Raw genomic sequence first — 57,671 nt, forward strand, 5'->3', positions numbered from 1 at the left:
CAGGGACGGAAAGGAGGCGGTCAGCCATGCAGGATCACCTCCTTCGCGGCGTGCAGGAGATGGGGGTGGTGCGGGAGGGCAGGGGGCATTGCGGTTCGGCGCAAGGAGGTTCCTCGTCTGGCACGGCGGTGCGATTCCGCGGGTGTGCCGTTGGTGATGGTCGTTCAGACGCGGGCGGGATGAAGGTGGCTGCGGCTCACGGGCGTTGGCGCACCCGGGCGCGGGCCGGCAGCCGGGTCGCTACGGAGTCTCGTGGAGGAGGTCGAGCGGGCAGACGTCCAGGGCGGCGGCGATGGCGACGAGGTCGTCGACGTCGCAGCGCCGCCGGCGGCGTTCGATGCGGGACAGCATCGTGACGGTCATCGGGCGACCGAACACGGTCACGCGGGCGGCCAGCTGGCGCTGGGCGAGACCGCGGTCGGTACGGGCGCGCTCGATGGCGCGGGCGGTCCGCTCTCCGGCGGGACCCACTGGGGTGGGGCGTCTAGGCATAGGTCAATTTGTAGCTTGGAAAACGCTTTTTTGGAAATACCGTTTTCGCTGCTATGTTGCGCCGCTTTGTTGTCAGGACCCCTGCGTCACCCCAGCGTGCAGAGCGAAACATAGACGACGATCCCCGGTTAGCGAAATAACGCCCCGTCAGGTCGCATCGACCGAGGAAGATGGCCGTCAGCCCGAAGCGCCTTCCCTGCTCAGGGCGCCTGCCCCACCATCGAGAAGACGCGACACGACTGGATGGCGAAGTGCCACGAGTTGTCCGTTTCGCCCCCGCCTTTTCTCGGAACTATTTCGTCAACCGGCGATCGAGGGCTAACGTTTTAATTCCCGGCGCAGGACGCGTTCGCCGACAGCTGTTTGCTTTCTCGGCGCAATGCTGGACTTGTTCCGGGCAGGTGTGGCTTTATTGGCCATGCCTTCGGAGCCCCCGGGCCCCGAGGGCAAGAAAAAACCCCGACGCGCCAACGTCGGGGTCAACGAGTCCCCTACCGAATCACCCGCGTCTGAACGACTGAGCGATGGCGATCGCACGCCACCGTGGGAGGAACCTCTATGCCCCACAGTAGGGCCTTCACGGCACTACTCGCACCCCCGTCCACCAGCACCACCGCCACGTCCCCGGCCTTCTCCGTGAAGGCGGGGCGATAGGCATGGCGCGGATCCGCACCATCAAGCCCGAGGCGTTCACCTCCGAGTCGCTCGCCTCGGTCAGCGTGACCGCCGAGCGGACCTTCTTCGGTCTGCTCACCCAGGCCGACGACCACGGCCGCTTCCGCGACCAGGGCGCCGTCATCGCCGGCGCCCTGTGGTCCCTGCGCCCCGAACACGGCCCGCTGGAGGTCGAGGACGATCTCAACCAACTCCACACCGCCGGTCTGATCTGCCGGTACGAGGGCGAGGACGGCAAGCAGTACCTGCACATCGTCACCTGGGCCAAGCACCAGAAGATCAACCGGCCCAGCGGCAGCCGCTGCCCGGCGTGCCCGCACCACCAGAGCGGCCGATCCGCCGAGTCCTCCCCGCAGGTTCATGGAGCCCTCCGTGAACAGGCCGGGAGTCCTCACCGAGGGTTCCCTGAGGACTCCCGCAAACGGCGCCAGCCGTCCGTGAACGAAGAATCTGCAGGTCAGGGCAGATTCAGTGAGTCCTCACCGCAACGGCAGGGAGGACTCACGGAGGGCGCGGTGAGCCCTCACCGTCCGGATCTAGGACCTAGGATCCTGGATCTAGGATCACCTCCGGTGGGGCGCGCAAGCGCCCCCGCCCCCGACACCGTCTCGGGCTCCGTCTCGGTCTCGGCCAAGGACCTGGTCGGCGAGTACGTCGCCTCCTGCGAACACCGCCCGCCCAACGACGTACTCGGCCGACTCGGCAGGGAAGTCGGCAAGCTGCTCGGCGAGGGCATCGCCCCGGGCCACATCCGCGCCGGGATGGACCGCATGCGCGCCAAGGGCCTGCACGTCAGCCTGCTGCCGAGTCTGGTCAACGAGGCCATGAACACCCCACGCTCCACCGCCGGTGCCGCTGCCCACAGGCCGTGGACAAACCCCGCCGACGTCGAAGCCGCGTACGGGGGCGCCCTGTGACCACAGTCCTCCACACCCCGGAGCGCGTCGGCACGCTGGCGGACCGGTGTGCCGCCATCCTCGCCGACCGGGGCGTCGACCCGACCGACGTGACTCCCGAGCCCGTCTCGGGGGCGGTGGCTGCGCTGGAGCTGGCCGATGCCCGCATCCCGCCCCGCTACCGCCACGCCCTCGCCGACCACCCGCAGGTCACCACCTGGGCCGACGAGGTCGCCCTCGCCGGGCGGCCAGGCCCGAGCGGCACCCGGGGCATCGCGTGCGGCCCGTCGCTGCTGATCGCCGGCCCCACCGGCACCGGCAAGACCTACCAGGCATACGGCGCCGTACGGTCACTGCTCGCCGCCGGGGTCCGGCTGCGCTGGGAGGCCATCACCACCCCCGACCTGTACGCCCGCCTGCGCCCTCGCCCCGGCCACGACCCCGAACGGGACCTGGCGTCGCTCGCCCGCAGCCCGCTGCTGATCCTGGACGACCTCGGCGCGGCCAAGCAGTCGGAGTGGACCGAGGAGCTGACGTACCGGCTGATCAACCGCCGCTACAACGACATGCTCCCCACCCTCATCACCACCAACCTGCCGACCGACGCCCTGCGCGACGCAGTCGGCGACCGCGTCGCCTCCCGCCTCGCCGAGATGACCACCCGCGTCGTCCTCACTGGCCGGGACCGCAGACGGCACCCCGCCGCGTAATAACAAGCCCTGCGGCGCCCCCACCTTCACCACCCCGCCCGCACGCGCCACTGTGTGCTGCCCACACTGCGCGGCGGGTCCCATTGGAGACCTCTGCATGACGCAACTCGCCATGCCCGCACTCGGGCACTGGAACACCACATACCTCACCATCGCCTCCCTCGTCCTCGCATGCGCCGGAGCGCTGGACAGCCTGCGGCTGCGGCGGCGCACCCGCCGAAACAGCGACGACCAGCAGCCCGCAACACCCTCGGTCAAGGTCGCCGCACTGGCCGCAGTCGTCTGCACCGCCTACAGCGCCGACACCAGCTGGCGGTTCGCCACCGACTACCTGGACATGGTCGGGACGACCGAACGCGCCGCGATGTTCGCCGCCGCCGAACTCGCCCTGTTCGCCACGGCACTGCTCGCCCGGCAGAACCTCAACCTCAACGGCCCCAAGCAGGCCCCCGGCCTGCCCGGCCTCCTGACCTGGGTAATCACCGCCGTACAGGTGATCCCCGCCTACGCCGAGTCCGGCCCGGTGGGCGGCACGGTGCGGGCCTTCGTCGGCCCGGTCATGGCCGCCGTGCTCTGGCACCAGGCAATGGGCATCGAACTGCGCCTCCGCAAGCCCGAGGCCGCTTCCCACAGCATGCTCGCCACAGCCAGCCGCGAGATACGCGAACGCCTGCTCTCCCGCCTCGGCATCGCCGAACGCGACCGGGATGCCGCACAGATCACCCGCGACCGCGCCACCCGCAAAGCCGTTGCCCTGGCCGCGCACCTCGCCGAGCGCACCCCGAAGCAGCGCAGCGGCTGGCGAGGCCGACACACCGCACGACGACTGTCTCAGGCCATCGCCCAAGCCTCGGTGGGCAGCGATCACCGCCAGCGGCAAGTACTTCTGCATCAGCTCGCTGCCCGCCGCCATGCGACAGCCCTGGCGACCATCGAGTTGCCCTCACCATGGACCGACTCCATCTCCGCCTGGGACTCCGCATCCTCCATCGCACCACTGCTACCCCCTCGCCAATCGGGTGCCAGCGGCGCGCCGGATAACGAGCAAGCCAAGGAACACCCCGACCCTGACCATCAGCTAGGGGTCCTGCCTTCACCATCCGTGCAGTCCCAACTCCCCCTGCACGAAATGGCGCCCGCCCCCAAGGGCACTGTGCCGGTCTCCGAGGAAGACGGCACCACAGCGCGCTATGGCCGCCCTCCCGGCGCCGAGATGGCCGAACTGCTCGCCATCGGCCGCAAGGCCATCGAAGCGCACGGAAAGAACACCCGCGCCGTCCTGCGCAACGCCATCCGCGACGAGGCCGGACTCACCATCGCGGAGGACCGACTCACCGAACTCAAGGCACTTCTGACCGCCGAGCAAGGCGCCGAGACCAGCGCCCGCACGGACTGACCGCATATCCGGTCAGTCGCGCACCGCCGGAACCAAGACCTGTTGACCAGCAACTCCAGCTGGCCAACAGCTCTTCCACCCGCACAGATACGTCGGCTGAGCCCCACCCCGTGCGCCTCCGCTCGGCTCGCCCTCAGCCAGACCTGCCGCCAATATCGCTACAGCACAAGGAGCTTCACCCTTGCACGACTCGCACCCCAGCAACCTCGACCACTACCAGGCCACAACCCAAGCCACCCCAGCCCCAGGCGGAGCAAGTTGGAGGTTCGGACACTCCCCCGCAGGGGGAGCGCCCGAACCCGACCCCGCCCCGGGGGTGGCGGAGTCCGTCCAGCGCCAGGGGGCGCCGGACGGAGAGGCTGCGACCGAGGGCGGATCGCAGCCGGACGAGCAGGACCAGCCCCAGCAGTCCGCCGCGCCCGCATCCGGCAAGCCGCGCCGTCGCCCCCGCCAGAAGAAGCAGCGCCCCGCTGTCAGCGTGCGCCTCAGCAAGAACGAGAAAGCACTGATCAAGTCCGGTGCCAAGGCAGCGAAGCTGTCCGTGGCGGGGTTCCTCGCCCATGCCGGCCTGGCCGCCGCCCGCGACCTCACTCGCATCACCGACGTCACCGCCGCCATCGCCGACAACCGGGCGGTCCTGTCCGAACTCTTCGCTGCCCGTAGGGCCCTGACCCAGGGCGGCAACCTGCTCAACCAGACCGCCAAGGCCCTGCACTCCGGCAGACAGCCCACTCACCTCGACGACGACATCGACCGGATGCTCGCCACGCGCGCCCGGGTCGACGACGCCATCGAACTCTTCATTGCCGCCATCGAAGGCGGCAACCCTCCCACCCAGCCGCATTCGGCCCGGGACCAGTTCGGCGAGGCCGCGTGATCCCCAGCATCCACAAGCAGGGCAGCAGCACCTACGGGCTGCTCAACTACCTCTACGGCAAAGGAACCAAGGAGGAACACGTCGACCCGCACCTGGTCGCCTCCTTCGACGGCACCGCCCCCGACCCAGGGCGCGACCAAGCTGCCACCCTCGCCATGCTCCGCGACCTCCTCGACCAGCCCCTCCACCTCATCGACGCCGACCAGCGCCCCACCCAGCACGTCTGGCACTGCTCGGTCCGCGCCGCCCCCACCGACCGCATCCTCACCGACGACGACTGGGCCGACATCGCCCGCCGCATCGTCGCGGCCACCGGCATCGACCCCGGCGACGGCGCCGGCTGTCGCTGGGCCGCCGTGCGTCACGCCGACGACCACATCCACATCATCGCCACCCTCGTCCGCGAGGACGGCCGCAAGCCCGACCACCACCGCTCCGGCCAGCGCGCCCAGACAGAAGCCCGCCTCATCGAAGCCGACTACGACCTCCACCGCGTCGCCCCAGGAGACGGCACCGCCGCCAAGCGCGCCACCAGAGCCGAACGCCACAAGGCCGAACGCCTCGGCCAGCAAGCCCCCTCACGCGACCTGTTGCGCGAACACGTCCGCCAGGCCCTCGCCGGTGCCGCCGACGAGCAGGAGTTCTTCGACCGGCTCGCCACCGCAGGCGTACTGATCGACAAGCGTCTGGCCCCCTCCGGTGACACGCTCGGCTACAAGGTCGCCCTGCCCGGCGACGTAAACGGCGAGCAGGAGCCCATCTGGTACCCCGGCTCCAAACTCGCCCCCGACCTGTCCCTGCCCCGCATCCGCAAGCGCCTCAAGGCCACGACGGTCATGCCCGAGCCGCCGCTCATGCTGGACCAGGGCGACCGTTCGGCGTCCGCCCGTGCACGCCGCTTCGCGACCGAGGCCACTGACAGCGCACTGGCTGCGATCGCGGCCGGGGACGATCCGGTCGTGGCCGCCCAGCTCGTCGGCGTCGGGGAGGTCCTCGATGCCCTGGCTCAGACCTCCTCCGGCCCCACCCGCGACGAACTACGCACCGCGGCAAGTGACTTCGAGCGGGCCACCCGCTCGCACATCCGGGCCCGCGACGCCGAGATGTACGCGCTGCGCCGGGCGGCCCGCCAGATCACCCACTCCGGCACCTCCCGCGGACAGGGCCCCGATCTGACCGCGACCGCCCTCGTGCTGGACGTTCTGATCCTGGCCGTGATCGCTGCTGCCCGCTGGCACGCCGCACGCGGCCACGCCCAGCAGGCCGAAGCCGCCGCACGCGCCGCGCGCCACCTGCGCACCGCATACCAGGCGACCGCCACCGAGCCGTTGGTCATGATGCGGGCGTACGGCAAGCAGTTGCCCATCCGTACACGGCAGCGGCACAGCACGACGCTCCAGTCCGTGCTTCCCCACCTCGCCGACCGCATCCAGGCCGAGCCCGGCTGGCCGGCTTTGGCGGCCGTCCTCGACCAAGCCGAGCACGCCGGCCACGACACATCCGCCCTGCTGCAGAAGGCTGCGGCCTCCCGTGAGCTGGACAGCGCCGACGCGATCAGCGACGTCCTCGTCTGGCGCCTGTACCACCTCGGCGAGACCACCATCCCGGCCGCGAAGCGACGCCACCCCGCCCAGGCTGCGGGCATCCCGGTTCCCGTACAGGAGGCGCCCCGGCCACGACGCCGATGATGAGCCCCGTCCGGACACCCTGGGTGAGCAGCCCCAGCGCCTGCCGCGCAGCCAACGGTCAAGGCAGTGACGACCCCTCTCGTCGGCGATGCCCACGGAAGCGGACGGAACATAGCCGACGAACGCCGGTTGGGGAACCGGCGTTCCTCCAGACCATTGACACATTCCCACCTCCCCCCTCTTGAGGAGCATCTCCATGCCCGCAGCCACCCCTCGCCCCCACGTCATGGCCCTGCTGTTCGACACAGATTTCAAGCGCCCGACGGATTCCTTGGTCTTCCGCCACCTCGACGGACGCCTCTTCACCGAGGAGGAACAGGCCATCGTCCGTAACGCCACCATCGAAGAACTCCAAGCCGCCGGCGTCCACGTTCACAACCCCGAAGCCGAAGCCGACGCAGCGGCAGCCGCGACCACACTGGTCGAGCTCCTGCTCAAGTACGCCGTCCGCCACCATGAAACCCTCGCCCCTCTCATGACCGACGAGGACCTCATCGAGTACGACCGGTTGGCTACGGTCGTCGCTGCGGGCGCGCAGGCAGTTCCGGAGTGAGCAGTTCCAGCGCTTCCTCCCAGCGGTAGCGGTCGGCGCCGCCGCCGGCCTTCGGCTTGTGCGGCTCGTACGAGCCGATCAGGACGCCCATCTCGCGCAGCCGCTCCAGACTCTGGCTGTAGGCGGGGTGGGCGGCCTGTGCCGAATTCAGGTACGGCAGCACAGCCGTCGGGATACCGAAGCCGTACGCCTCGCACAGGATGCCCAGGGCGAGGGTGTCGGAGATCCCCGCCGCCCACTTGTTGATCGTGTTGAAGGTGGCCGGGGCTACCGCGATGGCATCCGCGGGCGGCAGAGGCCGCGGATCGCCGGGCGAGCGCCAGGCCGAACGGATCGGGTAACCAGTCTGCGCCTCGACCGCCTCGGCATCGATGAAGCCCAGGCTCTGCGGGGTGGCAACTACACCCACGTCCCAGTTCGCCTCCTGGGCCGCGGTGATCAGCTTTCCGACGTCACCGGCGATTCCGGCCGCGCACACGACGACGTACAAGAAAGGCTTCTGGGTCTGCTGGTGGGGCTGATCGCTCACGCGGGGACTCCCAGTTGACGGCTGAAGTGGTGCAGCTCCGGCAGAGTACGGCGGCGATCACGGGCGGCCATGTCGGCGACCAGTTCCCGGACGGCGGGGCGACGGACGTCCTGGGCCGCACAGCTCTCGGCGATGCGGAGGGCCTGGTAACCGTCGGCGAGCCGTCCTTGCTGGTTGTAAGCGCGGGCAGCCTCCACCCAGAGGGCTGCCCGCCGCTCGGGAGCGGGGATGTGGCGGCGCATGAGGGGGCCGGCGGTCTCCAGGGCGACGCCTGCGTCGCCGAAGGCGTTGGCCGCGCTGACGGCGTGCAGGGCGACGTTGGTCGGACTGAAGTTGGCCCAGGCGTCGGGGCGGTCGAGGGCCACGTAACGGGCAACGTCCGTCGCCTCGGTCAGGAAGTCCTTGGCGGCAGAGCGGTCACCACCGCTGCTGGCCGCCGTGACGCCGCGCAAGAGCAGCAGACCCAGGGCAGCGAGGTAGCGCGGGGAGCGCTGGTCATAGGCTCCGGTGAGCTGGTCGACGGTGTGCCGGACCAGGGTGACGGCCTGGACGGTGTGCTTCTCGCGGGCCAGCAGGTGAGCGTGGACACGGACGCTGGAGGCGAGGATGACCGGGTCGCCGCAGCGTTCGGCCTCAGCCATGGCACGACCGACGGCAAGCCAGGCGTTGCCGTGATCGCTCAGCTTGAGGAGCAGGCTGGCGGAGGTCTGGTAAGCGGTGGCCAGCAGCCCCGTCGCCTCGGCCGAGCCCGCCGCCGAGTGGCGAAGGTCAGTGATCAGCGGCGGCAGAGTCCGCTCCAGCTCGGCGTAATCGCACGTACAGAACAGGCGGCGGACCGTGGAAACCCGACTGCCCAGCTCCGCAATGTCCTGAACTCCATCGCCCGCAGGCGGAATGGGACCGGGCAGAAGGGAGTGGATGAGGTCGCGATGGCCGGCGGTCGGCGGGGCAGGCGTCGCGATCGCGGCGAGGCTGGCAGCGAGGAAGGTACGGCGGTGCATGTCCTCTGTCTCGGGGTCGCAGGTGATGGCGTCCGGGACGGCGGCGAGGCCGACGGCGGGCAGCGGGATGCCCAGTTCCCATGCGATCGCGCGTAACACCTGGGAGTCTTCGGTGCCCTTGCCCTGTTCGAGGCGGCTCACCTTGGACTGGTGGTAGCCCAGGGCTGCGGCGACGTTCGCCTGGGAGCGTTTCGCGAGCACGCGGGCCCGGCGGATCACTTCGCCGATCCGTCTCGCTTCGTCGTGTGCATCGGCCATCTGCGCCACGGCCCCTTCCGCCGTCGCCGATCCTGCCTGCTCAACCGAGCGTAGATGAACCGCACTTGGAGTTCATGCCCCTCCTGCATAAGCGATGCAGCACCGGCACCTGAGCTGGCCGGGCCCCTGCCCCAGCCGGTTCCTTGGTGGGGCCGCACTCGCTTGGGAGGCAGCCCGTGGAACCGCAGCACCTCAGCATTTCCGTACCCGGCACAGCCCGCGCCGTCACAGACGTACGGCACCAAGTCGTCGCCGAGATACGCGGCTGGGGACTCCCGGCCGACAGCAGCGCCGTGGAGACCGTGGCGCTGGTGACCAGCGAACTGCTGACCAACGCCGTGCAGCACGCCGGACAGGGCCCCATCTCGGTGGCTGCCCTGCTGAAGGACGACACCGTACGAGTCGAAGTCAGCGACGCCAGCCCCACCCTCCCCACACCGGGCTTACCGGACGAAGACGACGAGCACGGCCGGGGGCTGCTCATCGTGGCCGCCCTCGCCGTCCGGCACGACGTCGAGACGACCGAGTCGGGCAAGCGGTGCTGGGCCGAAATCCCTGTACAGCACGAGCCAACTCCCCATTCGCCGCTGCACGTTCCGCTCCCAAGGAGATGACTGTGACAACGACCCAGGTCCCGGCTGTGACGTCAGAGGTGATCGCGATCCGTCCCGGACCGCCGCTCGCCGGGACAGTGACCGTCGACGGCTCCAAGAACGCCGCGCTCCCCCTGCTCGCGGCGGCTGCCGCCCTGCGCCGGCCCGTCCAACTGGCCAACGTCCCCGCCAACGCGGACGTGCAGGCCATGCTCACGCTGCTCCAGTACGCCGGACACCGCATCGCCCGCCCGGTCGGCGAGCCGAACACAGTCCTGGTCCTCTCCAGCGACGGCACTCGCATCGCCCCGGAGCTTTTCGAAGCCGCCGCCCGCATCCGCGCCTCGTACTACCTGGTGCCCGCTCTCCTGGCCGCGCACGACCGGGCCTCACTGCCCTGGCCGGGTGGCTGCCCGATCGGGGAACGCGGCATGGAACAGCACTTCCGGGTGTACGAGACCTTCGGCGACCGCTACGCCGTCGACGACCATGGCTACACGGTCGAGGCCCGGAACACCCACAACGGCTCGGTGTCGGTGATGCTGCCCTTCCGCTCCCGCGGCGCCAGCATCGCAGCCATCCTCCGGGCCGTTATCGCCCGACGCCCTCTCCGGCTGGGCCACCCAAACCTCTCCCCCGAAGTCACCAGCGTCCTAGTGGCACTCCAGGCGGCGGGCTGGTCGGCCCAGGCCAACGAGCGCCTCATCGCCCTCGCACCACCTGCTTCCGCCTCCCAGGAGCCGCTGGCATGGACGGTCCCCGGCGACAAGATCGAAGCGGGCACCCTGGCCTGTGCGCTCGCCGCCACCGGAGGCAACGGCCGCATCGAGGGCGTACACAGCAAGGACGTCGCACCGATGGTGGCGGCCCTGCGCTGGCTCGGCGTCCCCGTCGCCGCCCAGGAGAACGCACTCACCGTCCACGCGGCAGACACCCAGCCCTCCCATCACCCGCTACGAGCCATCGCCTCCTTGTCCCCCGGTGGTCTGGACGCCGATTTCGAACCCCCGCTGATGGCACTGACATTGGGCCTACCTGGCACCCACCTCTTCGCCGACACCATCAACCCCGGCCGCCACGGAAACCTGCTCCCGCAGCTCACTCGCCTCGGCGCCGACATCCACGAGATCTCCCCCACCCAGTGCCGCCTCACGGGACCGCAGCGCCTGACCGGCGCGGGCGTGGAAGCCACGGACATCCGCACCGGGTCCGCTCTTCTCGTCGCCGGTATCACCGCGCACGGAGTCACCACACTTGGCGGCCTCGAACAACTCCGTCGGGGCCACGCCGACCTCCCCACCAAGCTGCGCGCGCTCGGCGCCGACATCTGCGAGGTCACCCCATGACCCGACAGCTTCAGCGGATCACCGCCACCACCGATGTCCACTCCAGCTTCGACGATGCCCTGCCGATGCTCACCCATCTGCACGCTGCTCGGGAGGACTCCCTCATCGTGGACTGCGGCGACTTCTTCGAAGGCAGCGGCTACTACCGCCTCGCAGAAGGGCACATCGAGCGCCGCCTCCTCACGAGCCTGTACGACGTGATCGCCCCCGGAAACCACGGTTGGGCCCACCACTTCGAACCCGACCTCCACCGACTCACCGTGTGCGCCAACGCCGTGGATGACACGAGCGGAGATGCGCTGTTCCGACGCCTTCACCTGGCCGACATCGGCGGCCGGCGCGTGGCGGTGACCGGGGTGATCGGCCTCCAGGCGTTCAGCACCATTCTCCGCTCGCAGCGCGCCGGGCACCGCGTGACCGACCCGGTCCAGGCACTGCGAGAGCTGATGCTCGTCCACCAGCACGAGGTCGACGCCTGGGCCCTGCTCAGCCACTCCGGCTTCGACGAGGACCTCAAGCTCGCCGCCGCCTGCCCGTTCCTCGACGTGATCTTCGCCGGGCACTGCCACAGCGGCCAGTACGGCCCCGTCCACGTCGGCGACACCCTCGTCCTGAAAGGGCAAGAGCTCGCCGTCGGCTACGCCCAGGCGAAGCCGATCGGCCATGGCTGGGCCGCTCGTACGGACCTCTTCCTCCCAACCTGGGCGAAGCTCCTACCCGAACTCGCTGGCACACAGCGGGAGATCGAGGGGCTCAGCAACCAGCTGGCCGCGCCACTTGGCACGATCACCGAAACCTACCGTTACCGTCTCCCCGACCGTCGCGAACTCCTCGCCGAGGTCACCGCGCGCCTGCACACCGGCCTCGGTGCGGAAGCCGTCGTCCTCAACGAGACCGCCCTGCGGCCCGTCCAGCTCGGCGACACCCTCACCCTCGGCGACCTGCTGGCGACCGAGCCCTTCGACAACCAGCTCGTCCACGCCCACCTGCCGGACGATCAGCGCGATGTCGAGGGCCTGCTTGCCCGTCTGGCCGAGGAGGTCGGCCCGCTGGTCACCACACCCGCCCCACTGCCGAACGGTGTCCGCACCGTGCTGACCACGGACTACCTGGCCGAAACCTTCCTCGGTGGCCGCACCCAGCAGGCAGCTCTGCGCCTCGGCCAGGCCATCCAGCACGTACTGACCGAAGGAGTGCAGCCGTGATCCTCACTGGCCCCGAGATCACCACGGCCGCAGCCGACGGCCGCTTGCGCATCGATCCGTTCGACCAGAGCCAGGTCAACCCGAACAGCTACAACGTCCGCCTCGGGCCCACCCTCCTGACCTACACGTCGCCGGTCATCGACGCCCACCACCCCAACCCCACCGCGGAGCTGAAGATCGGAGATGGTGGGTACGTCCTCCAGCCCGGCGAGCTGTACCTCGGCCACACCCTCGAAGAAGTGGGCTCCGACGTCTTCGTCCCGCTCCTGTTCGGCCGCTCCTCCGTCGGGCGCCTCGGACTGTTCGTCGAGATCACCGCACCGATTGGCGACATCGGCTTCCACGGCCACTGGACGCTGATGCTCTCCCCGATCCGCCCGTTGCGCATCTATGCGGGCATGAGGATCGGGCAGATCATGTTCTTCGTCGCGGTCGGGCCGATCGACCTCTACGCGGGCAAGTACCAGGCCGCCACGGGACCGCAGCCCTCCTCTTACTGGCGCGACCTCACGCCGCTGGCGGCGGTGACCTCGTGATCCTTACTGGCCCGGCCATCGCCGCCGCGCACACCGCCGGCGAGATCACCATCGAGCCCTACGAGCCCGAGCGCCTCTCCCCCAACGCGTACGACTGGCGTCTCGGCGAGACCCTGCGCGTCTGCGACGGCGACCTCGACGCCGCCACCCGCACCCTCTGCCCCGAAGTCCCCATTCCTGCAGACGGGTTCGAACTCGATCCTGGCGTCCTGTACCTCGGCGTCACCTACGAGAGGACGGGCTCTGAGGCGTACGCCCAGTTCCTCAACGGCAACCGCACCATCGGCGCCCTCGGCATCTGGGTCCACGTCTCGGCCCCGCTCGGCCACCAGGGCCACGCCATTCGCTGGACCCTGGAGATCCGGGCCGCCCGCCCCGTAAGGATCTATCCGCTGATGACCTTCGGAAAGCTGGCCTTCCTCCAGACCTTCGGTGCCCCGGCCAGCTACCAGCAGCACGGCCTCAAATACCGGGCCAGCCAGGGCATCGAGACATCCCGCCTGTACGAGGAGATCCCCGGAGACCGGCCATGAACCCGACGGCCGCCACCGCGCTCGACCTCCCCTTCCCCAGCCCTGGCGGAAGCGTCGAACTCTTCCTCGACCTCTACACCGGCCCGCAACCGCTCATTTCTGCAAGGGCGTTCATGCTCGCCCCGGCCGGGCCGCGTCCCCGTACGCCCCACGGGCTGGACCTTCTGAGCATCGACGGCAAGTGCCTGTCCGGCCCGGCCTTCCGCCGGTACGTCTCCGACCTGCGTCACGCGCTGGTGTCCGCGGTTGACCCCGCGCAGGTCAGCGTCCTCCATCTGCACCATCTCGCCTTCGGGGCGACACCCGCACTCTTACGGGCCTTCCCCGAGCCGCCTCGCATCGCCTTCGTGCACGGCACAGACCTGCTGTTCGCCCAAACGCACCGCGACCAACTCGGCGTCCTGCAACAGTCCGCCCACGCCGCGGACCGGATCGTGGTGCCGACCAACGCCATGGCCGACCATCTGCTGAAACTCGCCCCCAGGACCGACCGCAGGAAGATCGAACAGATCCCGTGGGGCGTCCCCGACCGCCTCATCGACAACCCGCCTTCACGAGCGGGACATCGCACGACGAGCCACCTGAGACTGCTCTACGCCGGACGCCTCACCGAGGAGAAGGGCATCGAGGCCCTGCTGCACGCGGCGCTTCTCGCTCCGGCCGTGGCGCTAAGCATCGCCGCCCCTCCAGCGGAGTTTCACGCCCTGGCTCCGTTGATCCGGCGGCTGGGCATCCACGTCAATTACCTCGGCTGGCTCCGCCGTCCACAGCTGTGGAAAGCCTTCGCCGATCACGATGTGCTCGTCATGCCCTCCACCACCCTGGAGGCGATGGGCCTGGTCGCCCTCGAAGCCCAAGCCTGTGGCCTGCCTGTGCTCTACCAGCCTGTTCCCGGACTGAACGAGACGCTCGCCGCGACGGGGCTGGCCACTGATTTCACAAGCCCCGCCGCCGTCGCTCGGGACCTGGACCGGCTCCGCACAACGCCTGGGCTACTGGCAGCCCTCCGAGCGGCGGGCCGGGCGAACGCAGCGCGCTACCCCCTGAGCAGCACCGCAGCCGCTCTTTCCGACCTGGGTAAGCAGCTCGGCTGACCCGTCCGTGGCGCAGCCGGAAGCGTTCCGGCCACGTCACTACCCTGGCCGACGGGGAACGCTCGGCACACGATCGGGAGACCATGAAGCTCGACACCCACCGCATCGCCCAGCTCTTGCACGACGGAGTCCGCGACAAGGTCTACCCCGGTGCCGTCTGGGCCGTCGGGGACGACACCGGCCCAACCGCGAACGGAGCCGTCGGCCTGCTGGACCCCAATCAACCCGACCGGCCCATGCGGCTCGACACCGTCTTTGACGCAGCCAGCCTCACCAAGATCCTCGCCGTTTGGTCCTCCATCGGCGCCCTGTGGGAGGACGGCAAACTCGACCTCGACGCCCCGCTCGGCGCCTTCTGGCCGGAGGTCAAAGGCCACCCGCTCGGAGTGGTGACCGCCCGCCACCTGCTGACCCACACCGCCGGTGTCCCTCTGCGAGCCCAACTCAAGAACCTGTACGGCACGGACCCACAAGACATCCGTGACGGCGTCCTGCACGAGGCTCTCCACCGCCCACCCGGCGAGGCCGTCGAATATACCGACCGAGCCGCCCTCATCCTCGGCTACCTCGCCGAGCACCTCGCCGGTCAGCGCCTCGACAAGCTCGCCACGGAACGGACCTGGCAGCCACTGGGCATGAATTCCACCCGATTCGGCCCGCTCCCCACCGAGATCGTCGCACGGTGCGCCCCGACCGAACTCGACCAGGACACCAACACCCACCTCAAAGGCACCGCCCACGACTTCTCCGCCCGGCTCCTGGATGGAGTGTGCGGCATCGCCGGCGCCTTCAGCGTCCTCGACGACCTCGGCGCCTTCCTGTGCTACATGTTGGGCGCGGTCGGCTCCCCAGGGCGGGCCGGCTTCGGGCCCGCCTGGACGGCGGAGTCGTTGACCATCCAGACCGGCGAACTGGAGCCCGTGCGCGGCCTGTTCTGGCACCCGGCCCCCGGTACCGGTCCCCTCGACGACGTCTGGGTCCACTACGGCTTCACCGGCACTGGAATGTGGATCTCGCCTCGCCAGCAGCGGTGGGCAGTGCTCCTGACGAACAAGCTCTACTACACCCGCGACCGCCAGCCCCTGACGGGGATCCGCAACGCCTTCCGTGAGCTGTCCATCGACTGAGACCACGGTTGCGCAGGTCTCGCAGACACTATCTGCCCGTGCGGGCTCAGCATCAGGTGCCGCCCCCGAGATGCTTACCGTGCCCCCCCACGGTCGCGTCTCCCCAAGTCCCCGCAGAGAGTCGGCATATTGAGGCATAATGCGCCCATGATCAGCGAGGTCATCACGTCCGTGACAGGCGCAACCGTCACACCACTGGCCCGATGGGTGCGGAAGCTCTGGCAGCGCCGCTCGCCGCTCATGGTCGTGGCAACCCCACGCATTCCGAAGGCATGGAAGCTGGCGCTACCAGACACGGAGCCCCTCCACGCCCCTGTCCCGCTGACGCACAGCGAGCGCCGGTACCGGCAGATGTATGAATGGCTGCGCGCCAAGGGCGCCTACGACTACGGGTTGACCTCACTCGACCTGCGCTTGGAGAACCGAAGTGGTGAACCACTCATCATCACCGACATCGGCGTTCACAAGCTAACCGCCGGTGTGCCTCTGCGTGCTGCGCTCGTGTCCTACCCACCAGCTGGCGCCGTGCAGAAGGAACTCATCTACTTCGACCTCGATGAGGTCGATCCCACTGGCCGACCTGCCCGATTCGACATGGACCGGCTCGAACCCATCGGAGAACAGCCCTACTTCCTCGACAGGGACGTGAAGCTGGGGGCCGGAGAGTCCCAGACATTCCACATCGCCGGGGCCGCGCTCCGCTCTCGGGTCTCGTGGGAGCTCTCTGTCACGATCCTGCAGGCTGGCAAGTACCAGAAGATCATTGTCCAACCCGGGAGCGGCCCTCTAAGAACGTCCGGCACGCCCACCCAGGGATTCGATGGGGAGTGGATCTGGAACTGGTTCGCTGGTGAGGCCGCGTCATTTACTCCAGCCCCGCATCCAACGGCCTAAGCCCAATACCGGTGAGATAGTGGCCGGTTCGGCCGTCTGGCCTGGGGAGAGGTCCCCCGTCGACGGTCTCGGAAGCCGCATAGTCACTTGTATTGGGCCTAAGCCCACATACGAGCGACGGTCGGCGTTCGCCGTCCAGGCGATATAACCGCCTCAATTGTTGCAATTCTGGTTGCATTCACCGTCGTACGGCGCCGTGCAGGAGCCCACTCACACCAGCTCCACCGCAGGTCAGGGCGCCCTGCACACCCCGGAGCCCCAAGGCGAAGACTTGGAAAGCGTGTTGGGGGCACCAACCCCAATGAGTTCGAATCTCGATCCTCCGCCAGTGCCTCACCGGGCGCGTTGTCGAGGGCCCCACCGTTCGCGGTGAGGCCCTCGACGTTGTGGGTTGCAGTTGGCGTGATCAGGTGGCGCGGCCCGCTTCGCGCCGAGGCAACTGGCCTCATTCTTATACGCCCGACCTGGACGCTCTGGCAAGGTTCCACGCATGGGTGTCTCCGAGAAGACGCGCAAGATCATGTGGGCCTCATGTGCGTTAGGGGCCATTCTGGAAGCTGTTTCGGAGCCGACTTCGGGATGGAGCTCCCGGCGCCACCGCGAGCCGGGCGGGCAAGGCTTGGTCGTTCTCCTTGGAGGCGCCAGTCGCAAGCGGCCGCTCTGGCAAGATTGTCAACGTTGGTCTGCTTCCCTCCGCGGAGGTCTCTGTCATGCAACCGTCGCCCATGGACCACCGTCGAATACAGACGGCCGTCATCGGCAGCAAGGATTCCGACCTGGCGGTCATCCTCCCCATGCAGGCGGAGGAGCTGACGAGCTGGCGGCAGAAGCACCCTCGGTACACCTACTGGTGCGGCACCCTGCTCGGCGGCTGCGGCGAGCGCCTGACCGACCGGCTCTACCGTTCGAAGGTCTGCCACTTCGCGCACCATCCCCATCACACCTGCACTCGCACTGCCAATGGGGAAGACAGCGCCGACCACCTGTTCATGAAGAGGGCCTTGCATGGCTGGGTGGGCCGCCAGGGGTTCGAAGCGACTGTCCGGATGCGCAGGAGCACTGCCTCCCCCGGCGGCCTGATCGACGTCGATCTCCACGGCGTCGCGCGGCAACTGCGCTTCCACCTGTGGCCTGACCGCAATGGTTCGTGGGGCATGACTCCTGGCGAGACGTACACCTCGGGCGAAGAGGACGTCGACTGGATCTTCGGTCTAGGAGGCCAAGCGCCCCAGGGGGTCTTGAACGACTCCGACTATGTCTTCCGTATCCGGTTCGAGACCAGAGGAGCTGAACGGTGTCCCTACCTCGGTGTGCAGCAGCGCGGTCGAGCCACCGAGTGGACGCCGTTCGCCGCCGCAGGTGTGACCGCTGACGGGCTTTCCACACCGGCGGTTGAGGAGATCCGGGCCGCCCGCAGGCGATCGGCCGCGGCTGGTAAGGGCAGTGGCGCGAGAGGGGCGCCGCCTGTGTCGCCGTCTCCTCAGCCGCCAGCGATCCGGCGCCTGAGCCGGGACGAATTGATCGTCGCGGTTCGCGAGGCCCTGGAATTGGACGCGCGGTGGGCGACCAGGCCGACCCTGAAACGCCTCGGTCAGACGATCAGCGTAGACCTCGCCCGACACGACACCGGGGAACTCGTCGATCTGTTCACCGAGGCCGACATCCCGTTTCCCGCGAGCGACCCCGTTCTATCCGCCCTCATACGGACGGACAGCGGTGAACCGCTGCCCTTCCTGGCCAATATCGTCGAAGGGCTTGGGCTGGGGAGTCCGTCTTCTGTGTCTCATCTGAAGCGGTGGGCGCAGCGTGAGGCGGACCGTGCGTTTGCGAAGTACGGGATCCCCGCACGTACCCTGCCGCCGGAGTTGCCGCTCGACGCGGCAGTGCCCGAGGTGCGCATCGCAATACCTCCCGGTCCGCGCCAAGCCGGAGTTAGACGAAGTCAGCGGACGAGAACGCAGGGCAGCCAGGCTCCCGACGACTGGAAGCGGCTGCAACACCTGGTCTCTGAGGGGCAGCAGCTGGTCGGTGGCGCAGGAGGCGGGGCTGCCGCTCGCCTGAAGCAGGAGCTCCGGACAGCTCGTCGGCTCCTGGAAGGCACGCGCCGGACGAAACTCAACAAGCGTGGGCTGCGCGTTCTTCGGGATACGAGCGCTCAGCTGGAAACCGCCATCGAAGCAGTGAGGAAGGCAGCTCAGCGAAGCCGGAAGCCCTCTGGCGGTGCCGCACGGTCGGCCCCTGCGGTTGAAACGTCGAAACGGGAACGTCAGCAACTCAATGCCCGACCACCAGAAGTCAAGCGGCCTGCTGTTCCCGCCCCAGGCGATCTTCGGCAGCACCTCGTTACGGTTGCGCGGGCGGGAGGCACCACGCACTGGCTTCTCATAGCCGGCGGTAAGAGCAGCCCCCAGGAAGTACGCCTCAAGCTCCTGTCGCAGATCGAGGACCATTCCGGTGGCGATGCACCGCTTCTTTCGTCCTTGGTCGTGGCGCCCGGTGGCGGCCCGGTCCCGTACTTTCGAGAGATCTTGAAGGACGTAGGGCTCGCTGTGCCTCAGTCGGACGAAGCGCTGATGCGGATCTGGCGCCGCGAGCAGGAACGCGCGCACGCGGCCTACGCGAATCCGCGTCGCCCGCTTCCGTCAAGGCTTGTCCCGAGGCAGTCAGGCGCGGACGCCGTACGCAGCCCACAATGAGGCGGGGGAGAGCACCGGCAAGGGGGCCGACCTCCCAGCCTCATCGGACACTCACTGGCGAGCCCGGAGGTCGCGCTCGACGGCTTAGTGCACCACGACTGCCACCCAGAACCAGTGGAAGCCCTGCCTCGGGCTGACGAGAATCACGCGGGCACGAGATCTCCCAGCGCATCGCGCAGTGCGGCCGCCACATCGGGCCCGACGCCAGTCATCAGACGCAGATCATCCCGCTTGAGGTAGCGGTAACTCTGCGGGGGATGAAACGTTCCCGCCATGCGCAGAGCGTCAAGCGGAACAGGGGTTTCGAAAGACACCGGATCCTGCAACGTAAGGCCGCTGGCTTGCGTTGCCCCACTCATGTACGAGTCGTACTCACTGCGGCTGATTCCGGTCTGGGAGCGGTGCGCCGACCAGACCTGGCGAGGAGAGCCAACGCGGATCGAGGCGATGCGGGCCGCGCCCACCAGGGCCATGGTGGGCGCAGTCGCATAGAGCAGCACGGGCGTTCCGGGAGGCGCCGCGACGCGCTGGCGGCGGACCTCCACCGTCTTGCTGCCGTCCAGGATCGCGGTGGCGAAGCGCGGGTGGACGGACAGCAGCATCGCGCGTTCCGGGTCGTTCACGTCGTTCGGTGCCCCTCTTGATAGACCGCTTGGAACAGCTTGTTGCTGATCTTCGTCAGCGAGATCAGCAAGTTCGACGACCAAGGTAGTCCGAGCCCCTCAGCCAGGGAGGCCAATCGCCGCAGCGTCACCGGCCTGGGGAAGATCTCGGTGTCAGAGAACCTCAGCGCCATGGCCTGACCTGAATTACCTGCGGCCTCGACCACGTCAGCCCGACCATATACACCCAGGTGTTCGAATTGCGAGAGCAGGGTATCTGGCGCGTCGATGACGACTTCATCCAGACGCGAACTGGCCACCACCATCTGCCCTTCGGCACCGACGCCACCATCGCTGACGTACCAGAGCAACCGGGCGGGAACACTCTCGCCGCGATGGCCCGACGCCCGGTAGTAGACGTGCTCCCGGCTGATACCGAGCGCCTCGCCCCGCGGCAGCAGCATGGCAGGGACGTTGAACAACTCGGTCGACCAACGCGGTTTGATCGGCACGAGGAAAGACGGCAGTTCCGAGTCAACGATCTTCGCCGGCCACCAAGCCCGCTCGACCACCGCGGCCACCTCGGCAGGCATCCCGGCATGGAGCACGGCACCCTTCGCCGCCGACTCTCGCCCAGGGCCACCGGCAGCAGCCTCGACTTCGGCGGCCGAGCCACACGCGTGGACCAACAAAGCTACGAGGCTTCCATCACGCTCGAAGAAACCGTCGTCGCCCGAGGCCGACCTTGCAGCTGCTGACGGATGAGGATCCGTGATGCATATGCTCTCCGCCCCATAACTCCTCCCAAGTCGCTTGAGCAGAAAGAGAAGTTGGCGCGCCAGACTCTCTTCGAGGTGATGAGTCGACGTACGCAGGACGGGGACGAGCAGCGTTCGTCCGTCCAGGGCCCAGACGTAGAGGGCTACCGGGTTGCCTTCCCCGTCCCGAAGAAGCTCTCGCCGCCACGCAACTGCGTCGCTTCCCAGGGAGCGCAGACGGTCAGCAAACGACGAGCCGCCGTCCAGCCTGTCCTGCTCGAAGAACGCCACCAACTCGCCTTCCCCACCAGGCGCCACTTCTCCCACTCGGAACTCGGTTCCCAGGAGGTCAGCCGGGCGATACAGCTGTGCCTGGCGCAGTTCATCGACGTGCAAGGTGACAGTGGAGGGTGCAACGACGCGTACCCTGGCGACGTCCCAGGCCACATCCGCCAGGCGAGCCAGCATAGGGTCTCGGGTCGCCAGTACCTGAAGGCCCGCGCACGACGTCTCGGCGATGTACCGCACGCCCCGTCGCAGGGCTGTGACGTCCCCTTGGAGCTCCGGCATCGATTCGGTCGCGGCCCGATGCAGTTCGTCGCTTCGCTGGGCCACAGCATCGGCGTCAGGGGCGAGCTGCCGCAAACTGCTCAGAGCAGCTCGCTGGTGATGCCGCTCGGTAGCCTCGGTGATGTCCCTTACCTGATGGACGAGTTGGGGTGTGTAGGCAAGCTCGACAAGGTCCGTCATCCAGCCCGCCTCCAAAGCACGGGACTCCTCCGCCCCCTCCTCATCAGCGAGGCCGCTCAGGTCGGCGAAGACTTGGTGGTCGATCGTCACCACCAACAGGGCGTTGCTCTCCACGCTTGAGAACAGGTCCGGGTGTCCGAAGTCGAGCCACCACCCGTCGAGGAACTCCCCGTCGCGCCCCCGCCCACGAGCTTCGCCCTGGGGCACGAAACCCAGGCTGCGCCACATGCCACTGAGGCCGTAGTCCCTGCGGCACTTGGCCCTTACCCCGAGCCGCTGCGGGTGCCGACGTTTGATCGTCTCCACCAGCGCCCGAGCGATGCCCTTGCTGCGGTGCTCCGTCGCTACGCAGAGATGCGCCAGCCGAATGTACGGATTCCTCTTCGGCAGACCGAAGAGGGCGTATCCAACAACCTCCTCGTCCTCGACAGCGACCAGGAGCCCTCCCTCATCGGCCATCGCGCGATACGCAGGAGGCGTCATCAGGCCAAGCGTCCTGGTGTACCGATCGCCCAGCGCCACAGCCTTTTCGATCAGATGATCCTGTGCCGAGGACACAGGAAGGACCTTCACCGCCATTTCTCCCCCTCCGAACGGGACGGCCGTCTGCCGCGCCCTGCTCCCCTGTAGTGAGAGGGGAAGCTGATCCCAGGTGAGCGCGATACTCAAGGGTGCACAAGGGGCGCACGGCGCCGTACACGGAAGCCGAGCTCCCAGCAGCATCCGCCCAGCGACGCATTCATGTGCGCAAGCAACCGGATGAGAACGATCTGGCGCCTCCTGGTCTGCTCCCCTCAAGCCCGAGCGTGGGAGAAATCTGGGAGATGATCTTCCTTCAGAGGCCCACCGAAGCCACGCGAGACCACCCCATCCAAAGCCTCTGACCAGCGCAGACACGCATCCCGCCCGGTCGTGATCCTGCCCGACCCTCATTCGGGACGAAGAGGTTGTGGGTTCAAACCAGGGCTAAGCCACTTCGAAGCCGGCTTGGAACAGCTCCATCGCGGAGATGACATCAGCTGTCGTCCGAATCCATACCTCCAGGTCACCGCCCCGCCCTCCGGCGAGACCGTGAAGTCCTAATCGACCTCTCCGTCCTCGTCCTCGGCCACCTCTTCGCCGAGCACGCCGAGCATCTGCGGTGGGAAGGAGCGCAGTTCGTCCGCCAGGGCCACCATCCGGGCGCGCACCTCCGCGCACTTCGCCTCCGCGTCGTACTCGTTCTCGTCGGCCGTCGGGCGCTCGGCATGCCTGGCCTTGCAGGCTGCCGGATCGGCGGGCGGGGCATCCTGGCCGTCTGCAGCGGCCAAGCTCTCCCGGGCGTCCTCGGGATGGAGCTCCACGTGGCACCGGTCGACCGTCCAGTCGGCCAGCAACTCTGACCGCTCCAGCAGCTCGCCCACGACCGCATCCTCCACGCACTCCAGGGCGACGCGTTCACGGAGACTTTGAGGATCGCCCCGCCCGGGTACACGACCACGATCCTGTCGAGGACGTCGACCTCCATGCCGTCCGGCCCGTCGATGCCCTCGACCGAGTCGAACCCGTTCTCAAGGAGCACCACGGCGCCGGCTCGTTGCAGCGCGTCCATTTCCGGGGTACCCGCCGGAATGCCGATGTCCACCGCCGCTCCGGCCCACCGGCCGCACCAACATCGCCACTGGTCTCCACCATCACGCCCGCGACACCACCGCCCTGGGCATCACGTGATCAAACCGGGCACTCCGCGAGAATAACGCCGTCCTGAGTCCGCACCCCGTGGCGGGGCACCGGCACCGCCCGCCGCATCCACGACGAATTCCTCGCCCACCGCCCCGAACAACGCGTCGGCCTCCTGGTCCCCGACTGCCGGAGACGGCAAAGCCCTCCGCCTGTACGAGACCTGGGGATACAAGGCCGTCAGCACCAAGCAGCCATCGCCCGGCTCTCAGCCCCTGACCGCGATGCTCCGCGACATCCTCTGAGCTGACCTCCAGCCAGCCTTCTGGACCGTGGTCAACATGACCATCCCCCACGACCCTGGACGGGCAATTCCCCAAATAGGAACTTATCGGCACAGAAACCCTCTATAAACCATTAGGGAGAATTCCGCCCTCCAGGCGTAGAGAAGGTAATGCAAAGGGTTACAACTCGGCAAGCCCGAGTAAGTATTCAGTAAAGATGCACGCCAGGTTGCGACCTATACCCATCAGTAATACTTCCGAAGCTGTTCCGTTACAACTGGCGGAGCGGTTGGTGATCTAATGGCGGCGCCGGTGGGTGGATTTCAGTGACGTAATCCAAAGCTCCCGGCCTGCCGCCATCGGCCGACGATGGCTTCCCAGGGGTGGGGTATTAGTTCACTGTCATTGGGCAGTGCTGTGTATTTTGTGAACTCAATCGAAATGTGAATTATCCATGCCTGGGGGCGGTTTTCTGCGTGCGCTCGATCGGCGCGCGAAAAATTGGAGGGGTTTGATGCACATCAAGAGGGTTGCCGCTGCTGCGGCGGCAGCGGCTGCGGCGATGCTCATCGCTGCGACGCCGGCCAACGCGAGGTCTGACGGGGATCAGACCAACTGCGGCCACCTCGACGACACGCTGTGTCTGTACTACAACTCGAATGATCAGGGTTCGCACATCGGCATCTACGGGGCCGTGTACAACTATCAGTTCACGAATGTGTGCGGATCAAGCGGTTGCACGACTTATCGGTTCAATACATCCGGCAATGGCTACGGAACGGCCGTCAAGAACAATGCTGCTTCGTTCTATAACGAGGCCGGCTGGGTCTACTGGACCTTTTACAACAGTGGATACGGGGGCACTCGCGACACGGCGGACCCCAATGGGTTCGGGACTTATTACGGGAACCTGAACGGTACCTACAACAACAACGCGTCCCAGATGGCCAACGCCGAGACGGGCTGAGCCTCACTGGGAAGTAGCGGTCGGCGCCTCGCCCGACCGACTTAACGGTGACACTATTCCGCCGTGCGCTCGCTGCCTTGACGGGCGTACGGCGGGATTCCCTCATGCGCAGGAGGAGGCGAGTGCGTCATTGCGCCTCAGGCGAATTCCCCGGTGCGGTTCTTACAAAAGTGCGGAACCTTCACGCCAATAGATATGAAATTTATAAAACACAAATGGCTGGCGTGTTGAGTCGTAATGCGACCTGATGGCAGAACCGATTCAGGGGGATTCGGGTACCTCCGGGATGCACTATTCAACGATCGAACTGGGTGGGCGCGTGCAAAGCAACAGAAGATTCAGACGAGGGGTTACTGCGGCGGTTCTGCTGGGAGGGTGTCTCGTCACAGTGGCGGGCTGCAGCTCCACGCCGGCCTCTTCGGACAAGCCAGGCTCGAACCTGGTGGCGGCCCCCGTGGCGCCCACCTCCACGCCGGTCCTCACATCCACTGCGGCTGTGTCCCTGCCCATCGAGAATTATCTGCTCAAGAATTCAGAACATGCTCAGATGCTCTACGCGTCCAAACTGCTGGTGAAGAAATGTTTGGCCCGGTACGGGTTCGACTATGCAGTGGATCCGGCAGGGCAGCAGGCGCTCGACCCTAAAGGTGACGGCGCGAACATGCCCCGCAGGTACGGCATCGTCGACGCGAGTTTCGCAGCCAGGTTCGGCTACCACCCGTCGTCAGATCTGACCCCGCGCCCCCTGCCCAGCACCCCGCACATGAGCGAGGCAGAGGAGAACGTCTTTCTGGGTGACGCGCCCCGGGCTGACGGCTCCACTCCCAAGGTCAAGGAGTACAAGGGGCAGTCCGTCCCTGCCCATGGGTGTGCAGGCGAGGCGCAGCAGAAACTGGGGACGGGGCTTCAGCAACGGCTCGCTGAGAACATCAACGACGCCAGCTTCCATCAGTCAATGGCCAACACGCGGGTGACGGCTGTCTTCAAGGCGTGGTCGGGATGCATGAAGCAGCACGGCTACCAGTTCGACACGCCGCTGGACCCGTTGAAGGCGCCTATCTCGGCATCGCCGACGACCGCTGAGATCGAGATGGCCACGTCCGACATCGCCTGCAAGCAGAAGACCAACCTCGTAGGTGTGTGGGTGGCCGTCGAAACGGCCATGCAGAACGACTTGATCGGGAAGAATCAGGAAGCCCTGACCGAGATGCACCGCACGGCTGAGAGCACTCTCAAGAACTCCTCGAAGGTCATCTCCGAAAGATGAACAGGACCAGAAGCCCCTTCTCTCGTCCCTTCCATATGGCGACGGCTCTTGCGTGCGGGGCCGTGCTCCTGAGCGCGTGCAGCTCCGGGCATACGGGCCATCACGACACGGTTTCAACGAGGATGCCGACGGTAGGTGCGTCGGTTTCGCCGGGCTATCAGGCAGCCAACTTCAAGGGCGCCCTGCTCGATATAGGGGATGCTGCAAAGGCGTTCGGCGGATCGTGGAGTGCGGAACCGGCAGTCGAGGAAGCCCCGGGCGAGATAGCCGACCCGGACATGTGCCGCCCCTACGTTCTGCCCGAGCATCCTGGTTACGCAGATCTGAATGCGCACCGCAACCTGGACTGGGGCAGTGCCGTCAGCCGCCGACTCACCGGGCATGCTGCTGGCGCGATAACAGTTCGTACGACCGTCCTCAGCTATGTCACACCGGCGGCCGCGGCAGCGGACGACCGGCGGCACCAGACATGGACGAAAGTCTGCGGTACCCAGCACTTCGGAGATCTGTCGCACCGAGCCGTGGTCAGCCCCCTCCAACTCGTCGGCGTACCGGGGACACACGGCCTGCGCGCCGTGGTCCGGACAACCGACGCGACCGCACCAGCCGCGGTCACGCAGTACGAGTTGCAGGCCACGTTCATGACCGCCGAGAACATCGTCGTCATCCACGTCACCGGCAACGCTGTGGACCTTGCCGGGCCGCGCGGCGAGCAGCAGATGACGGATCTGGTCAAGGCCGTTGAGGGACGCATGGCGGAGAAAGCACGATGAACCAGGACAGCGGATCCGTGCCCGACCAAACCCCCAAGGCAGCATCCCGCCTGGTCCGCAGACGCCGTTGGGTCATGGGAGCGGCCGCTGCGGCGACCGTGCTGTCAGTGGCTGGGTTGTACGGCGCGAGCTTCGTCCAATCGCCTGCCCAAGCCGCTGCGGACACCCAGGCCCCGAAGCCCAGTGTGATCACCGCACCGGTTGTGCGTCAGGTGATGAAGAGCACCGTGGTGCTGCGCGGGACGTTCTCCGACGGCCAGACGGTGTCGGCAACTCCCACTCAGGTAGCAGCCACCAAACCTGGCACGCAGTCGGCGGCTTTGGTGGTCACGGGTGTGTTCGCGCAGCCGGGGCAGCGGGTCAAAGCAGCTCAGCCGCTCTTGGAGTATGCGGAGCGGCCGGTGTTCGCGCTGCCCGGAAACGTCCCCATGTACCGAGATCTGGTCGTCGGGGAAGAAGGCAAGGACGTCGCACAGCTCCAGCAGGCGCTGGAGACTCTCGGCTATTCGACCGGTTCGGACACCACCGGGCACTTCGGCGCGGGCACTGCCAGCGCGGTGACCCGCATGTACAAGCACATGGGATACGCCGTGCCGGTCAGCGCCGACACGCCGGGCAAGGCCGCTGATACGGCAACCCCCGGCGGTACTGGCGGCCCACAGCAGAACAAGGGCCTCGCCGCGCACGCGACGGCGCCCGCAGTTGTGGTGCCCGCTTCGGAAGTGGTCTACGTGCCGGTCTTTCCCGCTCGGGTGGCGACCGTGCCGGTCCGGGTCGGTGATGTGGTCAAGGGGCCGGTCATCACCCTCGCCCGTGGCGACATGACCTTGACGGGCCACCTCGATCCGTCAGAGCGAGGGCTGATCTCGACGGGCATGACCGCGGACATCTTCTCCGAGGCCACCGGGGTGCATACGACGGGCACCGTCGGGTCGGTCGGATCACTGGTCACGCCGGGGGACAAGAACGCAAAGGACCCGTCCGGCACCGGAGACGCCGCGTCCGCTGGCGGTGCCGCCTACCTTCCGCTGACGGTCAAGGGAAACAAGCCGTGGGACGCGCGGTTCGCCGGGCAGGACGTCCGTATCACCTTGACCGCAGCCACCACGACGGAACCCGTTCTGGCCGTTCCCCAGGCCGCCATCGTGGCGCGGGCCGATGCCAAGACCACGGTTTCGGTTCTGGAACCATCCGGCAAGCAGCGGGCCGTGCCGGTCACCACAGGGGTGTCCGCCGACGGCCTGGTGCAGATATCGCCGGACCACGGCTCGTCGCTGGCTCCGGGGGACCGTGTGGTGGTGGGCACATGACCACAGCGGCTGCCGCCCCGGTGCTGGAGCTGTGCGACGTCGCCCGGACCTATCCGGGTGCACCGCCGGTACACGCTCTGCGCCCCGTGGATCTGACTGTAGAGGCCGGCGACTACTTGGCAGTGGTCGGCCCGTCGGGCTCCGGTAAGTCCACCCTCCTGAACCTTCTCGGCCTGCTGGACCGTCCGACGTCCGGCACCTTCCGGTTGTCCGGGGTGGATGTGGCCGGCCTCAACGAGCGTGACCGTGCGGCGCTGCGCGGGCGCCGTGTCGGTTTCGTCTTCCAGTCCTTCCACCTGCTGCCCTATCGGACCGCGACCGAGAACGTCACGCTCGCCCAGTTGTACGTCACCCCCCGCTCCAGGCGCCGTGAATTGGTTGCCGAGCAGACGCTGCGACGGGTGGGACTCGGCCACCGACTTCAGGCACTTCCCTCGACCATGTCCGGTGGTGAGCGCCAGCGGGTGGCTATCGCTCGAGCTCTGGTCAATGCCCCGGACATCCTTCTGTGCGACGAGCCGACCGGAAACCTCGACTCCGCCACGGCGCAGGCCGTGATGGATCTGCTGGAGGAACTCAACCAGGCCGGGGTCACGATCATCGTCATCACCCATGATCATGCCGTGGCCAGCCGTGCTCGTCGGCGCGTCACCATCCTCGATGGACACCTGAGCGAACCCGCAGGAAACGTCCCCGACTCCATACGGGAGCAGGCATGCTGAGGCGTCGGCGCCATGGTCCGGGCATCGCAGCTACCCGGCTCAACTGGCGTGACATGTGCGCCGAGGCTCTGGCCGGGGTGGTCCAACGCCCTGGCCGGTCGATCCTGACGATGCTCGGGACAATCCTGGGTGTCGGGGCGTTCGTTGCGGTGCTTGGTCTGACCTCCACCGCCACGGGGCAGATCGGAAAGTCCTTCAGTGTCCTGCAGGACACCACCGTCACCATCGACGACGTAGCAGCCTCTGGCCGCACCGGCAGCCCGGCCCCTGAGACCGCCGGAATCAGCCTGCCATCGGACACGGACGCCCGCCTGCGGGGACTCAACGGCGTGGTGGACGGCGGGACATGGTGGACGGTGCCATTGCGCCACCCCACCATCTCGGGCCGCCCCGACGTCACCGAGGCCACGACGTCGGCCGAGTCATCCAGCACTGTCCAACTGTTCGCGGCTTCCCCGGGCGCTTTGAGGGCAATGCAGCCGAAGCTGGCAACGGGCGTCCTGTACAACGAGTTCCATCAGGGCCGCACAGAGAAGGTATGCGTCCTCGGCAGTACCGCGGCCCATCTTCTGGGCATCACACGCGTCGACAACCAGCCCGCCGTGTTCATCAACGGAACGGCCTACAGCGTGCTGGGCATCATCTCCGACACCCAGCGACTGCCCCAAGGGCTACTGGGTGTCCTGATTCCCTCCAACACCGCGCTGAGCGCGTATGGTCCACCCAGTGACAACCCGGCCCAGGCTCTGATCCACACCCGCCCGGGTGCCGCACAACTCGTCGCCCGCCAAGCCCCACTGGCTCTGAGGCCCGATCACCCCGAGCTGCTGCACGCGGTCCCCCCGCCAGACCCGCACACCCTGCGCGACCAGGTCAACACCGATCTGTCTGGTCTCTTTCTGCTCCTGGCGGCAGTCTGCCTCGTCGTGGGTGCCGTCGGCATCGCGAACACCACTCTGGTCGCGGTCCTCGAACGCACCGCGGAGATCGGGTTGCGCCGGGCGCTGGGCGCACGTCCGCGCCACATCACGGCCCAGTTCCTCACCGAGTCCACTGCCCTGGGTGGGCTCGGCGGTCTCATTGGCACCGGCATCGGAGTGGCCGTCGTCGTGATCACGGCAATCGCCCGACAGTGGACCGCCGTCCTGCAACCGTATGCCGTACTGCCTGCCCCTCTCATCGGGCTGAGCATCGGATTCGCCGCCGGCGTCTATCCGGCCCTACGGGCCGCCCGGATCGAGCCCCTGGATGCCCTGCGCCGCTAGCCTGCGCCACCCGTTCAACCAGCCCGCGACGTAACCGACAACCTCGATCTCTGGTGTAGCGAGACTCCTGCACGGCTCTGCTTTCCACAGCTCGAACAGATGCGGCAGGTGAAGACCGCGGCAGCCGTCGTCCTTGTTAGGCCGCTGGCTGATCTGCCCCCGACATGCTTCCCGCCCCGTCCCATGGGCCTTGCGGCCGGGACGGGTGGGCCTAGCCGCACCTCAACAGGGTGCGGGAAACCACTCACCGATATTCAGGGAAATCTTCTCTTGAGACCCAGAAGACGAACACGTGTGCCTCTGGCCGCAGTTGTGGCCTGTGCCGCTTTGGCCGGGGGACTGCTTCAGGCCACACCAGTCATTGCCGTACCGAAGCCGAATCCCACCACGCAGCAGTCCGCGCCTACGCCTGCGGGCCGGGTCACAGATCCGGACAAGAAGCTCGGCAAGGACTGGAAGACGAGTCCCGACCGTGCAGTGACGGCCGCCGCCGACGCCGACGGGCTGCGCATCCTGGTGGCCGACGGCGATCAGGCGTATGCGTGGAAGACCGCTGCAACGCTGTCCGAGCCGGGTATGCCGGCCGACTCGTGGATCGGCAACCAGTGCCTGATGGACCACGACCACGCCGCTGTGGTCTACGCGCCGCGTACCTTCACGAACAAGCCGGACCTGATGCAGGGCGGTGCGTTCACCGCGATCGTCGACCTGGCGACGGGGAAGGTGACGAAGCTGCCGTTCACGGCGTCGCTGGCGTACTTCGACCCGTCCTGCAACACGGCCACGCACACCGCCGCGTTCACCGCGTTCCGGGACATGAACGACGCGGAGTCCACGCGGACGCGGGTGGTCACCGTGAACACCGGCGGGAAGACCGTGGGCACAGCCGCCGCAAAGGGTGAGATCACCAGTGCCGTGCCGGTGAAGGACGGCACGGTCGCGGCCCTTGGCAGCCGGCTGATCCACCTTGACCGTGTCGGCACGGTGAAGAACCTCGCGGATGCAGACAGTGTTCCGTTCGACATCCGTCCGCAGGCCGACGGCAAGATCGCTTTCGTTGACCAAAAGAGTAACTCCACAGCCCACGCAAAGGTGTTCACCGGCCGCGGCAAGCCGGCCGCCATCGCCGCGGGCAAGCTCGGCGACCTCGACCTGACGCAGGGCGAGGCGGGCCGAGTGTTCCTCACCGGCCACCCCACCGACACCCTCGCCACTGTCGGGACCGGCGTCACCCGGGTCAACGCCCCGGCCCACACGGACGTGTCCTCGCACGGGCGCCTCGCCGTCGAACCGGTCCTCACCCCCGGCGTCCAGGCCGGGTTGACCCATATCAAGGACTCGGGCAAGGGCTTCACCAAGTCCGAAGAGCCAGCCCCGGCTGGGAAGCCGAGTCCGACGGTTAGTGCTGCCGAGCCGACGACGGTCACCAGCACGGCCACCACCACCGGCGCCAAGCTCACCCAGAACGTCCAGCAGGAAGCCTCCAACGGCTCGGGCACCACCCTCTCCCCAGCGATCTCCACCGGCACTGGCAAGCAGCCCCAGCTGGCCCGCACCGCCGCGGTGACCACCGCTGGAGTCTCCAACGACCCGACGGACGGAGATCGCTGGTGCGCAATCTCGCGCAATGACGTCAACGCCCAGGCTCTGCAGCCGACTCCGAACCAGGTCGAGTGGGCCGTGGACATGGCCGTGCGCGGCAATCTACGCTCCAACTACCTCCGCCAGGGTGACTACCGCAACGAGGCGGGCCTGGGCACCATCGACCCGCAGGGGCTGTTCCCACTGCCGACCCTGACGGGCGGCGGCCGGATTCCGGCGAACGTGCTGCTGGGCATCATGGCCCAGGAGTCGAACCTGTGGCAGGCCGAGTCTGGTGCGATCCCCGGCCAGATGGGCAACCCGCTCGCGGCCGTGGACGGCTACTACGGCCACAAGGCCGTCCCCAACGACCCCGCTGCGTACTGGCAGATCAACTGGGACAAGTCCGACTGCGGCTACGGCGTGGGCCAGGTCACCGACGGCATGCGAATGCCCGGTCATGAGAAGCCCGGGGAGACCAGCCTGTCGCCGTCCCTGCAGAAGCTCGTCGCGGTCGACTACGCGTCGAACATCGCCGCCTCGCTGAAGATCCTTGCCTCCAAGTGGAACGAGGTGCACCAGGACGGCCAGAAGGTCACTGTCAACAACGACGACCCGGCCATGGTGGAGAACTGGTTCACCGCCGTGTGGAACTACAACCTCGGCTTCAACCCCCCCTCCGACGCGGCGAACCACGGCGGGAACTGGGGTCTGGGGTGGTACAACAACCCGGCCAACCCGATCTACCAGAAGGGTTGGGGTCACCCGTTCATGAACACCGACGTGGACGGCGCGAACGCCAACCGCGACGCAGCCCACCCGCAGGACTGGCCGTACGAGGTCAAGGTGATGGGCTGGGCCGCGTGGTCCATCGACACCGGCTACTCCTACGCCACCTCGGGCCGACAGGACTGGCCCGGCGAGTCAGGGTTCGCCTCGGCCGGGTTCCGGCCCGCCTGGTGGGACACCACTTCCTCCCGCACCCTTGTCTCGCCGGCTCTAGGCGTCTTCTGCAACAGCGCCAACAACTGCAACCCGGACATCCCGCCGAACTGCACAGACGAAGCGTGCTACGCGCAGTACTGGTGGCACCAGCCCAACGCGACCTGGAAGGGGGACTGCGCTACCCAGTGTGGTCACGAGAGCCTCAAGTACCAGACGCTGTCCTCCGAGCCGGGGCGCGGCTATCGCCTGCAGACCGGTACTCCGGTCTGTACCGGGGCTCCAACTGGATCCCAGGTCGTCACTTCTATCCCCAGCGGGACACCGACGTGGGGCGATTGTGGCGCGCCCTCCTCAGCGGGCAGTTTCCAATTCAGCTTCAACCCCGGAACTGAAGGCCGCTACGAGGCGAAGGCGGACCTGCACCAGATAGGCGGCGGTTACGACGGCCACTACTGGTACACCCACACCCGTAACGCCGACCACCTGGGCGGTGAGAGCGGCTACATGAACATCGACGGCACCTGGACGCTCGGCCAGAACCTCAACTGGGCCCGTGTCTTCGTGCACTTGCCCGACACCGGAGCTCAAACCCGGCAGGCCACCTACACCGTGCAAGGCACGGATAGCACCAGCCCCCAACGGGTTGTGCTCCAGCGCGCCGGTGGATGGGTCAGCCTCGGAGCGTTCCACTTCACCGGCACTCCAAAGGTGAATCTGTCGAACACCACGGACGACGGCACAGCCGATGAGGACATTGCCTGGGGCGCGGTCGCCTTCCAGCCGCTCTCCGGCAAGCCGACCAATTCAGTCGTCGCGATGGGCGACTCGTACTCCTCCGGCGAAGGAGCCACCGCACCGGGCGGTGCTGACCTGTACCCGGAGACCGACCACTACGACAAGAACAGCAACTACGAGATCGACAAGTGCCACCGATCCAAGCTGGCGTGGTCTAGGCAGGCGACCCTGCCGGGATACTCAAGCTCGATCGGTGGCCTGGCCGACAGCCTTGATCCGCAGATGGACTACCACTTCATAGCCTGCTCCGGAGCACGCACCTACAACATTCTCACCAAGGGCCAGTCCGGCGAGGTAGCACAGATCAACGCTGGGTACCTGGACCAGAACACCAGCCTGGTGACGCTCAGCGTTGGCGGCAACGACGCCCGCTTCTCCGACATCATCGCGAAGTGCATCGATATCCCGATCCCGTCTCTGACCACGTGCCCGTACTCGGAGCTGGACAACATTGATCCCGCTACCGGTGACAAGACGAGCGGCACGACGGGCGCCCTGAAGGACTGGGCGCCGACCTGGCTGCACGGCTCCGTACGGCCACAGATCGTCAAGACGCTCAACGCCATCCACTCCTTCGCCCCGAACGCGAAGGTCGTCCTCATGGGCTACCCGCGTTTGGTGGAAAAGGACCATGGCTGCCTTCCCGGCGCATATGAGGACGTCGAAAACGACTGGGTACGTACCTTGGCTGACACACTCGCAACCGAGATGTCGGGAGCCACTCAGGACGCTGGACCGTGGGCGGTCTTCTCCGACCCCCGGGACGAATTCGACGGCAAAGCCATCTGCGGGAATCCCGAGAGTATTCACGGCCTAGTGGAGACCGGGCGGGAGCAGGCGGACAACGACGCTCCGGCGCCGTCCATGCAGTCCTTCCACCCCAAGCCCGCAGGAGCTCGCCTCTACGCGGACGCCCTGGAACAGACACTCCAAGGGAAGTAACAGATAACCAATCCGGGGGCCCGAGTATTTTTACTCAGGCCCCCGACCACCATTTAAGGAAGTCTGTCGGTATGAGCGCCCCCTCTCGTCTAGAACTCCGGCCTGTCGTACGTGTGTCCATCGCAGCCGTCACCGGCGCGATCCTGGCCTACGGTGTCTGCAACTTCGTCGTCTCGGTCAAGCAACAGAGCGGCCGCTCCTGTGAGTCGACCGATGGCATGTGCTTCACCTGGTCGGACGTGGCAGTCGTCCCCATCAGCCTCATAGTCGCCCTGATCGCCCTGTCTGTCGTTTACAAGTGGCTGGAGATCGGGCCACGACTCGCGATCGTCCCGCCGACTGTCCTGCTGGCACCAATTCCCCTCGCCGCAGCACAGGCTGCTGGCGGCTGGTGGGCGGTCACCGTCGTGGGTGGAGCGTGGTCGTGCTCCCTCGCACTGGCCGCATGGAGCCGCTATCGAATCCTGGGACTTTCAGTCGCAGCGATCCTTCTCCTTGCTTCCCTCGTCGTTCTGTATCACTAAGGAGCCAATTCTCCTTATATTTCATCCCCGGAATTGGCACTTCCCTTGAGATCGGGTCGCGCCAGGACACCGTCACCTCGCTCGCCTCAAGATTTCGTGACGGCCCATCAGGCCAACGGGCCGCTCCGTTTCCGCGCCGAGTTACGGGCGTTCCTTGCACCCGATCAGCCACATGCCCTGCGGCCAGGATTTGAGGCAGCGGCCATCGAACTCAGCGGCCCAGACACCGTCGCGGATCTCGCCGCCGGGTCGACGTCCAGTGTCCATACGGGGACGGGCTCTACAGACAGACTCGCAGCTGCGGGGTGCTGACTCTGCCTCGGCGTTAGCACCGACGCCACTTCGGCGGCATGGGCAGGAGCAGGTTGGCGATTCTTGGCGTAGTCGGTGACGACGCGCCGGGCGCCGACCGGAGCCAGAGCGTAGAACCTCGGGATTGATACCCGGACAGCGCTTTCCTGGCACCACGCGCGGCGCGCGGCGCGCGCCGCGCGGCCGGCCTTTGTCACCTTTTCAGGCATACGGATCGACGCGCGCACCGAGAAAGACGCCACGACGGCGAGTAGTCGGCCCTGGCCGAACGTCCCGCTCACCGATCACACGGGCAAACCACCGGCCCGCGCATTCCCACTCGACGGCTATTGGCCCCCGGGCGGCCACTCACTCGAACCGTCAAGTGGCCCCTCTTCGCCCGACCGTGCCACTGTGTGCCATTCGGGACGGTAAACGGCGGTCACCAGAGGCTCACTGCGACACATCAAAAATGAGCCCTAAAGGAGCATTCGCGCAGGTCAGAGGCACCGCCAGCCCCTCTAGCCCCACGTGATTCCCAAGCTTAGAGCGCGGGTTCGATTCCCGTCACTCGCTCCATTCTCCGCCCCCAGGTCAGTGGCCTGGGGGTTGTTTGTTGTCTGGACCGATTTCGGGGGTCTCGTGCCGTCCGCGTGCCCTAAAAGGTCCACCTCGTCAAGGAGCCTGCCGTACAGGCCCTCCGCCTGAGCTGCAGCTATCTTGGCCACATACTCGCCGAGTTGCCGAGCCGCCACATCTCTGAACGAACGTACCGCTGCGGAAGCCAGTGTCGATGTTGGTAACGAGGAGCTCCTCCACAGAGTCCCAGACACGACGCGTGGCCGACCGGAGCTTTACGCGCCGCTCCCTGTCCGCCTCGTCCCTCAAGTCTTCCAGAGACCGGGTGAGCGAGATGGTCTGCCTGTTGAGCAGCGTCGCCAGCTTCCGAAGCCGCAAATGCACCTTGAAGAACGCGGCCGCGCCAGCTAGAACGAGCCGTAACGTATCGGCGTGCTGGCAGGCCGTCTCGAAGCGATCCTCGCCCGGTGGGGGCGTCGACCCCGCGGCCGAACCCTGCCGACGAGTCCGACGGGCCGATCGCCGACCACCCGCAAGTGACCACCTGGGTGAACGAGGTCATCCACGCCGCTCGGCTCGGACCGAGCAGCACACGGGGTATCGCGCTCGGCCCATCACTGCTGCTCGCCAGCCCCATCGTTATCAACGGGCACCGGCAAGACCTGCCAGGCGTACGGCGCCGTCCGCTCACTGCTCGGCGCCGGGGTCCAGTTGCGCTGGGAGGCCGTCACCACCCCGACCTGCACGCCCGTCTGCGCCCCCGCCCCGGCCACGCCCCCGAACGAGACGTGGCCGCACTCTCCCGCTACCCCGCTGCTGATCCTGGACGACCTCGGCGCAATCAAGCAGTCGGAGCGGACCGAAGAGCTGACGTACTGGCTGATCAACCGCCGCTACAACGACATGCTCCCCACCCTCATCACCACCAACCTGCCGATCGACGGCCTGCTGTACACCGCCCGGATACGAACCGGGGGAGCGCGCCGTCGGCGTGCTTGCCGACAAGCTTCTGTTGAACAGGTGGGCGGACCGCCAATGCCCCTCCCCCGCACGGGGGATTGCCGGTTCGGGGCACTGCCAGTCCGCCCACCTCGCCGCCCAGGCTCTGCTCGACGGCAGCTCATCAAGCTGCTCAATGAACGCTCCGCTTCCTTCGCGTGCGTCAGGGGCAGCGCTGTCCCATCGGGGCTTGATCGGCAGTGGGGCGTGGTGGAGGGCACGCAGATGCGCACACTGCGGGGATCGCATGGGCGGACTCACCACGCCGGCTGTCATAGTCGGCGAACCAATGATGTACGGATCCGCCGGACCGGTCCCACGACGTACCGAGCACAACAGCGTCCGCCACCGCGTGCCGCACGTCCGCCACCGCGAGCGGACACGCTTCCTGGTACCCCGCAGCGCCCACGAGGGCCACCCTGCCGCCGTCCCGGCCCGACCGCTTGAGCCTGCCGTGGAGGGACGTCCGCCAGTGTTGCCCCAGCGTCAGGATGTTGCGCACGGAATATCCGATGTCCGGGAAGGCCGCGAGGACATGCTCCAGGTCGACGCGGCCCGGCAGCTCACCCACATGGTGGTGGCGTGTGGCGGTGAGGCCCAAGTACCGGTAATCGGGCATGGGGTGGTGTGAGACGTGCCAGTCGGCCCCTACCCAGCAGGTGGCTGCGTCGGTGTGCCAGCGGTCGGCGACCAGGTCCATCGGGATGACTGTGCTGTAGCTCGCCAATTGGCCCCCGCCCTCGTGCAGGTCGTCGGAGGCGAGGGGGTGCGCACCGGCGGTGAGGATCAGCGCGTCACTGGTGACGTCGTGTCCGTCGGCAAGCGTAACCACGACTGATTCGCTGTGCTGCGTGTACCCGATGACTCGGCTTGCCGCGCAGAGCTGGACGGAGTCCAACCTCCGACAGGCCTCCAGCAGTGGTTCGTACAAGTCCACGTGGTGAGCCGTTGCATGAGGGTAGCGGCGCTGTCCACGAGAGACGGCCAGCGGCACCGAGGCAAGGAGTTCGCTGGTCGAGCCGTGCATGACATGGAACTCATTGATCGGCAGCGCTTGTTCACGAACGGCATCGCCGACACCCAGCAGGTCGAGCGCCTGAAAGGTATGCGGTGTTAGCCGGACGCCGACTGAACCCCCCGTGAACTGCGGCGCTTGCTCCAGAACAAGAACGTGATGGCCTCGCTCACCGAGCGCAACTGCTGTGGCCAGACCGCTCAAGCCTCCCCCGACAACAAGAATTCGCATGGCCTGATGATGGGCCGGGGCGGTCGGCTCGGGCGAGGCGGTCACGGCATGTATGTCAGAGTCGTCGAGGTATCTGACATAGAACGACGAAGGATGTTTACTCAACGCGAAGTCCGTTTCGTCAGCTTCAGGCCGGAAAGCTCATGCGCTCCATGGAGTCCATGCACTGACTCCAGGGGCGTACGCGGGCCCTGACCGCCGCGACCGTCTGGGCCACGTGGGCAGCGGCCGCCAACGTCATGTGCCGGTGCCAGCCGTCGGAGCTTCGCCCTTCGTAGTCGAGGGTTCCCACATGCGGTGCGGAGGTGGTGAAGTCCTGCGCGGTGCGTTGCGTGAATTTGGCGAGTCGGAGGAGAACCCCCAAGGGGGTCGCCGTCAGATTGGTCAGCCAGCATCGAACGGGCTGTCCTTGACCACTGTCCCATTGCCCCAACAAGAGCAGGGGATGGTCGGCCCACTCCACACGGACGCCGGCGACCAGGCTTCTGCGCACGACGCCCGTCGCCGGATCCGTCCATTCCACGAGACGGCGAAGCATGCGATTCATCTGAAGGAGACGGGCGGCGGGTACCGAGCGGTGTGCCGGGCCCGACTCCTGAGCCGTGACCGGGAGCCCCACGGGGACACAGGACAGGAGTGGCTCACCTGCCTGCATGTACCGATCGAACAGAGGGAGCGGGTCGATGCCCGGAAGGTCCAGGATCACCGGGCGGGGCCCGATCGTCCTGTGATCGGACCCCACACCCGCAGCCGCGACGCACTCGGCAGCACGATTCCCGGAGGGCAGCAGGGACCACTTGACGGGCGCCGTGACGTCTCTGGCGACACCCCATACGCCGATGGCCTGTCGGCTCTTTCGAGGTACCTGCTGTGACTGTACGACCCATGCCGCGAACCGGAGTTCGTTATCGGCATAGCGTCGCAGTGCGCGGCTGACCGGTTCCCAGTCCCAGGGGGAGTCGGCGATGAAGTGGTGCAGGCTCTGCGCCAGTTCGGGGCCTCCGACGCATGAGGCGATATTCCGTACCGACTTGCGCCCCTCCACTGTGATCAGCCCGCGGAGGTAATGAGCCGCCTTCACTCGCTGGTCGCTTCGGTGCAACTCGGTGAAGAGCACGTCGGACAGCTCGTTGAGGATGCTGCGGTTCAGCGCACCGGCGGGTGCAAGGCCCGGCGGCCAGTCAGATGTTCCGGGCCTTGCAGAACTCGGCAGGCGACCCATGTGAACCCCCCAGTGATGTTTCTGTCGTTCAGGAAAGAGCGGGTGCGGGCAGAACCCTCGGAGCCTGTTTACACAGCGGTCAAGTCGACTTGAGCGGTGAAGACTTCCTCATCGCGCTGCCAGGCGGATACCAGGACCCGCCGAGCGCCAGCCGCGCCGCTGGAGAGCGGGCGGGCCTTGATCCAGCAGGGTGCGTCGAGCTCGGTATAGCGCAGGAAGCGCGTTTGCATCCCGGTGACCGTCACCGCGTCGGTAACGCGATGCACGCTTGCCTGCGCAGCTTGGCGTGCCGCCTCCAGCAGCAGCATGCCCGGAACGTGGTCGACCGGGTGGTCGAAGAGGATCCGGTGTGAGGTGTCGATCCTCAACTGCCAACTACTCTCGCTCGAAGGGGAGAGGACGACGTCCTCGTCTCGTCTCCTCCCCACCTGGTACGCGGGAACAGGGGCTCTGACGGGTAGGGCGCGTGCGTTTGCCCAGCCGACGTCCGAGTAGATCCCGCGGAGGCGCGCATAGACAACGGGGTCCCGCACGGTTAAATGCGTCCGGGCGCTGGCAAGATGAACGCCTTCCCTGTACACCCGCGCAGAAAGAGTCATGGCCGATGCTCTCGTTCCGCGGTACTTCACGTCGCTGCACCTGATGTGCAGTTCCAGATCGGCTGCCCGCCCCTGGAAGCGAAGCAGAGCAGGCTCAAGATCCCACTCGTGACCCTGCCAGACCAGCTGGTGCCCGAAAGGCACGTTGTACGCGGCATGGGAGAGCAGAGGGAACGTCTGCCGTACCGTCTCGCTCAGCTGAAGAGGATCATGCAGGGCGTGACGCACTTCATAGAATTCGTGCTCTTTCGGCCAGGTAGCGTGGACGACAAAGCCGTCCGGCGCGACCTGCTGCCAGCCGGCGAGGAGGACCTCCGCCGGATTCACCTTGTGGGTACAGGCCGGGGGTACAGGCGTGCAGGGCGTGACTCCGATTCCCCCGTCATACGCATGCTGAAGTGGCGCCAAGACAGTCTTCCCTACTGCTTACACCCAAGTGCCTTCGCACTGACGTTTGATGTACGGCACATATAACATAACGACCATTATTCTTGCTTGTCTAGGAGGGCCTGGGTGCAGGTGGACCGGATGCCACAGCCCATGCAGCCGCGTGCGGCTCGCACGCGGGAGGTGCTTCTCAGGGCTGCGGCGGAAGTGTTCGCCGAGGTCGGCTACACACGTGCGAGTCTCGTCAAGATCATTGAACGGGCGGGACTGACCACCGGCGCTGTGTACTTCCACTTCAAGTCCAAGGAGGGACTCGCGCGCGCCGTGATCCACGAGCAGGCGGCGGACGTGGAGTTCCCCCAGGGCGAACCCGGATTGCAACACTTGATCGACATAACCACGCACCTGGCGGTGGAACTGCAGCAGAACACCCTGCTTCGCGCGGGGGTACGGCTCGCGGTGGAGCAGAACGAGGTCGACCTTCAGGAGTACGAGATCTACCGCTGGTGGGCCGAGCGCTTCAAGGAGGAATTGGCAGCCGCGCGGCTGAAGGGGCAGCTACTGCCGTCGGTCGACGAGACCGCCTTCGCCTCGCTCCTGGTCGCCGCCTACACCGGCACCCAGATCATGTCGCAGCTCGCCACGCAGCGGGCCGACCTGCCCGGTCGGATCCTGAGCCTGTGGCAGTGTCTGCTGCCCGCCCTGGCCCCCGCCAACGCCATCGCGCAACTGACGATTCCCGTACCCGGGTCCGCCGGACAGGGCGGGGCGTGAACCGCCTGCGCATCGCGATGACCGGAGCGACCGGGTTCATCGGCTCCGCGGTGCTGCGCTGTCTCCTTGACCCGGCATCGCCAGTTCCCGCGGCCGAGGTCCGGGCCCTCGTACGCACACACCCGTCCCGGTCCGCGCCTGCGCCCCGACTCTCGTGGATCCAGGGTGATGTGACGCAGCCCCGCTCGCTACGGGGACTGTGTGAAGGCGCGGACGTCCTGATCCATCTGGCATCGCGGATCACGGGAAGCGAGGATGAGTGCGCAGCGGTGAACGTCGGCGGTGCTCGCGCCCTCGTGGAGGAGGCTCAGGCTTCTGGAGTCGAGCGGATCATCCATCTGTCCACGGCCGCGGTGTACGGCCATGGCCCTCATCGCGGGATCACGGTGGACGAAGTGGCTCCGGCGCCTGTCTCGTCGGCCAGCCGTACGCGACTGCAGGCCGAGCGCATAACAGCGGCAGCCGGAAGCACCGTGCTGCGACCGGGGCTGGTCACCGGAGCCGGCGATCGCTGGGTCGTGCCGACGCTCGCAGATCTGGTGGAGCAACTGCCCGCTCTCTGGAAGGGCGGAGAGGGGCTCTCATCGATGGTGGACGTGGCGGATCTGGCCCGGTTGATCGTGCGGCTGGCGATCATGCCGAACCGGCCACCGGCCAGGGTCTTCCACGCCAGCCATCCGCTGCCGGTCCGCAACCGGGATCTGATGACGGCGCTCGACCGACTGGGAGTTCTGCCCCTGCCGACGGCCGACTGGCCCTGGGAGGTCTGCCTGGACCGCCTACGACAGTCATCGGGAAGGGTGAGTGAGCGGCAGTTCGCTCTGCTGGCCGACGACAACTGGCAACAGAGCGAGGACATCTGGCGCCTCGCCCGTCTCCAGGAAGGCCCTGGACCGCTGGCCCGGCTGTCGGCGGCCGCACCGTGGTACACGTCGCACCTGGCCGACCGACGGGCGCCGCGCAAGTAAGCCGGTTCACGCGCACTCCAGGGCCAGCCCGGCCGGGCTGGCCCTGGAGTGCGCGCTTGATGTTCCTCAGCCAGCCACCGGCTGCGACTGCTGCTGGACGTGACTCTCCTCGGCCGGGACGGCCGGTGCGGGCGGGGCTGCCTTTCGCGCACGTCCCCAGCGTCGCATCACGGGGCGCTCGACACAGGTGTACAGCACCCAGCCGCCCACCACGGACACGGCGAGGATCACGCCGAGTACCGCGATTCCAGCGGGAGTTCCCACGCGCCCCTCGTCCATGATCATCGTGCGGACCACATACATGACGACGTAGTGGATGACGTAGAAGCCGAAGGAAATCTCTCCCAGCCAGATGGCGACCCGGCTGCGCAAAAAGGTGCGCCGTTCTGCGATATCGATCCGGGCGACGGACACAATCAGCAGCGCGAGCGGAATGGCCGTCACGGCATACAGCCCGTACAGCCACGGGGCAGCAAGCGCTGCCGCGTACGACAGAACGACCAGCGCACCCGCCGCCCCCACAGGAAGCCGGATCCAGCGGCCGGCCAGCACGGCACGCGCGGTGATCATGCCCAGGACGAACTCGAAGAGCCGGACCGGGGGGAAGTTGTAGGCGAACCACCACTGCATGACGGACAACGGATACTTCTCGGGCGTCTGCGGCGAATCCGGCAACAAGAACTGCACCACGAGCTGAACGCCGATCATCCCCGCCACCATCAAGCCGGCCCACAGCCACAGACGCCGCACCGGGATCTTCCTGACCAGCATCAGGAAGAAGGGGAAGAGGAGGTAGAAGAGCAGCTCACTGCAGAGGGACCAACTCGGAAGATTGACGCTGATGAAGGTGTCGTGCTGCGGGAACCATGAGTGGATGAGGAACAGGTTGGGAAGCCACGCGGACACCGGGGTGAACTGCGCGGCGAACAGGAGCATGGCCAAGACCCAGACCACGACATGGTTGGGGTAGATCTTCAGCAGGCGACGGCGCCAGAACGAGGTGAGCCGGTCACTGTCCTTCGCGGACCAGGTCAGCACGAATCCGCTGAGGATGAAGAAGAAGGACACTCCCATCCAGCCGGCCTTGCTGAAGAGCCACTCGTAGCCGTGGGCCACTTCCTTGTCCGCGAAGGGACTCAGCGGAAAGTTGGTCAGCGAGGAGTGGAACGCAAAGACCAGGACGGCAGCGAAGAAGCGCAGGCCGGTGAGCGACGGGAGCCGAGCGGCCGAGCGCGACATGGTGCCGCGTATCGAGGGATCACCGGAAGCCTTGGAGCGCGGACCGCTCGGTTGACTGCTCATGATTCGTTCGACCCTGACAGCGCCACGGCAACGGGCTCGGACCGGGGAGTGGGCTTCGCCTTGTCGCGCCGCCGCTCGGAGAATGCCAGCTGCACGATGACCAAGGTGCCCAGGGCGACCAGTACCGCGGCTGCAAGAGGCACGCCCCGGACACCGAAGCCGAGGTCGATCACTTCACCGCCGTACCAGGAGCCGACGGCCGCGCCGACTCCGAACGCGGACATGTTCGCCGTCAGCGACAGCGTGGGCGCATCGGCCGCCGTGGACAGAACACGGGTCTGCAGGCCCGGGATGAGCGCGAACGTGGCCACGGAGAACAGGAACACGAAGACGCCACTGAGCGCCATGACGGGGCTGACAAGGCAGTAGAGGGCACACGTGAGGGTCAGCAGGGCGGACAGCCCGATGAGACTGGCCATCAGAGCGCGATCGGCCAGCTTGCCGCCGATCATGTTGCCCACGATGGAGCCCACGCCGTAGGCGATGAGCAGTCCGGGGACCCAGGAGTCGGCGAAGCCACTGACGTCGGTGAGCAGCGGCACCATGTAAGTGATCAGGGTGAACATGCCGCCCGAGCACAGAGCCGTCGCCACGATCGTGCCCAGGACGTTCCACTTCCTGAAGACCTTCAGTTCGCGCGAGACACCGGAGTTGTCCGTAGCGCCCTTGGCCTTCGGAACCGTCAGGAACACCAGCAGCGCGGCTGCCACACCCAGGACGGCGATGGTGCCGAAGGTGGTTCGCCAGCCGAAATGCTGTCCCACGAAAGTGCCTAGAGGGACACCGAGGACCGTGGCCAGATTGATTCCGAGCTGCGTGGCGGCGACCGCGCTGCCTGCCTTCTCCTTCGGCACCATCGAGCCGGCCGTGACCACGCACAGCGCGACGAACGTGCCGTGGATCATCGCGGTGATGATGCGGCCGACAACAAGTACCGTGTAGTTACCGGCGGTTGCTGACACGACATTACCGATGACGGAGAACACGAGGAGGCCCGTCATCAGCGCGCGTCGTTCGATGCGCGTGGTCAGCAAGGTGACCAGCGGTCCGCCGAAGGCCATGGTGAGGGCGTAGACCGCCACGAGCAGGCCCGCCGTGGAAATGCTCACCGCAAGGTCGTCGGAGAGTTCGTGCAGCATTCCGCTAGGGACAAGCTCGGCCGTACCCACGCAGAAGATGGCCAGGATCAAGCTGACTAGTCGGATAGGCATGATGTTCCTTTGGTGGTTACTGAGGGGGGAGACCGTCGCTCACGACGCCTTCTCGGCGAGATCCGCCCGTGCGGATCCTTCTTCGAGCGGAGGAAGCGCCGAGGAGTCGTGACGACTGCGGGACCACATGGCCAGCGAGAGGGCCAGGGCGACTGTGGTCGCGAGAGCGGCGGTCAGAGGGACTTCCCGGACGCCGAAGCCGAGGTTTATGGTGGCGCCGCCGAGCCACGCCCCGAGTCCGTTGCCAAGGTTGAAGGCGGACACATTGGCTGAGAGCGCGAGAGCAGGGGCGGCGGCGGCCACTGCCAGGATCCGCGCCTGCAACGCCGGGATGATGGAGAAGCCGGCAGCGCCGAAGACGAAGAGCGCGACGGCCGAGGGAATCTGGTGTGGAGCCGCGGCCCAGAAGATCACCAGTGCGGCGAGGAGCGCGGCCTGCGCCACCAGGACTCCCCGCATGACGTTGGTGTCGGCCGCCTTGCCCCCGAGGAAGTTGCCCAGAACCGAGCCGACACCGAAGACGATGAGCAGCACGCCCACCGCGGGGGCCGCGAAGTGGCCGACGTCTCGCAGGAGCGGTGCCAGATAGGTCGACGTCGTGAACACCGCTCCTTGAGCGAGCACGGTGATCAGCATGGAGAGCTGGAGGCTTCCCTTGCGGAACACCTTCAGCTGCTCGCGGAGCGAGAGGCTCTCCCCGGCGGCGTCTTGGCTCTCGGAGAGCAGCACCTTCGGGACGAACTTCTGGATCAGCAGACTGCACAGTACGGCGAAGACGGTGACGTAGACGAAGGTCGCCCGCCACCCGAACTGCTGGCCTATGAAGGTGCCGATGGGGGAGCCGAGAACGTTGGCGAAGTTGAATCCCAGCGCGATCTTCGCCATGGCGGTCGCCTGCTTGTCCGGCGGGGACATGAGTGCGGCGACATGCCAGGCCACTGCGGCAAAGGTGCCGTGACTGAGCGAGGTGAAGACGCGCGCGCCCATCAGGGTCCCGTAGTTGGGGGCCAGGGCAGCGATGACGTTGCCCGCGATGAAGACGCCCATCAGGCTCAGTAGCAGGGCTTTGCGGGACCATTTGGCGGTGAGGAGGGTGATGATCGGACCACCGATGGTCACGCCCAGCGCGTAGCCGGTGACCAGCAGCCCGGCCGTCGGGATGGAGACGTTCAGGTCGGCCGACATCTCGGGCAGGATCCCGGCGATGACGACCTCGGCGGTCCCCACGCAGAAGACCCCGAGCATCAGGGCCAGTAGAGGCAGTGGCATGGCGACCGGAGCCTTTCGTAGGAAGCCAGTAATTAAAATGTATGCGAATGCATGTAGATAATGGCTGAAGGTGCCCGCCTGGTCAACCGCCGCAAGGAGTTAGGCTGAGGAGCGGGGGCGACTGGATATCGGCGACGTTCGAGAGACTCACTGAAGGGCCGCGTCAATGGAGACTTGGGCACCACGCACGGGGCGGGACGAGGTCGCCCTGTGGCGGCAGCTCACACTCTTGATGGAGCAGGTCAACGCGGCGGCGGGCAAGCGATTGACCCGCAGCCACGGCGTCTCCGTGAACGAGTTGCTGCTCCTACTCTCCCTGACGGAACGGCGTGACGGCACGCTCCGGATGTCCGACCTGATCAGGACCCTCGGAGCCAGTCAGCCGGTCGTCAGTCGCATGGCCGCCCGGCTCGAGGACGCCGAGTGGGTCGCGCGCCGCAGCGCCTCCGACGACAAGCGCGGGGTGGATGTGCAGGTCACCGCCGCAGGTAGGCGGATCGCGGGCGAGGCCGAGCGAACCCTGCGCAAGACCCTCGCCGAGGCACTCGATGCGGCGGCGCTGAACGACTCCACCGCTTCCCTGGTCGCGCGGCTGCGGTACGCGCCGGCCGTGCCGCTCGACTGACCAGCTCGCGTCCCCTTGGAAGGGGCGGCCTCGACATCGGGTCACCAGCCCGACGCCGAGGCCGCCCCTTTTTCCGTAGGAGCTGCACGTGAAGCAATTTCATGCATTCACATGCATCTAATGTGACCCCTGTCACGTTGCGATGTATCCATCTGGCGCAATAGTGTTCGATCTTGTTGGGACGCCGGATGGCCGGATCTGTCCCCTTCGGGGCCCGTGCGACCGTCCCCTTCCTGCCGCTGTAGCTCCACAAACGATGACGTCCAGCTGTTCCCAGCCACAGCGAAGCCACTCACGCCCAGTGACTCAAAAGCTCCCTGGAGGTCTTGCCATGTCTACTGCCACCGCACCTCAGCCCACCGAGGTCAAGCCCTCTGCCGATCTGCCCAAGCCGCCTGGTCTGCACTGGAACGTCCGCGCGAAGCAACCTGTGGACTACAGCGTCAGCATGGTCCGAGGACTGCTGGACCTGGAGAACTCCACGCTCGCCCGCGCCTGCGGCGGCGGTATGGGGAAATCGTTCCGCTGCCTGCTGGTCATCGACGCGGCAGTCGACCAGCTGTACCGAGAGCAGTTCGCGGAGTACTTCGAGCGCTGGCAGATCGAAGCCCACTGGCAGGTCGTCCAGGGCGATGAGGACGCGAAGTACCTGGAACAGGCCGTCCGTGTCACCGAGGCCATGTCCCGCATGGGAATCCTGCGTCGGGCCGAGAAGGTCGTCGCGGTCGGCGGAGGCGTGGTGCTGGACATCGTCGGCTTCGCCGCGAGCATGTACCGCCGCGGAGTCCCCTACATCCGCGTCCCCACCACCCTGGTCGGGCAGATCGACGCAGGGATCGGAGTCAAGACCGGTATCAACTACGGACACCACAAGAACCGGCTCGGCGCCTACTTCGCCCCGGAACTCGCCCTGATCGACCCGGACTTCCTGCGCACCATTGATCCGCGGCACGTGGCCAACGGCCTCGCGGAGATCATCAAGATGGCATTGGTCAAGGACGCTGCTCTCTTCGATCTCCTGGAAGCAACGGTCGGCACCATCACTCCCGAGACTCTGGCCACTTGTGGCTCGGCGTTGAGCGAGGTTCTGTCACGGGCGATCTCCGGCATGCTCGACGAGCTTGAGCCCAACTTGTGGGAGCAGGTGCTGGAGCGATCCGTCGACTACGGCCACACCTTCAGCCCGTCCCTGGAACTGCGCGCAGATCCTCCTCTGCTCCACGGCGAAGCTGTCGCCGTCGACATGGCGATCTGCGTCGCGCTCGCCCACCTGCGCGGGCATCTGTCGAGGCACGACACCGACCGCGCGCTGAAGCTGCTTCAGGGTTTCCAACTCCCCATCACACACCCGATCTTCACCCGCGACCTGCTTGAGGAAGCACTCGCCGATGCGGTCAAGCACCGCGACGGGCTGCAGCGCGTGCCTCTGACACGGGGCATCGGCTCCGTCGTCTTCGCCAACGACCTCACCACTGAAGAGCTGGGCCGGGCACTGGAGTTCGTCGACACATGGCGGGTGGGTGCCGATGCCAAACCGGTCGGTGCGGGAGTATGAGCACCGCCATCACCGTCTTCGACGTCGGCGGAACGCATATCCGCCAGGCATGGTGGCTACGTGAGGGAGAGCTGCGCGCCCGAACCTCGCGTCCTTCCCCCAGCTTCAAGCGCTTCCCCAATGCCACGGCAGCAGAACTCCAGGACATGATGGTCCGGGAGTTGAGCGACGCGGTAACGGAGACGCCCGAGGCCGTCGTCGGCGTCTCCTTCGGAGCCGCACTCGACCACCGCACCGGCATCGTCTACGCCTCTGCTCCTCTTTGGGGCGACCACAGTGAGCCGTTCGACCTGCAGGCCGCACTGTCCGCCCGTCGACCTGACGTCACATGGCATATCGTCAACGACGTCACGGCAGCACTCCTGCACGCCGCCGCTGCCCCCGGTCGGATGGGGCACCGCAAGGTGCTGCTGGCCACCATCAGTTCGGGTATCGCCTGCAGGACCATCGACCAGCGACATGGTCAGATCTCCGTGGACGGCTGCGGACTGCAGGGAGAGATCGGCCACTTGCCGGCCGTTGCCGAACTGGCCGGGCGTCCGGTCACCTTGAACTGCGACTGCGGGGAGCAGGGACACCTGGCAGCGTGTTCCTCCGGCCCCGGCATCGCGCAGATGGCACACGTCCTGCAGCAGCGGGAACCCGAGCGATGGGCCAACTCGCTTCTTGCGCAACTGATTGCTGACGGCGTCGCCTTCGAGCGGGCATTCCGGAGCGCTCTGGACGAGCAGGACAGCCTGGCGATCGAATTGCTCGACGCGGTGACCGCCCCCGTCGCAGCCGTTCTGCGCACTGCGCTGTGCCTGGATCCGGAGATCGACGAGACGGTCCTGACCGGTGGCGTCGTACACGGACTGGGACAGCACTACCGACATGCCTTGATGGGACACCTCACCCGACAGGGCCTGTACCTGACCAGCGAGCGCACTCCCGAGTGGCTGGAGCAGCGCGTCACTGTCAGCAGCCCCGGGGAGGCCGACAGCCTGGCAGGCGCGGGGATCGCGGCGTGTACCGGAGCGAGCGTGGCGTCATGACAGCCGCTGAACACATACCGCACCACCAGGCGCTCGTCCGGGAGGCCGGGCGGGTGAGACTGCGCGTGCGGCCCACCCATGCACCCGCACCGGGCGAACTGCTCGTGGCCGTACAGGTCGCGGGGCTGTGCGGAACGGACATACAAATGCTCCGCGGGCTGCGCGACGACCCGGCTCCGGTCATCGGCCACGAAGGCATCTGTCATGTCGTGGCGGCCGGAACGGGAGCGCCGGACTCCCTGTCGCCGGGCACCCCGGTTCTCGTCAACCCGACACACAGGTCGGACCCGTCCTTCCTGCTCGGACACAATGTGGACGGGCTGATGCAAGAGCGCACCCACATTCCCGCAACTGCGGTGCACGACGGCCTCGTCGTCCCCCTGACACAGCCCCCTGACCCCGTCCTCGGCACACTGATCGAACCGCTGGCCGCCGTCTGCTATGCCTTCGCTCTGCTCGGCACCGTCGGTCCACGCACGCTCGTGGTGTACGGCGACGGGACTATCGGTCAGCTTGCTGTACGCGCTGCCCGTCGATGGCTCGGGGAGGACGTTCGCGTTGTCCTCGTGCATCACAGCCGTGACGGACTGGAGTGGAGCGCCCGACACCCGGTTGCCGGCACCGAGTTGCTGCTGGACGGGGAGGGGCACGAGGCACTCCGTCTGGACGGGCCGACAGCAGTGCTTCTCGCGACGCCGCGCACTGGCACCCTGAACGCGCTGGAGTCAGCACTGCGTCTCGACTGCCGCGACCTGACCATAGACATGTTCGGCGGCCTTCCGCCCGGCGCTACCAGTGCCTTGCTACCCGGAGTCGACCTGGCTGCCGTCCGGGCCGCCAACTGCGCGGGACTCCCCGTGCCGGCAGCCTTCACACGGGTGCGCGGTCCGCAGGGCCGATCCGTACGGCTGACCGGTCACCGAGGTGTAGGCAACGACCATCTCCTCGAAGCCGCTGCCGAACTGGCCGGACGGCCGGATCTCTACCGCGACCTGGTGACCCATGTCGTGGAACCGCGAGAGGCCGCCAAGATCATGAACAGCCTGTCGGCCGGTCTCGGCCGGAATGTCGCGGGCAGCCGTCTCATCAAGCTCGCGGTGCAGTTCCCCCGGACGCCTCCTTCCTCATCCCTCTCATCGGAGTCCGCATGACAGCGCAGAACTCAGCCCGCCGTGCGCTGGTCGTCGGTGGTTCCACCGGTATCGGCCGCGGGGTCGCGGACGCATGGGCCCAGGCAGGACTCGACGTCACCGTGCTCAGCAGGTCCGCTCCCGCGGGCGCCGGCGCCGGCCTTCTCCGATGGGTGGCCACGGATCTCACCGACACGGCCCAGATCACGGAGAACCTGGCGCGTGCCACGGGCACCCCGCTCCACGCCGTGTGCTACTCGGCGGTCCACTACGGCGATCGACGGACCCTGTTCAGGGACTGCAGCGAGGCGGAGTGGCGCCGCCAGGTGGAGGTCAATCTGCACGGCCTCTGGCTGACGCTCTCCCGGACGTTGCCTGTCCTCCGGCGTCCCGGCGATCCCGGCGTCTTCCTCGGCATCTCCTCCGAGGTCGTCTACAACGCCGGACCGGGGCGATCCGGATACGCCGCCTCGAAGGCGGCTGCCTCGGCTCTGCTCGACTCGATCGCGCAGGAGGAGAGCGCCGAAGCACCGGATGCCGAGGCCGTGCGCATCACGCAAGCCCTCCCCGCCGGCATGGTCGACACCCCTGGGATCCGGCGCCGCCGCCCCGACGGATTCGACTACAGCGCCTACATGACGCCCGCGAGTTTCGCCCCGCTGGCCCGGGAACTGGCAGCGACGTCCGGTGCAGGTCTGCACGGTGCGCAGCTCGTGGTCGACGGCGACGGTATCTGGTTCCCGGTGGGCGAGCAGCTGCCCGTCTCGCAGAGCCGCACGCTGTCGGCGGAGCCGGTGTCGTGACGCGGGTACCCCTCGTAGGACTCGTCGACTGGCGACTGCCCGGGGACCACTTCGACGCCGTCGAGCTCGTGCACGACATGGGCGTCGAGGGTCTTCAACTCGACCTCGGCGGTCCGGGCAGAGGCCCGTGGCTGGATGCCCCTGGCACGGTGGACCGCCTTCGGGACGACTGCTTCCGACGGGGAGTGAGGCCGCTCGCCGTCGCAGGCAACACGCTCAACGACATCGGTCTCCTTGTGCCGCCCGGTGGCCAGGAGGCGGTGAACGTCCGCCGCGTCCTGCTTCGGGTTCTCGAAACGGCGCAAGCCCTGGGTGCACCGCTGGCGTTCGTCCCCAGCTTCCGTCGCAGCGAGATCAACGACGTCCACGACCTGCGGCGGACCGCCGCCGTGCTCTCCTGGGCCGCACGAGAGGCAGCAGCACGCGGACTGCTCCTGGCCAACGAGAACGCCCTGGCCGCCCCCGACTCGCGAGCACTGGTGGAGGCGGTGGCGGAACCGAACTTCCGGCTGCTGCTGGACACCTACAACCCTCGCGCGTACGGAGTCGATGTGGCGACCCTGATCGAGGCGACCCATGAATGGATCGCCCCTCAGGTACACCTCAAGGACGGCAGGGACGGGGTGGTTTCCCAGGAGCTGCTCGGTGACGGGGACGGTCAGGTGTGGGAGGCGCTCACCGCGCTTGAGAAAGCGGAAGTCACATGTGATGCCCTGGTCCTTGAGAACGATTACCGCGACGGCGGAATTCAGCGCCTCGCTGTCGATGTCAGACGAACCCGCGACCGCACCGCTCGCGCGGACACGTCGGCCGCACTCGCTTAGGAGTTACGTTGCTGAACCTCCCGTCCGAGTACAGGACAACCACGCTCAAGGACGGCACAGTGAGCCTTGATACCCGCGCCTTTCCACATGAGGCGCTGGGCGAGCAAACTGTCGTGATCAGGCCCGATTACATAGGAATCTGCCGGGCGGACACCAAAGAGATCTACGGATCTCGCGATGTCCCGGAGGACCGGGGTCCGCTATTCGGTCATGAACTTGTCGGCACTGTTTCCTCCGCTGGGGCGGCTACGGGGTTTCGCGAGGGCGAGACCGTGACCTTCAATCCGAACATCACGCCGACGCGTACCACTGGATTCGCTGAGTACATCTTTGTGCACGGCACGGCAGAACAGCTGGAGCAAGCCGTCGTGCGTGTTCCAGAGGCTGGAATCCGGAGCAACATCTGGATGCCGGAGCCGTTCTCCTGCATCGTTCATGCGCTGAAGAAGCTGCTCGAACTGGCTGATCTCGACTCGCTCCGCGGGAAGCGGGTGGCAGTCATCGGCGCCGGATGCGCCGGCCTCATGTTCGCCATGTATGCCCGGCATCTGGGCGCGGACATGACCGTGTTCAACCGCAACGAAGACCGGCGGTCCTTCGCACGCGAGCAGGGAATCCTCGCCGAAACGGAAATCTACGCGCTCGCGGACGTCGAGGAATTCCGCGACGGTTTCGATGTCGTCATCATCGCTCCCACCATTGTCAGTACGGACATCCTCAAAACGTCGGCAGCGATAGCGGCCGATGGCGGAATTCTCTTCGTATACGGCGGTACGCGCGCGGGAGACACCTTCCCCCCCAGCAAGGCTGATATCGACACGATTCGCAGGCAGGAACTCAGCGAGTCCGTGACGCACCTGGGAAAGCAACTCGACATTTCAGGCGCCTATGGGTGTTATAGGGAAGACTACGAGGAGGGGTTCAGGCTGCGCGCAGAATATCCGGAAGCGTTCCCTCTCCAGAAACTCACCTCTCGGTTGATCAGTCTCGAAGATTTCCCCGAGCTCGTCACGGACATCGCCGCGGGAAAGAAGGACCTGCCCGGAAAGGTGTTGATCGAGATGCCCTCCGCGAAGCGATACATAAGTAAGGCATGAGGAGAAGGCCACGGCATCCGCAGTGCGATTTCTTTCCACTCCGGCAGAAGCTCCTCGTCGGTCGAGCGCGGAACAGCGAGGGCGGGGAGCTACCGGAGTGATCACGGCTTGCCCATGCACACGCTTGGCGGCCCTCGTCGACGGCTGTCGGCGCAGGAAGTAGCCCTGTGCCACGCCGCTGCCGTCGGCCAGGGCCGCCGTCCGGAACGTGTGGGAGGGCGCCTTCGCCAAACTGGCTCCAGATACCTGGGCTGTCGCGTGAACCTGTCCGACCGGCACCAACGCCTGTTGGCCGATGTACTCGCCGTAGGGCTCCTACCCGCTCGCAGTCACTGGTGGCCATACGGTCCAAGCGCACAGCTTGATCAACCGGCTCAGCCAGGACCTCGACGTCGCGACCGCGAACCCGGACTCCATAGAAAGCATCGTCGCCATTGTCCGAAGAGGGCCCCCTCGCCACCTGGTTTGCCGAGCATGAGATCTGACCCCGGGCAGGAGGCATCGTGAGCGAATTCGGCACGTCGCCGGACGAAGGCCGTGACAAGCGGCTGGCTGGCTCTGGCCTCGATCATTCATGAGAGTCCATCAGGTCCCTTTGCGGTGGGTGTCGGTCGGGATTTTCGGCGTCTGGGTAGGTTGAGTGCCCGGCTGTCGCGTCGGGTGGGCGCCGGGTTCCACGGCTCCGGTGGGCTGGTGACGCTCGCAGGGATGGGAAAGTGCTGGTCAGCCGGGGTTCGGGAGGGCGTGGAGCCGGTTTAGGGCGTCGGTGATCACGTCGGTCCAGGGCCAGTGCTTGGCAAGGCGGAGGTATCGGCGGCGGCCGGTGGTGACGAGCTGGGCAGCAGTGGAGAACAACCGGAGCCGCAGGCGGCGGCGTTCCCGCAGGAGGGGCTTGCCGGTCAGGGCGAGCATCAGCATCCAGGTCGGCAGGTCGAGGGCGATCTGCACGCTCTCCAGCCAGATCTGGTTCTGCGCGGCGTCGCGGAGGGGGAGGCTGCGCAGGCCGGTGGCGCGGGCGGCGCGGATGCGGTCTCGGCCCGGGCTCGCTGCCGGTGGCGCAGTTCGAGAGCGGCGATCGCCCGGCCAGCCGTGTTGGTGGCGAAGCAGGTCAGCCGCATGCCGTCGGCATCGGTGAAGCGCAACTCGGCGCCGGGGTGCGGGCGTTCCTTGCGCACGATCAGCCGCAGCTCCTTCGGCCAGCCGGCCAGGCAGTCGCCGGCGAGTTCGGCGACCCAGGCGCCGTCGCGGATGTCGCCGTCGGGCTCGACAGCCGGCGTCCAGGCCGGGGCCGGTACCTTCAGGACGGCCTGGTGGATGGCGTCGGTGATGGTCATCCCGACCGAGTACGACAGCCACCGCCCGCGCCGGGTGAGCCAGGCGACGAACTCGTGGGTGCCGCCGCCGGAGTCGGTGCGGATCAGCGTCTGGCGTCGCCGCCGGAGCCTTTCGGCAGCTGGGCCATGGCCAGCCTGGTCTGTGGGCCTCGCCGTGGTCAGCGGCGGTGTTGGAGCCCGCGCTGCCGGGCCGCAGCAGGCCCACGACCGGCTCGTCGCATCCGCTGCGGCCGTGGTTGTCGCCGAACCCCATCACCGGGTGGTGCCCGAATGTCTTCTTCCAGGTCGCGGTGGCGTCCTGGTTCTCGGAGTGCGCGATGACAGGTATCGCCGTCGATGTCCACGATCACCTGCCTGCCCTCGTCCGGCGCCCTCTCGTCCGCCAACGTCCAGACCAGCTCAGCGTCTGTAGGTCCTGAAAGAGTTCGTCCACCAACACGTGCATCCCGTACACCAAGGCGCCGGCCGCGAGCTTGGCGTCCTCCGGCAAGGCACCGAAGTCCAGCTCGCCCCCTTCTTCGTCTTCATCCTCGTCATCGATCACACCGAACATGACAGGCGGAAAGGAGCGGAGCTCAGCCGCCATGGCCAGCAATCGGTCGCGTGTGGCCGCAGCAGCTGCTGCCGCGTCATATTCGTCCCCGCGCCACTCCCGGCTGCAGCCTGCGCGGCATGGCGGGCCTTGCGAGAGGCCGGATCATCGGGCGGAGCGTCCGGGCCGTCAGCGGCGGCGAGGCTCTCCTGGGCTAGGTCGGGGTGGAGCTGGACCTCGCACCGATCGACCGTCCACTCGGCCAGCAGGTCGGAGCGCTCCAGCAACTCTCCCACCACCGAACGGACCGCCTCCTCGGCGAACTCCAGCGCCGGAGCGTCCACGAAGATCTTGAGTAGCGCTCCGCCCGGATAGACGGCCACGATCGTCTCGTGAAGGTCGACCTCCATCCCGTCCGGGCCTTCGATGCCCTCCACCGAGTCGAGCCCGGATTCGAGGATCGCCACCCCGCCTGCGCGTTGCAGGAGGTCCATCTCCGGAGCACCCGCCGGAATGCGGGTTTCCAGCTCACCGCATATGTCACGACGGCCAGCGTGGCAGGCCAGGACCATGCCGCGGGGGAAAACGGCCCATTCCCAAGTGCCCTTGCTCCCGCAACCTGGCTCTCTCGTCACATGAGCGCGCGCAACCGACGGATCGGATCCGAGCAGCTCTCGCACCTCAACAAGCCGCCTCGGCCGCCGTGTGCCCCAACCGTGCCCTCCAGACCGGAAATCCCCGGTCAACAACGGTGCGATCCGATCCGCGCCAGGAGCCATCTGAGCCCCTGTTTTCGCAGGTCAGGCAGCACACCAGCCCCTCAGAACCCGTTGATTCCCAAGCTTAGAGCGCGGGTTCGATTCCCGTCACTCGCTCCAGAGCCAAGGCCCAGGTCATCGACCCGGGCCTTTTTGCTGTGCGGTATCGCTCAGTTGTCGCGTGATGTGGCGTTCATACGTCATGGCACCCGGCCCGCTCCCACCTCGTGCGATGTGCGGGCATGGTCGGGGCTGCGCCTCGCCGCGCCCGCCGCGCCGACCGCCACCTCCGCCCCCTGCGCCTCGTCGCCCCCATCACACCCCGGGTCTTCGCCGGTCCGACCACGCCGGGTCCGGGACGTCACCGGGGGCGGCAGCACTCCTGTGCCACCGAGACGAAGGACAGCTTCGCCCGGTTCAGTTCGTCCGGCCGCTCATGGCGTCGCAGACAGTCGACGAGATGCTGCGCCGCCGCGGCGGCTTCCGGCGGGCCCTCCAGGAGCATCAAGCCCAACGCGCGTTGCAACGCGACGTCGCCGTCGGCCTGGCCCCGCCCGTTCCGCTCGGTGAGGATCCCGGTCTCCGCGGCTCCGAGGAACTCCGCGTACGTCTGACGGCGCTGGGCGAACTCGCGGTGGCCGGCCTCGGCGTGGAGCGTCATGCGAACCGATTCGAGCAGTGCCTCCGCCTGGCGGTCCGCGGCGTGCCCCGCCGCGGTGGCCTGCCGGATGCCGGCGCTGCGGCCGAACCAGCCGGTGACGACGCTGCCCACGATCGCCGACCCCGCCGCGATCAACGCGATCCCCCAGTCACTCATGCCGCCATCCTCGCCATCGGCCAAGGCGTCCCGCATTCCCTTGCCGAATGTGCGGCGCGAATCACTCCCGGCGCCTCGCCAACCGCGCGCGATAAGATCGGATCATGTCGCCCGACGACGCGAACGAAACCGCCCTGACCTGCGGAAACAGCCATCTCCACCCTCCAGTTGTCGGTAGACTGAACACTTCGGGACGACGGACGACGGACGACGGACGACGGACGACGGACGACGGACGACGGACGACGGACGACGGACGACGGACGACGGACGACGGACGACGGACGACGGACGACCGGCGAACCGTTCTCTTCGCTGCCCGGTCGGCCGTGGCCCTGTACCGCCTGCTCGACGTTCTTCCCATATTTTCCGGTGACCACAGGATCACTCGCCTGTTCACCCTGGTCCCTGGTTCCGAGTTCGGAGCCGACGCCCTCTCCGCGATCGACGCCCTCGGGGGCCGGACGGTCCCATGGAGCGAGGCCGGCGGTCGCGAGTACGACCTGGTCGTCGCCGCGAGCCCGAAAGGCGACCTGAGCCTGCTGCGCGGGCCGCAGATCCTCCTGCCGCACGGCGCGGGGTTCAACAAGTCGATTCCCGGCGAGGGTTCGGCCGACTCGGCGTCCGGCCTCGACCCGGCGTATCTGCGACGGAGCCACGGTCACGCCCCGATAGCACTGCACGCCCTGGCCCATCCCGAGCAGGTCTCCCGGCTGGCCGCCACGGACCCGCGGGCCGCCCGGCGCGCGAAGGTGGTCGGCGATCCCACCCTGGAGCGCTTCCTCGCCTCGGCGTCCCTGCGCGACCGCTATCGGGCCGCATTGGGCACCGGGGGCCGCGAGCTGCTGGCCCTGGTCTCCACATGGGGTCCCGAGTCCCTCATCCGGCAGCACCCCGGGCTCCCCGCTCGGCTCGCCGCCCAACTCCCTTACGATCAGTATCAGTTGGCACTCCTGGTCCACCCCAACGAACGCAGCCTGCTCGGTGCGTACGACTTGGCCGAGCGCCTGGCGCCGGCCCTCGATGCGGGAATGCTCCTGCCGGATCCGCACGAGGAATGGGCCTCCGTGCTGATCGCCGCCGATGCCCTGGTCACCGATCACGGATCCGCGGCGCTGTACTACTGCGCCGCCCAGGACCGCCCCGTCGTGAGCGTCCATCGGGCCGGGGGCGAGCTGATCCCCGGCAGCCCCATGGACGTACTCCTGTGCGGTGTACCGCAGTTGGGGCGCGCCGAGGACATCGTCGACGCGCTGCGGGCGTATCGGCCGGGCTCCGGGCAGGCGGCCGCTCGGATGGCGTTCGCGCGCCGCGGTGAGGCCGCCGGCCTCCTGCGCACCGAGGCCTATGCCCTGCTCGGTCTCACGCCTCCGGCGCACCGCGTCGCGCCCCGGCTCCTGCCCTCGCCCGGGCCCGCGCCGCGTGTCCCCGCGGCATTCGACGTGCGGGTGGAGAACACGGCAGCGGGGGTCCGGATCAGTCGGCATCCCGCAGGCGCCGGGCCGCCCGGTCATCACCTGGCGGTGGAACACGGCGCCGCCGACGAACGGTTCGCTCGTTCCGCGGGCCTGTTGTACCGCCGTCCACTCCCGGAATCCGCCGCTCCCCTGGACGCGGCCTGGACCGCCGGCGGGTGGACGCGGCACGCCCTGTCCGCCTACCCGGGCTGCCGTTCGGCCGCAGTGCTGCTTCCGTACGATCGATGCCTGCTCAGAGTCCGTGGTCATGAGCGGACGTACGCCGTCGAGGCCGAACCGCGGTCCGAGGACGGCCGGATCGTACGGATCGACCCGGCCGTCACGCTGTCGGCCGTGCACGCCCGGCTGCTCTCCCCTCACCCCCTCGGGGCCGGCCCGACCCGCATGGCCTGCCTCGTCGGCGAGCGGGCCTTCCACGTCACCCTCCGTCCGGCCACGGACGCCGAGGAGCAACGGGTGATCTAGACCAGGCCGTCGCGTCGCCGGAGGTCCTGGGCCGCCGTACGGTGCGTCTCGGCAGCCGCCGGGTTCCCCTCGGCCGCGTGCAGGTCGGCGAGGGCGTCGTGGACGCGTGCCCGGTCGAAGCCCGAGCGG

Annotated in this window: 50 protein-coding genes and 2 pseudogenes (2 of these 52 running past the window's edge); 34 read left to right on the forward strand and 18 right to left on the reverse strand. The window is 67.3% G+C overall.

The features are described from left to right. Nucleotides 1-28, reverse strand: partial view of a helix-turn-helix domain-containing protein gene (locus IE206_RS30300; protein WP_189967680.1) — the 5' portion only. The gene continues 185 nt to the left of window position 1, outside the view; 28 of the gene's 213 nt are visible here — the first part of the coding sequence; the start codon lies at nt 26-28; its stop codon lies beyond the left edge, outside the window. Between the two features lie 212 nt (nt 29-240). Further along, nucleotides 241-492, reverse strand: a complete 252-nt coding sequence (locus tag IE206_RS30305) for a helix-turn-helix domain-containing protein (RefSeq protein ID WP_189967682.1) — start codon at nt 490-492, stop codon at nt 241-243. 656 nt (nt 493-1,148) lie between these two features. Here IE206_RS30305 and IE206_RS30310 point away from each other — a divergent pair. The 6 genes from IE206_RS30310 (at nt 1,149) to IE206_RS30335 (ending at nt 7,287) form a co-directional block, all read left to right on the forward strand. Beyond that, the gene (locus tag IE206_RS30310; protein ID WP_189967683.1) at nt 1,149-2,084 is read left to right on the forward strand and encodes a hypothetical protein; all 936 of its coding nucleotides are present in this window, start codon (nt 1,149-1,151) and stop codon (nt 2,082-2,084) included. Continuing rightward, nucleotides 2,081-2,773 carry an ATP-binding protein gene (locus tag IE206_RS30315; protein ID WP_189967685.1) on the forward strand — a complete coding sequence of 231 codons (693 nt, stop codon included), beginning with the start codon at nt 2,081-2,083 and terminating at the stop codon, nt 2,771-2,773. Before IE206_RS30310 ends, IE206_RS30315 begins: the two co-directional genes overlap by 4 nt. A 97-nt stretch (nt 2,774-2,870) precedes the next feature. Then, on the forward strand, nt 2,871-4,169 hold the full coding sequence (locus IE206_RS30320; RefSeq protein ID WP_189967687.1) for a hypothetical protein: 1,299 nt from the start codon (nt 2,871-2,873) through the stop codon (nt 4,167-4,169). A gap of 181 nt (nt 4,170-4,350) precedes the next feature. Next, on the forward strand, nt 4,351-5,046 hold the full coding sequence (locus IE206_RS30325; RefSeq protein ID WP_189967689.1) for a plasmid mobilization protein: 696 nt from the start codon (nt 4,351-4,353) through the stop codon (nt 5,044-5,046). Next, nucleotides 5,043-6,734 (forward strand): relaxase/mobilization nuclease domain-containing protein, encoded by a 1,692-nt coding sequence (locus IE206_RS30330; protein ID WP_189967691.1) that lies wholly within the window; start codon nt 5,043-5,045, stop codon nt 6,732-6,734. Before IE206_RS30325 ends, IE206_RS30330 begins: the two co-directional genes overlap by 4 nt. A gap of 196 nt (nt 6,735-6,930) precedes the next feature. Next, nucleotides 6,931-7,287, forward strand: a complete 357-nt coding sequence (locus tag IE206_RS30335; protein ID WP_189967693.1) for a hypothetical protein — start codon at nt 6,931-6,933, stop codon at nt 7,285-7,287. Here IE206_RS30335 and IE206_RS30340 read toward each other — a convergent pair. Together IE206_RS30340 and IE206_RS30345 are read right to left on the reverse strand one after the other, a co-directional pair. Further along, nucleotides 7,247-7,816 (reverse strand): flavoprotein, encoded by a 570-nt coding sequence (locus IE206_RS30340; RefSeq protein ID WP_189967695.1) that lies wholly within the window; start codon nt 7,814-7,816, stop codon nt 7,247-7,249. The genes IE206_RS30335 and IE206_RS30340 overlap by 41 nt on opposite strands. Next, a complete protein-coding gene (locus IE206_RS30345; protein WP_189967697.1) occupies nt 7,813-9,075 on the reverse strand; it encodes a helix-turn-helix domain-containing protein in 1,263 nt (420 codons plus the stop codon). The genes IE206_RS30340 and IE206_RS30345 overlap by 4 nt, the downstream gene beginning before the upstream one ends. A 176-nt stretch (nt 9,076-9,251) precedes the next feature. On the opposite strand from IE206_RS30345, the gene IE206_RS30350 reads away from it, so the two are divergent. The 9 genes from IE206_RS30350 to IE206_RS30390 all read left to right on the forward strand — a co-directional run bounded on the left by IE206_RS30350 (nt 9,252) and on the right by IE206_RS30390 (nt 19,099). Beyond that, nucleotides 9,252-9,689, forward strand: a complete 438-nt coding sequence (locus IE206_RS30350; protein ID WP_189967700.1) for an ATP-binding protein — start codon at nt 9,252-9,254, stop codon at nt 9,687-9,689. Further along, nucleotides 9,686-11,014, forward strand: a complete 1,329-nt coding sequence (locus IE206_RS30355) for a carboxyvinyltransferase (RefSeq protein WP_189967702.1) — start codon at nt 9,686-9,688, stop codon at nt 11,012-11,014. The genes IE206_RS30350 and IE206_RS30355 overlap by 4 nt, the downstream gene beginning before the upstream one ends. Further along, a complete protein-coding gene (locus IE206_RS30360) occupies nt 11,011-12,219 on the forward strand; it encodes a metallophosphoesterase (RefSeq protein ID WP_189967704.1) in 1,209 nt (402 codons plus the stop codon). Before IE206_RS30355 ends, IE206_RS30360 begins: the two co-directional genes overlap by 4 nt. Continuing rightward, nucleotides 12,216-12,755 (forward strand): dCTP deaminase, encoded by a 540-nt coding sequence (gene dcd / locus IE206_RS30365; protein ID WP_189967706.1) that lies wholly within the window; start codon nt 12,216-12,218, stop codon nt 12,753-12,755. The genes IE206_RS30360 and dcd overlap by 4 nt, the downstream gene beginning before the upstream one ends. Further along, complete coding sequence (locus tag IE206_RS30370) at nt 12,752-13,288, forward strand: dCTP deaminase (protein WP_189967708.1); 537 nt, start codon at nt 12,752-12,754, stop codon at nt 13,286-13,288. Before dcd ends, IE206_RS30370 begins: the two co-directional genes overlap by 4 nt. After that, nucleotides 13,285-14,382 carry a glycosyltransferase family 4 protein gene (locus tag IE206_RS30375; RefSeq protein WP_189967710.1) on the forward strand — a complete coding sequence of 366 codons (1,098 nt, stop codon included), beginning with the start codon at nt 13,285-13,287 and terminating at the stop codon, nt 14,380-14,382. Before IE206_RS30370 ends, IE206_RS30375 begins: the two co-directional genes overlap by 4 nt. 83 nt (nt 14,383-14,465) lie before the next feature. After that, on the forward strand, nt 14,466-15,509 hold the full coding sequence (locus IE206_RS30380; protein ID WP_189967712.1) for a serine hydrolase domain-containing protein: 1,044 nt from the start codon (nt 14,466-14,468) through the stop codon (nt 15,507-15,509). A gap of 147 nt (nt 15,510-15,656) precedes the next feature. Further along, complete coding sequence (locus IE206_RS30385; protein WP_189967715.1) at nt 15,657-16,403, forward strand: hypothetical protein; 747 nt, start codon at nt 15,657-15,659, stop codon at nt 16,401-16,403. 725 nt (nt 16,404-17,128) lie between these two features. Continuing rightward, on the forward strand, nt 17,129-19,099 hold the full coding sequence (locus IE206_RS30390) for a competence protein CoiA family protein (RefSeq protein ID WP_189967717.1): 1,971 nt from the start codon (nt 17,129-17,131) through the stop codon (nt 19,097-19,099). Between the two features lie 143 nt (nt 19,100-19,242). Here the strand turns inward: IE206_RS30390 and IE206_RS30395 are convergent, their stop codons facing one another. From IE206_RS30395 to IE206_RS30405, 3 genes are all read right to left on the reverse strand, one after another. After that, a complete protein-coding gene (locus tag IE206_RS30395) occupies nt 19,243-19,722 on the reverse strand; it encodes an ASCH domain-containing protein (RefSeq protein ID WP_226600138.1) in 480 nt (159 codons plus the stop codon). Continuing rightward, entirely contained in the window at nt 19,719-21,788 is a 2,070-nt protein-coding gene (locus IE206_RS30400) for a GNAT family N-acetyltransferase (protein WP_189967719.1), read from the reverse strand. The genes IE206_RS30395 and IE206_RS30400 overlap by 4 nt, the downstream gene beginning before the upstream one ends. Before the next feature lie 500 nt (nt 21,789-22,288). Further along, entirely contained in the window at nt 22,289-22,612 is a 324-nt protein-coding gene (locus IE206_RS30405) for a hypothetical protein (protein ID WP_189967722.1), read from the reverse strand. Between the two features lie 1,054 nt (nt 22,613-23,666). On the opposite strand from IE206_RS30405, the gene IE206_RS30410 reads away from it, so the two are divergent. The 8 genes from IE206_RS30410 (at nt 23,667) to IE206_RS30445 (ending at nt 34,243) form a co-directional block, all read left to right on the forward strand. Continuing rightward, nucleotides 23,667-24,119: a hypothetical protein gene (locus IE206_RS30410; protein WP_189967724.1), complete on the forward strand. Its 453-nt coding sequence runs from the start codon at nt 23,667-23,669 to the stop codon at nt 24,117-24,119. Nucleotides 24,120-24,615: 496 nt separating this feature from the next. Then, a complete protein-coding gene (locus IE206_RS30415) occupies nt 24,616-25,386 on the forward strand; it encodes a hypothetical protein (protein ID WP_189967726.1) in 771 nt (256 codons plus the stop codon). A gap of 62 nt (nt 25,387-25,448) precedes the next feature. Beyond that, nucleotides 25,449-26,159, forward strand: coding sequence for a hypothetical protein (locus IE206_RS30420; RefSeq protein ID WP_189967728.1), 711 nt, complete (start codon nt 25,449-25,451; stop codon nt 26,157-26,159). A 185-nt stretch (nt 26,160-26,344) separates the two neighbouring features. Next, a complete protein-coding gene (locus IE206_RS30425; RefSeq protein WP_229853254.1) occupies nt 26,345-27,469 on the forward strand; it encodes a peptidoglycan-binding protein in 1,125 nt (374 codons plus the stop codon). After that, the gene (locus tag IE206_RS30430; protein ID WP_189967732.1) at nt 27,466-28,191 is read left to right on the forward strand and encodes an ABC transporter ATP-binding protein; all 726 of its coding nucleotides are present in this window, start codon (nt 27,466-27,468) and stop codon (nt 28,189-28,191) included. The genes IE206_RS30425 and IE206_RS30430 overlap by 4 nt, the downstream gene beginning before the upstream one ends. After that, nucleotides 28,185-29,456 (forward strand): ABC transporter permease, encoded by a 1,272-nt coding sequence (locus IE206_RS30435; RefSeq protein ID WP_189967733.1) that lies wholly within the window; start codon nt 28,185-28,187, stop codon nt 29,454-29,456. Before IE206_RS30430 ends, IE206_RS30435 begins: the two co-directional genes overlap by 7 nt. A 294-nt stretch (nt 29,457-29,750) precedes the next feature. Continuing rightward, nucleotides 29,751-33,719, forward strand: a complete 3,969-nt coding sequence (locus IE206_RS43250; RefSeq protein ID WP_264199033.1) for an SGNH/GDSL hydrolase family protein — start codon at nt 29,751-29,753, stop codon at nt 33,717-33,719. Between the two features lie 113 nt (nt 33,720-33,832). Beyond that, nucleotides 33,833-34,243, forward strand: coding sequence for a hypothetical protein (locus IE206_RS30445; RefSeq protein WP_189967737.1), 411 nt, complete (start codon nt 33,833-33,835; stop codon nt 34,241-34,243). Nucleotides 34,244-36,275: 2,032 nt separating this feature from the next. On the opposite strand, the gene IE206_RS30450 is transcribed toward IE206_RS30445, so the two are convergent. The 3 genes from IE206_RS30450 to IE206_RS30460 all read right to left on the reverse strand — a co-directional run bounded on the left by IE206_RS30450 (nt 36,276) and on the right by IE206_RS30460 (nt 39,587). Next, nucleotides 36,276-37,403 (reverse strand): FAD-dependent oxidoreductase, encoded by a 1,128-nt coding sequence (locus IE206_RS30450; protein WP_189967739.1) that lies wholly within the window; start codon nt 37,401-37,403, stop codon nt 36,276-36,278. Nucleotides 37,404-37,485: 82 nt separating this feature from the next. Then, complete coding sequence (locus tag IE206_RS30455; RefSeq protein WP_189967741.1) at nt 37,486-38,580, reverse strand: transposase; 1,095 nt, start codon at nt 38,578-38,580, stop codon at nt 37,486-37,488. A 68-nt stretch (nt 38,581-38,648) separates the two neighbouring features. Further along, nucleotides 38,649-39,587 carry a ScbA/BarX family gamma-butyrolactone biosynthesis protein gene (locus IE206_RS30460; protein WP_264199036.1) on the reverse strand — a complete coding sequence of 313 codons (939 nt, stop codon included), beginning with the start codon at nt 39,585-39,587 and terminating at the stop codon, nt 38,649-38,651. Nucleotides 39,588-39,707: 120 nt separating this feature from the next. Here IE206_RS30460 and IE206_RS30465 point away from each other — a divergent pair, with 120 nt between their 5' ends. After that, on the forward strand, nt 39,708-40,340 hold the full coding sequence (locus IE206_RS30465; RefSeq protein WP_189967745.1) for a ScbR family autoregulator-binding transcription factor: 633 nt from the start codon (nt 39,708-39,710) through the stop codon (nt 40,338-40,340). A 17-nt stretch (nt 40,341-40,357) separates the two neighbouring features. Next, complete coding sequence (locus tag IE206_RS30470; RefSeq protein ID WP_189967825.1) at nt 40,358-41,308, forward strand: NAD-dependent epimerase/dehydratase family protein; 951 nt, start codon at nt 40,358-40,360, stop codon at nt 41,306-41,308. 66 nt (nt 41,309-41,374) lie between these two features. On the opposite strand, the gene IE206_RS30475 is transcribed toward IE206_RS30470, so the two are convergent. From IE206_RS30475 to IE206_RS30485, 3 genes are read right to left on the reverse strand one after another with little or no spacing between them, the layout of a single operon-like run. Then, the gene (locus IE206_RS30475) at nt 41,375-42,610 is read right to left on the reverse strand and encodes an acyltransferase family protein (RefSeq protein ID WP_226600140.1); all 1,236 of its coding nucleotides are present in this window, start codon (nt 42,608-42,610) and stop codon (nt 41,375-41,377) included. After that, nucleotides 42,607-43,821, reverse strand: a complete 1,215-nt coding sequence (locus IE206_RS30480) for an MFS transporter (protein WP_226600142.1) — start codon at nt 43,819-43,821, stop codon at nt 42,607-42,609. Before IE206_RS30480 ends, IE206_RS30475 begins: the two co-directional genes overlap by 4 nt. Before the next feature lie 39 nt (nt 43,822-43,860). Continuing rightward, entirely contained in the window at nt 43,861-45,090 is a 1,230-nt protein-coding gene (locus IE206_RS30485; protein WP_189967748.1) for an MFS transporter, read from the reverse strand. Nucleotides 45,091-45,256: 166 nt separating this feature from the next. Between IE206_RS30485 and IE206_RS30490 the strand changes: the two genes are divergently transcribed. From IE206_RS30490 to IE206_RS43650, 8 genes and pseudogenes are all read left to right on the forward strand, one after another. Next, complete coding sequence (locus tag IE206_RS30490; protein ID WP_189967750.1) at nt 45,257-45,715, forward strand: MarR family winged helix-turn-helix transcriptional regulator; 459 nt, start codon at nt 45,257-45,259, stop codon at nt 45,713-45,715. A 331-nt stretch (nt 45,716-46,046) separates the two neighbouring features. After that, complete coding sequence (locus IE206_RS30495; protein WP_189967752.1) at nt 46,047-47,270, forward strand: sedoheptulose 7-phosphate cyclase; 1,224 nt, start codon at nt 46,047-46,049, stop codon at nt 47,268-47,270. Continuing rightward, a complete protein-coding gene (locus tag IE206_RS30500) occupies nt 47,267-48,304 on the forward strand; it encodes an ROK family protein (RefSeq protein WP_189967754.1) in 1,038 nt (345 codons plus the stop codon). The genes IE206_RS30495 and IE206_RS30500 overlap by 4 nt, the downstream gene beginning before the upstream one ends. Then, the gene (locus IE206_RS30505) at nt 48,301-49,455 is read left to right on the forward strand and encodes an alcohol dehydrogenase catalytic domain-containing protein (protein WP_189967756.1); all 1,155 of its coding nucleotides are present in this window, start codon (nt 48,301-48,303) and stop codon (nt 49,453-49,455) included. Before IE206_RS30500 ends, IE206_RS30505 begins: the two co-directional genes overlap by 4 nt. After that, nucleotides 49,452-50,237: an SDR family NAD(P)-dependent oxidoreductase gene (locus IE206_RS30510; protein ID WP_189967758.1), complete on the forward strand. Its 786-nt coding sequence runs from the start codon at nt 49,452-49,454 to the stop codon at nt 50,235-50,237. Before IE206_RS30505 ends, IE206_RS30510 begins: the two co-directional genes overlap by 4 nt. Then, complete coding sequence (locus IE206_RS30515) at nt 50,234-51,061, forward strand: sugar phosphate isomerase/epimerase family protein (RefSeq protein WP_189967760.1); 828 nt, start codon at nt 50,234-50,236, stop codon at nt 51,059-51,061. The genes IE206_RS30510 and IE206_RS30515 overlap by 4 nt, the downstream gene beginning before the upstream one ends. Nucleotides 51,062-51,069: 8 nt before the next feature. Further along, nucleotides 51,070-52,158: an MDR/zinc-dependent alcohol dehydrogenase-like family protein gene (locus tag IE206_RS30520; protein ID WP_189967762.1), complete on the forward strand. Its 1,089-nt coding sequence runs from the start codon at nt 51,070-51,072 to the stop codon at nt 52,156-52,158. Between the two features lie 258 nt (nt 52,159-52,416). Next, nucleotides 52,417-52,606: pseudogene (locus tag IE206_RS43650) on the forward strand (hypothetical protein); the annotation flags it as partial. 275 nt (nt 52,607-52,881) lie between these two features. Here the strand turns inward: IE206_RS43650 and IE206_RS30525 are convergent. From IE206_RS30525 to IE206_RS30540, 4 genes and pseudogenes are all read right to left on the reverse strand, one after another. Beyond that, nucleotides 52,882-53,887 (reverse strand): annotated as a pseudogene (locus IE206_RS30525) (IS1380 family transposase); the annotation flags it as partial. Continuing rightward, nucleotides 53,839-54,036, reverse strand: coding sequence for a hypothetical protein (locus IE206_RS30530; RefSeq protein ID WP_189967837.1), 198 nt, complete (start codon nt 54,034-54,036; stop codon nt 53,839-53,841). The gene IE206_RS30530 and the pseudogene IE206_RS30525, both read right to left, overlap by 49 nt. Further along, nucleotides 54,033-54,518 carry a hypothetical protein gene (locus IE206_RS30535; protein WP_189967764.1) on the reverse strand — a complete coding sequence of 162 codons (486 nt, stop codon included), beginning with the start codon at nt 54,516-54,518 and terminating at the stop codon, nt 54,033-54,035. The genes IE206_RS30530 and IE206_RS30535 overlap by 4 nt, the downstream gene beginning before the upstream one ends. A 625-nt stretch (nt 54,519-55,143) precedes the next feature. Further along, nucleotides 55,144-55,599: a hypothetical protein gene (locus IE206_RS30540; RefSeq protein ID WP_189967766.1), complete on the reverse strand. Its 456-nt coding sequence runs from the start codon at nt 55,597-55,599 to the stop codon at nt 55,144-55,146. A gap of 329 nt (nt 55,600-55,928) precedes the next feature. Here IE206_RS30540 and IE206_RS30545 point away from each other — a divergent pair, with 329 nt between their 5' ends. Continuing rightward, nucleotides 55,929-57,542 (forward strand): translation initiation factor 2, encoded by a 1,614-nt coding sequence (locus tag IE206_RS30545; protein ID WP_226600143.1) that lies wholly within the window; start codon nt 55,929-55,931, stop codon nt 57,540-57,542. On the opposite strand, the gene IE206_RS30550 is transcribed toward IE206_RS30545, so the two are convergent. Further along, nucleotides 57,539-57,671 carry the end of a tetratricopeptide repeat protein gene (locus IE206_RS30550; protein WP_189967768.1) on the reverse strand. Its footprint extends 1,892 nt past the window's final position, so only the last 133 of its 2,025 coding nucleotides appear in the window; its start codon lies off the right edge, out of view; its stop codon occupies nt 57,539-57,541. The two genes, IE206_RS30545 and IE206_RS30550, sit on opposite strands and share 4 nt — an antisense overlap.

The organism is Streptomyces violascens, from assembly GCF_014649955.1.
GTDB lineage: Bacteria > Actinomycetota > Actinomycetes > Streptomycetales > Streptomycetaceae > Streptomyces > Streptomyces violascens.

Excerpts from the sequence above, each read along its gene's own strand:
- IE206_RS30305 (WP_189967682.1), bottom strand. The coding sequence starts at position 492 with ATGCCTAGACGCCCCACCCCAGTGGGTCCCGCCGGAGAGCGGACCGCC.
- IE206_RS30310 (WP_189967683.1), top strand. The coding sequence starts at position 1,149 with ATGGCGCGGATCCGCACCATCAAGCCCGAGGCGTTCACCTCCGAGTCG.
- IE206_RS30320 (WP_189967687.1), top strand. The coding sequence starts at position 2,871 with ATGACGCAACTCGCCATGCCCGCACTCGGGCACTGGAACACCACATAC.
- IE206_RS30335 (WP_189967693.1), top strand. The coding sequence starts at position 6,931 with ATGCCCGCAGCCACCCCTCGCCCCCACGTCATGGCCCTGCTGTTCGAC.
- IE206_RS30345 (WP_189967697.1), bottom strand. The coding sequence starts at position 9,075 with ATGGCCGATGCACACGACGAAGCGAGACGGATCGGCGAAGTGATCCGC.
- IE206_RS30355 (WP_189967702.1), top strand. The coding sequence starts at position 9,686 with ATGACTGTGACAACGACCCAGGTCCCGGCTGTGACGTCAGAGGTGATC.
- IE206_RS30360 (WP_189967704.1), top strand. The coding sequence starts at position 11,011 with ATGACCCGACAGCTTCAGCGGATCACCGCCACCACCGATGTCCACTCC.
- IE206_RS30375 (WP_189967710.1), top strand. The coding sequence starts at position 13,285 with ATGAACCCGACGGCCGCCACCGCGCTCGACCTCCCCTTCCCCAGCCCT.
- IE206_RS30380 (WP_189967712.1), top strand. The coding sequence starts at position 14,466 with ATGAAGCTCGACACCCACCGCATCGCCCAGCTCTTGCACGACGGAGTC.
- IE206_RS30385 (WP_189967715.1), top strand. The coding sequence starts at position 15,657 with ATGATCAGCGAGGTCATCACGTCCGTGACAGGCGCAACCGTCACACCA.
- IE206_RS30390 (WP_189967717.1), top strand. The coding sequence starts at position 17,129 with ATGGACCACCGTCGAATACAGACGGCCGTCATCGGCAGCAAGGATTCC.
- IE206_RS30400 (WP_189967719.1), bottom strand. The coding sequence starts at position 21,788 with ATGGCGGTGAAGGTCCTTCCTGTGTCCTCGGCACAGGATCATCTGATC.
- IE206_RS30410 (WP_189967724.1), top strand. The coding sequence starts at position 23,667 with ATGCACATCAAGAGGGTTGCCGCTGCTGCGGCGGCAGCGGCTGCGGCG.
- IE206_RS30430 (WP_189967732.1), top strand. The coding sequence starts at position 27,466 with ATGACCACAGCGGCTGCCGCCCCGGTGCTGGAGCTGTGCGACGTCGCC.
- IE206_RS30435 (WP_189967733.1), top strand. The coding sequence starts at position 28,185 with ATGCTGAGGCGTCGGCGCCATGGTCCGGGCATCGCAGCTACCCGGCTC.
- IE206_RS30455 (WP_189967741.1), bottom strand. The coding sequence starts at position 38,580 with ATGGGTCGCCTGCCGAGTTCTGCAAGGCCCGGAACATCTGACTGGCCG.
- IE206_RS30465 (WP_189967745.1), top strand. The coding sequence starts at position 39,708 with ATGCCACAGCCCATGCAGCCGCGTGCGGCTCGCACGCGGGAGGTGCTT.
- IE206_RS30470 (WP_189967825.1), top strand. The coding sequence starts at position 40,358 with ATGACCGGAGCGACCGGGTTCATCGGCTCCGCGGTGCTGCGCTGTCTC.
- IE206_RS30475 (WP_226600140.1), bottom strand. The coding sequence starts at position 42,610 with ATGAGCAGTCAACCGAGCGGTCCGCGCTCCAAGGCTTCCGGTGATCCC.
- IE206_RS30480 (WP_226600142.1), bottom strand. The coding sequence starts at position 43,821 with ATGCCTATCCGACTAGTCAGCTTGATCCTGGCCATCTTCTGCGTGGGT.
- IE206_RS30485 (WP_189967748.1), bottom strand. The coding sequence starts at position 45,090 with ATGCCACTGCCTCTACTGGCCCTGATGCTCGGGGTCTTCTGCGTGGGG.
- IE206_RS30490 (WP_189967750.1), top strand. The coding sequence starts at position 45,257 with ATGGAGACTTGGGCACCACGCACGGGGCGGGACGAGGTCGCCCTGTGG.
- IE206_RS30495 (WP_189967752.1), top strand. The coding sequence starts at position 46,047 with ATGTCTACTGCCACCGCACCTCAGCCCACCGAGGTCAAGCCCTCTGCC.
- IE206_RS30500 (WP_189967754.1), top strand. The coding sequence starts at position 47,267 with ATGAGCACCGCCATCACCGTCTTCGACGTCGGCGGAACGCATATCCGC.
- IE206_RS30505 (WP_189967756.1), top strand. The coding sequence starts at position 48,301 with ATGACAGCCGCTGAACACATACCGCACCACCAGGCGCTCGTCCGGGAG.
- IE206_RS30510 (WP_189967758.1), top strand. The coding sequence starts at position 49,452 with ATGACAGCGCAGAACTCAGCCCGCCGTGCGCTGGTCGTCGGTGGTTCC.
- IE206_RS30535 (WP_189967764.1), bottom strand. The coding sequence starts at position 54,518 with ATGGACCTCCTGCAACGCGCAGGCGGGGTGGCGATCCTCGAATCCGGG.
- IE206_RS30540 (WP_189967766.1), bottom strand. The coding sequence starts at position 55,599 with ATGAGTGACTGGGGGATCGCGTTGATCGCGGCGGGGTCGGCGATCGTG.